The organism is Mesorhizobium sp. M8A.F.Ca.ET.161.01.1.1, assembly GCF_004792105.1.
Taxonomy (GTDB): domain Bacteria; phylum Pseudomonadota; class Alphaproteobacteria; order Rhizobiales; family Rhizobiaceae; genus Mesorhizobium.
In genome coordinates, this window is the sequence record NZ_SRTD01000001.1 from 639,021 (window position 1) to 696,125 (window position 57,105).

The window sequence follows — 57,105 nt, forward strand, 5'->3', positions numbered from 1 at the left end:
AGGCCGGTGAGGTCAAGCAGCAAACCGAACAGGATCGGCAGCACGAAGCCGCCCAAGCCGCCGATCATCCCTACGAGGCCGCCGACCGAGCCCACATGCTCGGGATAGTAGACCGGGATGTGCTTGTAGACCGCAGCCTTGCCGAGAGCCATGAAGAAGCCCAGCACAAAGATCGTGATGACGAAGCCGACGAGACTCATCTCCAGGTGGAAGGACGTCGCACCCTTGAGTCCGTGGACCACGTAGTCGGTCGGCGGATAGGACAGGATGAAGGTCGCCACGACCGAGACCAGAAAGGTCCAGTAGAGCACGCGCCGCGCGCCAAAGCTGTCCGACAGGTGTCCGCCATAGGCCCGAAAGAGGCTCGCCGGCACCGAGAAGGAGGCCGCAATCATGCCAGCCGTCTTGATGTCGAGACCGTAGACGTTGATGAGATATTGCGGCAGCCAGAGCGCGAGCGCGACAAAGGCGCCGAACACAAAGAAATAGTAGAGCGCGAAGCGCCAGATCTGCACATTCTTCAGGGGTTCAAGTTCGAGCCAGGCGCTTTTCGGCCTGATGCCGGACCGCCGACGTTCGACGATTACGGGGTCGTCCTCCGTCGTGAGCCAGAAGATGACGGCCATGACGACGAGGGCTGCTGCCCAGAGTTGTGCGACGACCTGCCATCCAAAGGCGACGAGCACGAAGGGAGCGAGGAATTTGGTGACCGCTGCACCGACATTGCCGGCACCAAAGATGCCAAGCGCTGTGCCTTGCCTTTCCGGCGGGAACCACCGCGACACATAGGCAACTCCAACTGCAAAAGAGCCGCCGGCCATGCCAACGCCAAGCGCGGCTACGAGCATTTGCGGATAAGTTTGGGCATAAGACAGCAGAAAGGTCGCGGCGGCGGCGGCGAGCATGTTCGCTGTAAAGACGATCCGACCGCCATAACGGTCGGTCCAGATCCCCAGCACAACCCTCAAGAGAGAGCCCGTAAGAATTGGTGTGCCGACAAGCAAGCCGAATTGTGTTTCGCTGAGGCCGAGCTCCTGGCGCATGCGAATGCCGATGATGGAGAAGATGGTCCATACGGCGAAGCAGACCGTGAACGCTGCCGTGCTCGCACCCAGGATTTGACTGGACTTCGGATACACAGTCGTTTGCATCGGCGACGGCCCCTTCGACAGTTGGTCCATAGAAGCGGAATCGTCCCGCCCGAAGCCAAAATGGCCAACCTGGCGCCTTGCGACCTTGATCTAGGTCAAAGACTGCTGTGACTTCTGTCACGAATGATGCGGTGGTGTGGGAGAGCCGCGATCGAGGGGACAATCCGTTGCATGGAATGACGGGTGAGGAAGTGGCACCGGAAGCGCTGCGGCTGTTTCGGGCGCTGTCCGTAGCCATGCGCACCGACCTGCTACGAAACGCCGTGGTGCACAGTGTAGCCTCAGGCACCGTTTTGTTCGAGCAAGGCGATGTGCCGACCTTCCAACTGATCGTGCTGGCAGGATCCGTGCAATTGTTTGGACGATCAGCCGACGGTCGAGAAGTGCTGATCGAGGCCGTTCGGGCCCAAGACCTCGTTATCCCTGCCGCTGTCTTGACCGGAGCGCCCTATCTCATGCAGGCCCGGGTGCCTGAGCCTTCGCGCCTTCTGTTGATTCATGCGGCGGCGTTTCGCGCGGCCGTGGAGACGAACCCTCTGCTGGCACAGGCGGTGATCGGAAGCCTCGCACAACAGTTTCGACGCATGGTTCGGCAGATCAAGAGCCTCAAGTTAAGGACCGCGATACAGCGTGTCGGATGTTACCTCTTGGCCCTGTCACAGAGGCAACGCACTCCAGACAAAGCGGCCCTACCGTTTGAGAAGATGCTGATTGCCTCCGAACTTGGTATAACTCGAGAATCCTTTTCGCGTGCACTGTCCAGCCTGAGCAACTCAGGCATTCAAGTCCATGGCCAAATTGTCTTGATTCATGACGCTCCTCGGCTAGCCGCCGAATGCGGGTACGACCCCGTTACCGACGGGCCAGATACCGATGACTTCGTAGTCTGATTGACCGAAATCGCGGCAATCACTGCTTTTGGTTGATCCAAGTCAACGCCTGTCCGTCACTCTTGCCGTCACCTCAACCAGTTGAGGAAGGAGAACTGGTGTGCCAACGGAAAGCTCGACGATCACCATCCTAGTGTTGGATGTCTTTGCCTTCCTGGCTGTGCTGGCCTACGCCTCTTTCGAATCGCGTCATAAGTCACGCAAACAGCGCCGTGCGCTGATCCACACGGATTTGGACGAGAGACCTCGCCAGAATTCAATCAAGCCGAAAGCCTGAAGCGCCAAACATGAGATGGCGACCCGTTATCAGGGGAACCTTGAGGATAGGTCCTTGCTCATCAAAGTCCTGGATCGGCGGCCCTGCAACGTACGGATGCATCTTCAGCATGGTCTGCCAGATGGTGGGAAAGTCCGCACCTTGGCTGCGCGTAAAGTTGCACTCCCTGACAAGCCTGGAAACGACATCGGCCATTGGGGGCGACCTCTTCGATAAACTGCTGAATCTTCGAAGACACTTTGATCTCGGCCACCCGCATTGATCTCGATCAAATGGGCCGACATTTCTCGCCGCGCGGCCTAACTTCACTCGCGTCTTTGATGCGCATCAAGGACGCGAGTGGCATCGGCTGCCATTGTGTCGGCGATGAAGCGAAGCTCCATCCTATCGAAAAAACTCGAGATTGCAGGCGAAACATGACCACGGACAGCAACGGCATTCTTTCCACACGCACTGGATTTCGCTTCGAAGTGCGCCGCGCAAGGCCCGAAGACGAGCCTGCTTTGGCAGAGTTCTTTACCCATGTGACGCCCGATGACCTGCGGTTTCGCTTTCTCGGCGGACTGAAGGCGGTTTCGCATGAGCGGCTCGTGGCAATGACGCGCTCCGATGATGCCCGGATACACAACTTCCTTGCCTTTTCGGTCAACGGATTGCTGATCGCGGTTGCGATGTTGGCATGCGATCAGCCTCGCCGGCACGGAGAAGTCGCGATCTGCACTCGTGAAGACCACAAGCACCTGGGCGTCAGCTGGGAGTTGCTCTCATACGTCGCGAAATATGCCGATGAGTTGGGCCTCGACGCCATCGAGTCGATCGAGAGCCGCGAAAACCGCGCCGCGATCGAACTCGAGCGCGACATGGGCTTCACTGTGACGGCCTACCCCGATGATCCGGCGCTTGTTCTGGTTCGGCGACAGCTCGGTTGCACAGCATCTTGAAGCAGCGGCCAGCAGAACCGCCGTGGAGTTGTGGATGGACATGGGACCGCTCTGCAACCGGCGCGATCGGCGGACATCAGAGGCGGCCCCCAGTTTCTACAAAACGTTGTGTTCTTTGCGCTGGAGCAAAGAGGCGGCTGATCTCCTAGATAAGTAGACAATCGTAATCATGTTTGTTGGTTCACTGGGTTCCGGGATATGTCGGAACCCGTTTCGTTGCCGATCCGGTAAAATATCAGCCGAAGGCAAAGATCGTCGCCGTCGATAGCAAGGGAGCAGTCAATGTCTCGTCAGTTGATCTTATTTTCATCAATCACAGCTCTGCTGGTGACCGCTTCAGGAGCTTGCGCGCTGGAATATCCCATTGGCGAACCTAAACTGATGAGCGGCATGGAGGTTGCCGCCGTCTATCTGCAGCCGATCGAGATGGAGCCAGCTCACATCATGAGACCCGCGGCCGATTCCGATATGCATCTGGAAGCCGATATCCATGCCACGCGTGACAATGCCAATGGCTTTGCCGAAGGCGATTGGATCCCCAACCTTAGAATCGAATATGTGCTGACCAAGCTCGATGGGAATCAGAAGGTGGGCGGCGTTTTCATGCCCATGGTCGCCAGCGACGGTCCGCATTATGGCGACAACGTGAAGCTGATGGGACCAGGCAAATACAGCCTTCAGTTTAGTATTGCCTCGGAAGGGCCTGGCGCGTCCTCGCATTTCGGAAGACATGTCGACAAGGAGACGGGTGTCGGAGCGTGGCCCGAGACCTTTCACGTCGAATACGAATTCACCTATGCCGGCGTCGGCAAGAAGGGCGGTTACTAGACCTAGGTCAGCTGCCACTTCGAAATTTGTATTAGCTCATTCTGCATTGCCACCTTCCGGCCTCCTTGCGCGCAACGCAGAGCGGCAAAACAGGACGGACAGCCGAAAATGACCCTTTTCCCCCCTCCGACGCCGGTCGCCATCGCGGTCTGCCTTCTGGCAAACGCGCATCCGGCAGCCGCTGATGAAGATCCGACCTTTATCATCGAGCTCAGCGACGGCGCGATCGCGCCGCGATCGATCGAGGTGCCGGCCAACGCGCGCTTCAAACTGGAGCTTCGCAATACCGGCTCCAGTCCTGTCGAGTTCGAAAGCGTTGAGCTGCGCAAGGAGAAGGTGCTGGGACCCGGCGTGACATCCTTCGTCGTCATCCGGCGTCTCAATCCCGGCGAGTATCGCTTCTTCGACGATTTTCATCCCGGCATGCCGCCCGCCATGCTCATCGCCAAGGAGCCTGCGATCCAATGACCGCTCTCTTCGGACAGGTCGCCTTCGTGGTTTGGCGCGAGAGCATGGAGGCACTTCTGGTCGTCGGCATCCTGCAGGGATGGCTGACGCATCACGCTAGCGCGAGAGCCACAACCGGACGATATTTCCTTTGGGCCGGCGTCGCCGCCGGCGTCGCCGGGGCCGCACTTCTGGCTTTGGTCATCCTGTCCTTGGCGAGCCTACTCGAAGGAGACCGAGAAGATTATTTTCAGATCGCCATGGCCGGCCTGGCCGCCTTGCTCATACTGCAGATGGTCGTCTGGATGCACAGGCAAGGCAGAGGGCTGAAGCAGGAACTTGAACGCGGCGCAGAGCGCGCGCTGACCGGCCGCAACTGGTTGGGTCTTTTCTTCCTGGCTGCTGTCGCCGTGATGCGGGAAGGCAGTGAAACGGTTGTTTTCCTCTACGGCCTTTTGGCATCGGCGAGCGAAACGACACTGCCCGGGACCCTTGCGGCCGTCGTGGCGGGGTTTGCTTTTGCGGCCGCGTTCTATTGGCTGATTCAAGTGGCCGCCAGGCGCTTCCCCTGGTCCATATTCTTCCGCGCCACGGAAATCCTTCTGTTGGCGCTGGCCGCATCATTATTGATGGCTGCTCTTGACCGCGCCATGGCGCTGGAACTCATCCCGCCGCTCTCCGGATCTCTTTGGGACACGTCCTGGCTTCTGGACGATACGGGCAGGCTTGGCGGCATTGTTGCCGCCATGACAGGCTATCGCGCCCGGCCCGAACTGATGACGGCCCTGGTTTACGCGCTCTACTGGATCGCCGCCGTCGCACTGCTGCGATCAGCGCGGCCGCATCCCGCAGAACGCGCACCATGACGATACGGGTCGCGCCGCAACGACACGTTCAGCCCCTCCCGCCGAGCGACGTCTGGCAGAGGCTCGGGGATTGGCTGCAGCGCAATCAACAGTCGATCCGGATCGCACAATGGTCCGTCGTGCTGATCTACGCCATCCTGCTCGTCGTTCCCGTCTTCCTGCCTCTTCCGGACGACATGGCCTATTTGTGGAGCAATTTCACCCGCTTTGCGCAGTTTGCCTTCTGGGGTGTCTGGTGGCCGCTCGTGCTCTTGAGCACCGCGCTGGTCGGGCGGATGTGGTGCGGCATTCTCTGTCCGGAAGGAGCGATAACCGAATTCGTCAGCGGACGTGGACTTGGGAGAGCGATCCCGCGCTGGATGATGTGGCCCGGCTGGCCCACGATCGCCTTCGCCTGCACAACGTTGTACGGCCAGATGACGAGCGTCTACCAGTACCCCCGTCCAACGCTCCTGATTCTCGGCGGCTCGACGTTGGCGGCCGCCGTGATCGGCTATCTCTACGGGCGCAACAAGCGCGTGTGGTGCCGCTATCTCTGTCCGGTCAGCGGTGTCTTTGGCCTACTGGCTAAGCTGGCTCCGCTGCATTTCCGTGTAGATCCGCCGCTCTGGCAACAGTCCCAGCTCTCCGGGGTCAAGCCCGGGGCTGTCAACTGCGCGCCGCTGGTGCCGTTCCGGACCATGCGCGGTGCCGCCGACTGTCACATGTGCGGACGGTGCAGCGGTTTTCGCGGGGCAATCCGTCTGGCTCGCCGTTCGCCGAACCATGAGATTGTTCATGTTGCCGGGAACGCGGCCAAACCTTGGGAGACGATACTGATCGTCTTTGGCCTTATGGGTTTGGCCGTTGGCGCATTTCAATGGTCTGTCAGTCCTTGGTTCGTTGCCGCCAAGCAGTGGATAGCGGAGCGGCTGGTCGATAGCGGGGTGATCTGGCCGCTCGAAGCCACGGCGCCTTGGTGGATGCTCACCGACTATCCTCAGAGGAGCGATGTGATGACGCTCCTCGACGGGGCGCTGCTCGTCGGCTACGTGCTTGCGACGGCTATCGCCTGCGGCACGTTGACTACATCGATGCTGGCACTTGCCACACGTAGCCTTGGTCCCTGGCAGCCGGCCCGACTTCATCACCTTGCCCAAGCACTGATACCCTTGGCCGGCGCTGGGGTCTTTCTCGGCCTGTCCGCGCTAACGGTCAGCCAGCTTCGTTCGGACGGCATCGAACTTCCATTCGTCGACCCCCTGCGCGCCACGATGCTTACGCTGGCGACTATCTGGTCCGGAGTGCTTTGTTGGCAGGTGACAGGTCTCTACAACCGGGAACCTGGCCGACGAGTGCTCGCGATATTCTTCGTCGGGTTGGCCATGATCGTCACCGACGTCGGCTGGCTTCTGCTTTTCTGGATCTGGTAAGCCGGCATCATCTCACATATCCGGCATGAGCACTCTACGAAAGGCCACCAGAAACAGACCGAAGGCGATAACCCACAAGGTGCTTGAAAGGCTGGTTAAAGCGGCGCCATAGCTGGGCAGCAAGTCGACCAGAAGGCGCGACAGGCAGCAAATCGTCATCGCTACGAACGCGCCGTTCGCCGGAACCGAAGACGCGAAGGGGCGGCGGCTGTGTTTGCGGATCATGCTCGCCATGATGGCGAGGGCCATCGTGCCGATGGCGCCGATCGTCCATGCATGAACGGCAACCGCCTGCCCCAGGCTCGCCGGCGCGAAAATGTGGATCGCCAGAAGTCCGAAACCCACGATGATCCAGCCATATCCTATGTGAAGGGCAAGAACCGTCGCCGAGGCCGCGCTTCGCCAGCCATTCCATTGGGCGGCTCGCATCGTCTGGCCGCACGCGGCGAGCGCGCTGGCAAGGCCGGTGAGTTGTGTCTGCGGCGCAACGACCCACAAACCAAGGGCGCATGCCGCGACAGTCGCCGCCGCGCACTCCAAAACGGCAGAACGGTTGACGGAAATCCGACCCCCCGCGCTCTCGACATAGGCCACCGTCAAAGCCGGGACGACGCGTCCTCCGATGATCATGACGAGGCCGACGATCGAAGCCAAGGCTAGCCGCAGTGCAAATTCTACTTGGTAGGACGCTGCTGCGAGCGTGTTGCCACCGCAAAAGACAAGCAGCAGAAACAGTATCTTCAGGTTGCGGCGGTCGCGGCTCGCGATCACCCGTCCCGCCGCGATCAAGAGGAGCGTCAGCACCAGAAGCGCAGAGAGGGCAAGCCCGGCCGAATGCGACAGAAACAGGAAAGTCCCCCGGCTGCACAGCCATAGAGCAACCAGCAGACGCGTGGTAACTGGCGATACTGCGCGTCGTCCTGTCCATCGGGGCAGCGCCGTCAACAGAAAGCCAGTCAAAATGGCTGGAACCATCCCGAAAAGAAGCACGTCGCGATGCCAATCGCCGGGAGATATCCCGGTCGGGCCGATGGCCTGTATTCCGAACGCTGATGGCAGCCAGACCGCCGCGCCTACGATCGCGTCCAGCCCCGCGATTAGAAAAAATGGCCGAAACGGCGCCGACATCTGCCTCTGCTTCGCGTCGAAAGCAAGCGCACTCCCGTCGGCAGCCATGCAACAATTCCTCCACGGGGGATGACTGACACGACGTCCTCGTGCCGCTTCTCAACTCGCAAGATCGGCGGTCGGAAAAAACTCAATCCGAAGGCAATACAGTCGATGATCGATCTCCGTGTTTGCTCCAGCGCAAACAGGCGGCAAAATGGTCGATTATAGTCAAAAACAATTTTCGAGACCGGGTCGGCCGACTGGAAAGGCGCTGCGTCTGTTCGCGTTGCGAACGGCCGCGAAAAGTCTGCCCTAGCAGCGAAGAAGATATGAAACAGAACGTTCCATTGAGTAGTATTGACGACGGCTCCCGGCGCTTTGCCGACATGGCGGTTGTCGGCCGGCTGGCAAACTTGATCAAGGGCGCCCAGCTAGATTGTGAGTGCCGTTTTAAGCTCGACGAGACGCTGGCGCGATTTGCGGCTCTGGAAATCCGACGAACTGCCCGCGAACATCTTGCCAATGCCCGCAGTCAACGCGAACGCATCGAAGCCATTCTCTTCTTCCTGCAGGACCTCGATGAAATGGGCGCTGCCGAACGGGATCGCAGCGTCTACATGGATCTCGCACTCCTGTTTGACGATATCGCGAGCACCGCAAAGGAGGGTGCATTTTCGATGCGGCAACTCAGTTTATCTTCGGTGCAGACCGGGCCATAGGCGATCAGCCGCAAGAGCTGGTGAAGGCTGCAGGCGGCCCTGCCGACCCGGTTCCGCCGATCGCGGTCCAAACAGAGCCCGCGAAACTCAACACATTTCACAAAGGAGAAATCGCGTGAAGAAATGCATGATGCCAACAGTTGCCATGGTCCTCTTCGCCGCACCGGCGCTTGCCACAGGAATGCATTCCGGCACTGAGGGCGGCCATGAAATGATGACTATCGGTCAGCCGGGCATGGCTGCCAAAGCAGCCCGTACCATCAGGATAAGCATGATCGAGAATGAAGATGGATCGATGGCGTTCGATCCGGTTTCAGTCACCGTAAAAAGAGGCGAGACAGTGCGTCTCGCCTTCACCAATCAAGGCGAATACGACCACGAGTTTGTCATGGACACGCATGAGCAGGTGATGGAGCATAAGGCCGGGATGGAGAGGCTTCCCGACATGGAACACGCCGACCTCAATGCGATCCGCATCGGCCCCCAAGGAAAAGGCGAGATCGTCTGGGCCTTCACAAGCGTCGGCAAGTTCGAGTTTGCCTGCCTGATACCGGGTCATTATGAGCTTGGAATGAAGGGGGCCCTCACGGTCACTGCCAACTGAGTCTTGAGGTGACCAGATCGGTCGATCGGCGTGTGCGGCCTCTTTTCGTAGAGCTCGACATCACTGCGCAGGTTGAGGTCTTCCTATCTCGATCAGCCATTCTGGTGGCCCCGGTCTAAGGCAAACCCAGATGTGTTCGCCAGCAAAGAACGCTTCGAACTGACGCCTGAGTCTATCAGGATCAGGATCAAAATCGAGAACGACCACGAATGTCTGACCGGGTTTGAGTCCGTCAAACATTGACAATACAGCGGACTGCTTCCTTTCAGGTGGAAGTTTCCGTACGTCATATGTCGCGCCTTTCGACGTCTGCAAATTCATTTCTGTCCTTGCACGTTTAGCCAATCCATCAGGATGATCACGCGGCTGCGACTTTCTTTTCGCCCCAACGCGTGAGCTTGTCGCCCGGGTCGACGCCCGCCCAGCCAACCAGCCGGGCAGCCATCTCGACCACCATTTCCTCAATCGAGGCCAGCTTGACATAGAACGGCGGTACCGGCGGTGCGATGACTGCACCCATCCGTGCGAGTCTCAGCATCGCGTCGAGGTGCCCTTCATGGAGCGGCGCCTCGCGAGGCACCACGACCAGCCGGCGCTTTTCCTTCAGGACGACATCGGCGGCCCTGGTGAGAAGGTTGTCGCCTAAACCGTGTGCCATAGCCGCCAAGGTCCGCATTGAACAGGGAACGACGATCATGCCATCCGTTCTGAAAGAGCCGCTGGCGATGGGTGCGGCCAGGTCCTGATAGGAATATGCGTGGTTGGCGACAGACGTCAGTTGGGCAAGGCCGTCGACGCCGAGCTCATGAGCGACGGCCAATCGCGCGCCCTTGGAGACGACGAGATGCGTCTCCACCCCGGCCCTGACCAGTTGACGTATGGTCTCCAGCGCGAGCACGGAGCCGGATGCACCTGTGACACCGATTATCAGCCGTTTGGTCATTGTTGCCCCTGCGCGGTCGTCTGCGAAAAAAACCCGTTCCATCGTTGGGATACCTGCTCCTCGATATCGGCTGACATCGTCAGCTCCCTTCCCCATTCGCGAGAGGTCTCGGATCCAATCTTGCGCGTCGCATCGAGCCCGATCTTTCCTCCAAGTCCTTCGAGCGGTGACGCGAAATCGAGCTGATCGATAGGGGTCCGATCCACCTGCATCAGATCGCGCGAAGGATCCATTCGGGTGGCGACCGCCCACATCACGTCCGGCCATGATCGAATGTCGATGTCGTCATCAACCACGACGATCATCTTGGTCATCGAGAACTGCGGCAGCAGGGACCAGAACCCCATCATCACGCGCCTGGCCTGTCCAGCATATTTCTTGGCGATCGAGATGACCGCAATCCTGTAGGAGCAGGCTTCGGGTGGAAGCCACACGTCGATGATTTCCGGTATTTGTTGGCGCAGGAGCGGCTTGTACACATCGAGCAGTGCCTCGCCGAGAACCGAGGGCTCGTCGGGCGCGCGCCCGGTGAACGTGGTCAGGTAATTTGCCCCGTCGCGAACGCGAACACGCTTGAGCTTGAACACAGGATATCGTTCCGGCGCGTTGTAGTATCCGGTGTGATCGCCGAAAGGGCCCTCCAGCGCATCTTCTGTTGAAGAGACGGCACCTTCAAGCACGATTTCCGCACTGGTTGGCACGTGAAGCATGATGCTCTTGCAGGGCGCCAATCCGACTCGGCGGTTGTTGATCATCCCGGACAGTGCCAGCTCCGACACACCTTCAGGCGCCGGCATCACCGAGGCGATCAACGTCGCGGGATCTGCCCCGATGACGACCGCCACGGGCATCTCGAGACCCCTCGCCTGCCACATGCGATGGTGGGCTGCTCCGCCTCGCATGGGCAGCCATCTTATGATCGCACGATCACGGGCTAGCACCTGCATCCGGTATATGCCCAGATTGTATGTACTCGGGTCGTCCTCGCCAGGCGGGCGAGTAATGACCACTGGCCATGTTATGAGGGGGCCGGCGTCTCCCGGCCAACAAGTCTGGACGGGAAGAAGCGAAAAATCCGGATCGGCGTCTCGCCACTCTCTAGGCGGGGAGACGATCTTCGGCCGCGCCACGAGTGCACCGCGCGCAGCAGGCAACATCTGTCGGGCCTGACGAAGGTTCTGTGGGGCCTGAGGCGATCTCATCCACGCAAGGAGCGCGCCGAGGGTTTCTAGACCGTGAAGGTCAGTGCCAAGTCCCCAGGCTACACGTTCCCGGGTGCCGAAAAGATTTGCGACGACGGGAAAGGCTGACCTGACGCCGCGATCGTCGACAGGCGCCGTAAGGCGGAGCGCCGGGCCTTTCGAGGCAATCACCCGCTTGTGTATCTCGGTCAGTTCGAGCCGTGTCGAAACAGGCACACCAACCTCACGAAGCTGCCCGTTCCGATCAAGGAACGAAAGGAATGAGCCGAGATCTGAAAACAGGGGAAGGCAACGGTGATGCATGGCGAAATCCGGCTCGACCGGATCGTCGGGCGAACAATTTTGCCATCAGGGCTGACGAAGAACTTTGCGCTAGCGCAAAGAGCAAACGATCCGTCCCCGCTATTTTCCCCTCTCACATCATTTCCGAGGAAGGCGATCGAGGCAAAAGGATTTCACATGGCAGGCAATCTCATGAGCGAAACTGTCGAAGCTTGGCGGTCCGTAATTTCCCTTCTCGCGGATCGCCGGCAGAGCAGGGCAGCGACAAGAGAATTTTGGGCAATGGGTTTGGATGAGTGCACAGGCATCTTGAATGACATCGGTCTGTCGCGAAGCGAATTCGACGAAGCCATGCGGCTACCTTACGCTTCGCAAGACCTTCTTTCTTCCGCGATGCGTTCGATTGACATCGATCCTGACAGCTTTCAATCGCTGCAAGCCGCGCACCGTTTCATGTCACGCATCTGCATCACCTGCCAGCATCGCCGCCAGTGTCATGGCCACCTGGCCGCCTTCGATTTCGAAAGTCACTATCAGGATTTCTGTCCCAACAGTGTGAATTTCGCGGACTTGCAGGCAGACGGACGCAGCCAGTCGATAGCCGGAAAGACCTGCGGAACGATCTCATGTGGATAGGATGTACTGAATGGTGACGATTAGCACGGAACCGAGATTGCCGGCGGTCGTTCGCCATCTTTTCCCGGCCTTCGCCGGCTTGCCACTCGGGCCGCTGCTCACGCTGTCCTTGCGCTCTTTGGCCGGGCGACAGCCTCGATTGTTCGACCGCTTGGGCGAACATCGAACAGCTTGCTATTTCATCGACCCGGTCGACCTCGGCTTCGCATTTACCGTCGTACCGGACGCAGAGCGTTCGATCGTTCGTGTCGTCAGGAAAAGTGAGGCCGCGACATCAAGCGTCCAGATCAGAGGACCTATTCTGACACTGTTGAGCCTGCTCGACGGCACGCTTGATGGCGATGCGCTCTTCTTCAGCCGGATCATCTCGATCAGCGGCCGCACGGAGGCGGTGCTCGCGCTGAGGAACACGATCGAGGATGCCGAGCTTCGCCCGGCGGATCTGCTCGGCTTGCGCGGCGCACTGGCTCGTCTTGTCGATACGGGAATTCTTGGTGCGCTGGGTGTCGCGCGCCAAATGGCTGATCGAAATTCCAGACGCGAGGCGCCAGAGGCATGACAAGCGGACGCATGGAACTTGTCTGCCCGGCCGGAACCCCCGCTACGCTGAGGGCAGCCGTCCAGGCGGGTGCGGATGCGGTGTATTGCGGATTTCGCGATGAAACGAATGCCCGGAATTTTCCGGGACTCAACTTCTCCGGGGAAGAACTGGCCGAGGGCGTCCGCTTCGCGCATGACCACGGCAGCAAGGTTCTCGTCGCCATCAACACATTCGCGCGCGTCAACGATGTCGGCCTCTGGAAAAAGGCAGCGGACACGGCGGCCGAATGCGGCGCAAATGCCATCATCGCGGCGGACATAGCCGTCCTTGATCACGTCGCCAAGAACCATAAACAAATTCGTCTTCATCTGTCGGTACAGGCTGCGGCAGCAACGCCGGAAGCAATCCGATTCTATGCGGATAGCTTCGGCATCCGTCGCGTCGTCCTGCCGCGTGTGCTTTCGGTCCAGGAGATCGCGGCGCTCAATCGTGCCATCGACGTGGAAACGGAAGCATTCGTGTTCGGCGGCCTTTGCGTGATGATCGAAGGCCGATGCTATCTCTCTTCATACGCGACGGGAAAATCGCCAAATCTGAATGGCGTCTGTTCGCCACCCGAAATGGTGAGTTACGACGACGAGCCGAACGGCACGGCGGCACGGCTTTCAGGGTTCACGATCGACCGCTACGAGCCAGGCGAGCCAGTGGGCTACCCCACCTTGTGCAAGGGCAAATTCAAGGCCGGCGGCAAGACCTCCTATTTGTTCGAGGATCCCGTCACCCTGAACGCCGGCGGGATGATTGCCGGGCTGAAAGCCGCCGGCGTAACCGCCTTGAAGATCGAAGGACGCCAGCGTGGCAAAGGTTACGTGACGGAAGTGGTCCGTGCCTTCCGGAAGGCCGTTGACGCCGTCGAGCAAGGTGGCGACGCGATCGAAATCGATCGGATTCTTGCTGGCCAGTCGGAAGGTTCCCGGCAGACAGCAGGAGCGTATAGCAAGAAGTGGAGATAGGACTTTGTCCGCAATTGCGTTGACGCTTGGGCCGGTCTTCTTCCACTGGTCGCCCGACCGCCTCTCGGATTTCTACCGCAGGATAGCAGACGAGGCTCCGATAGACCGTGTCCATGTCGGCGAAGTCGTATGCGGCAAGCGGATGCCGTTTTCCGATCCTGTATGGCCTGAGATCATCGAACGCCTTGAGCGCGCCGGAAAGGAAGTGGTGCTGTCCACGCTGGCAGCACCGGCGACCGTTCGGGAACGCAGAAGCATCGAGGACCTCTGCGGCGACGAGCGGCTGGTCGAAATCAACGATGTCACCGCCCTGCCGTCACGCTCCGGCAAGCCCTTCGTGACCGGTCCTTTCCTGAACGTTTATAATGAAGCTTCCGCGCGGTTCCTCATCCAGCGCGGTGCCACAACGATATGCCCGCCGGTGGAATTGTCGCTCGCCGCCGTCGGCGCCATGGCCGGCGCATGTCGCGAGGCAGAATTCGAGATCTTCGCCTTTGGCCGGCTGCCGCTCGCGCTCTCCGGCCGATGCTACCACGCGCGCATCCATGGCCTTCACAAGGATTCGTGCCAGTTTACCTGTGAGAAGGACCCGGACGGTCTTGCCGTAGACACGCTCGACGATCAGCAGTTCCTCGCGATCAATGGCGTTCAGACGCTCTCCAACCAAGTGCAGGCCTTCTGCCCCGCACCTGCGGATCTCACCTCCAGAGGCGTCCGGCGCATCCGCCTTTCTCCGCACACATGCGACATGATCGAGGTGTCGAGGACCTATAGAGCGCTTGTCGACGAGGCGGAGGATCCCAAGGCTGCTCGCTTCATCCTCTCGTGCCTCGATCTGCCCGGCACGCTCGTCGATGGATACGCCCATGCCAAACCCGGATGGCAGGCGACCGCTTCGATCTGAAGATGGATCTCGAACGGAAAAAAAATGACCCAGATTGCAATCGTTACGGTGTCAGACCGTGCAAGCCGCGGCGACTATGAAGATCTTGGCGGGCCTGCCATCGAGCGCTGGCTTCGACGTGTCGTAGCATCGCCTTGCGTCTTCATCCGTCGCTTAGTCCCCGACGGCGTGGAAAGTGTCCGGAATGTGCTCATCGAGCTTTGCGACCAATGCGGCGTTGATCTTATCCTGACGACGGGAGGGACCGGTCCATCTCCGAGGGATCTTACCCCAGAGGCAATGCAACAAGTCATCACCAAGGAACTTCCCGGTTTTGGCGAACTCATGCGGCAGGCCAGCTTGCGGCAAGTCCGCACAGCCATTCTTTCACGTCAGACTGCGGGAGTGCGCGGCCGTTCGCTGATCATAAACCTGCCAGGCAAGCCGGCTTCGATCGACGTATGCCTGAACGCCGTCTTTCCTGCCGTGCCTTACTGTCTCGAACTGATCGGCGCAGCGCCAATCATACCCGAGCGATGTTCGGATGATCTCGCATCGACAGCGCCTTTTGATTAGGAGCTGTGGAGAATCACCTGATCCATAGGATCGTAGCTGCGAGGGGCGACAACGTGAGAATTCCCGCCTGTTTTCTCAAGCGAGTTGCGACGCGTCGGACCTGTTTGAGCTTTAAGAAGCAACATTCGACCAGGGTGGCTTGGCGTAGCGCGGCGTCTTTGTTCATTGAGCCAAATGCCCTGAACTCAGCCGCGCCGCACGCACCTAGGCTTCCCGCTGGGAAGCCAATGGCGGCAGCTTGCTGATCTGCTCCTCTTTGTTCCAGCGCAAAGACGCGGACCTTTATCTGGGCAATTCATGGTCCAACGGTTGGCACTATTTCGTCCTCGTGACGGTGCGTCGCGGCGAATGGGCTCGCTCTGAGTTTCAAAGCCGTTGTGTTGAAAATGCATGGAGCTTCGTCATGAACACCCAACTCTCAGGTCCAGATTTATGGGAACGCACCGTCGGCGAAATAGCCGCTACGCTGCCCGGCGCCACCGCCGTTTTCCGCAAATTCAAGATCGACTTCTGCTGCAACGGCGATCTCACCCTCGATGGCGCCGCGCACCGGCGCGGAGTCGATCCCAACGAGCTTGAGCGCGCGTTGGAGGCGCTTGGTACCGACACCTCGGGGACAGCGGCGCCGGCTGCGATGGACAGCGACGAACTGATCAACCACATCGAAGCCTGCTACCACGAGGCGCACCGGCGCGCTCTGCCCGAGCTCATCGCCCTGTCGCGTAAGGTTGAGGCGGTGCATCGCGAACATCCGAAGGTGCCGGCCGGCCTTTCGGATGCGTTACGGCAGATGCAGAGCGAACTGGAGCAACACATGGCCAAGGAAGAGGCCATTCTGTTTCCAGCAATGCGGCAGTGGGGCAAAGGCAAGTTCGACATCCCGATTTCGGAACTGCGGCACGAGCACGACGACCAGGGCACCTTGCTTCGGCTCCTCGAAAGCCTCACCGACGACTTCGCCACGCCCGACGGAGCCTGCCGCTCCTGGCAGGCGCTCTACGTCGGCACGGCTCAGTTTGCCGAAGACCTGATGGAACACATCCACCTGGAGAACAACATCCTGTTCCCGCGGTTCGCGGCAACGGAGAGCCGGGCCTAGCCGCCTAACGTCGACGACGATTGCAGCTATGCGGATCGCCTAGCGAATCCTCGACTGTGGGCTTGGCGCTGGGTGACGTAGCCACTGTTGTCGTCAACACCAACTCACTATGGACCGACGCGCCTTTCCAGCTCGTCCAACCTGTCCCTGATGTCGTTGGCATCGGCCAGGTTGCTCAAGTCAGCTTGCAGTGCGCTGTGAGAACGTCGTTCTGAAGGCCTACTACTTCGATCCGCGCCGCCCTCGAATGTCCGTTACGCCGCCAAGGCTGCTTTGACCTCACGGTACCGGCGGGCGTTTTCGAGTTCGGCGGGGTGGATATTCGGCTTGCCCATGTATCTGCCTCGAGTCATTCGTTGCACGATGGCGACCGCCTCTTTCAGCCGACGGCAAATCTCGGCGAACTCTGCTCGCATCGCAGGAAAAGGCGAGTTCTCAAGATCGCTCCTGCATAACGACTTCAGACACAAATGGTTCAGGGACTAAGGTCCGGGAAGCACGTGAAATGTGGTCGGGATCGTCATTTACCTGGGTGATCGACCCCTAGCTTTCGGTCCAAAGCTCTTCGCCGTGCCGCTATCCTCGTTTTGGGCGCGTGATCGATTGGCATACCCCTGCCCTCGCAGCTATCCCACGACGTATTCGCGAAACTTCAAGGGATCTGCCCTGCTTACCGATTGATGTAGGCCGGCATCGGCGGTGAAAAAGCATGGGAGAGAACCGCCTGGAAAGCACGGAGGCAATCCAAGCTTTGGAATGAGAGCAGTGTTGCTGGAGCGTAGACGTATTTGCATGACTATTGTCCTTCAGCTCACTGCAGCGAGAATGCGTTCGGGTACCAGCGGCAAATCTGTCAGTTCGGTGCCCAGAGCGTCATTGACGGCGTTGACCACAGCCGCCGCAACCGGAATTGTCGCGATCTCTCCGACGGCTTTGGCGCCGAAGGGGCCGGTCGGCTCACCCTCTTCGATGAGCAGGACTCGCATCGGCGGCATCTCGGACGCGTTGACCAAGGTGTAGCGGCTGAAGCTATCGCCACGCATCCGGCCAGTGACGCGGTCGATCGCGACGTCTTCGTAGAGCGCATAACCGATACCGATCTGGATACCCCCGTGGATTTGACCCTCCACCAGCATCGGGTTGATCGCTCGACCGACGTCATGGGCGGCAAGATAATCCGTTACCCGCACGCGGCCTGTGAGCCTGTCGACCTCCACTTCCGCAAAATGCGCCGCGTATGAGCCAGGATTGGCCTGGGCGCGATAGATTTCGGTCGCCGCGGGCAGCTCTTCCCCCCGTGCGGCTAGGCGAGCAGCGAGATCGGAGAGCGCCAGGCCCGAGCCGTCCGGGCGGCGCACTGCGCCCGCCTCGAGCCGCAAACCACTGGCTTCTGTATTCAACTCCAGGACCGCAGCAGCCCGGATCGCTTCCGCGAGCGCGATGCCTGCACGTCGGATTGCTTCGCCGCAGATATAGGTCATGCGACTGGCCCGTGTGCCGAGATCATATGGACAGCTATCGGTGTCGGCGGGAACGATGGCAATGTCGCAAGCCCTAAGACCCAACGTCTCGCCTGCGATCTGCGCAAGCGTCGTGTCGGCCCCGCAGCCGAGGTCGTGGAGCGCGCAGACAAGTTCCGCTCGGCCGTCGGGCAGGAGCCGCAGCGTCGCCGTAGTCTCCTCGTGGAAACCGGGATAGCAGCCGTTGATGTGTGTGGCCGAGGCTACCCCTGCCCCTCGCCGCCACCGCCCACGCCCGGCATCCGCCCTCCGGCGCCCCTGCCAGCCGAATGCATCGGCCCCGCGTATCAGACATTCTCTCCCCCGAGCGTTGCCGACGTTGAGCCCCTGCCAAGGTTCAATCGCGTTAGGCTCGATCAGATTCCTCAGCCGCATCTCCACCGGATCCACCCCCAGCCGCCGCGCGGATATGTCAAGCGTGATCTCGGCTATCGTGTGGATCTGGGGGGACCCGTAACCGCGAAAAGCGCCTGCCGGGACGGTGTTGGTGTAGACTGCGCGGCCCGTGTAGCGCTCGGCGGGAACGTCATAAAGCCGAACCAGCCTTTGAAGCATCGAACTGGGAAGATAGTTGCCGCCGGTGCAATAAGCGCCGATGTCCACCAGCGTCTCGGTGTCGCGCGCCAGGATTCGGCCGTCGGAGCTAAGCGCGATCCGCATCCGGCCGACGACGCTCGACCGCGTGCGGGTCGCTGTGAAGGTTTCATGCCGGTCGTAGCGGATCATCACAGGCCGCCCCAGCGCCAGCGCGAAGAACGCGCACAGCGGATCGAGAATCGGCTCGGCCTTGCCGCCGAAGGAGCCGCCGATGGGGGTCTTCACGACGCGTATCTGATCCTGTGGCACTCCCAATGCCTGGACGACGACAGCCTGCACGGCAAAAACGCTCTGACACGGTGAAAGGATCAGGATTCGGCCGTCGGGTTCAGGTTTGGCAATGCAGGCGTGAGGTTCAATGGCACAGTGATGGCTGCGCGGCATCGTGACATGTGTTTCCACCACCAGGTCAGCCGCAGCAAATCCCGCATCAAGATCGCCATGCGTGAAGCTTTCGTCGGCCACGGGGTTCATGAAAGCGGGAATGCCATCGTCCCGCATCACTGGCCCGGCGTGAACGAGCGCGGCTTCAGGATCAAATATAGCGGGGAGATCTACGTATTCGACTACGACTAGCCGTGCCGCGTGCCGCGCGATCTCCTCCGTCTCCGCAACCACAGCCGCAACCCGGTCGCCAATATGGCGCACCACCGGCGGGAACATCCGCTCGTCCGCCAGCGCCTCCTGTCCGGCGAACCAGATCGAGCTGTTGTAGTATCGTGAGGGCGTGTTTTCATGCCAGAAGACTGCGTGTACGCCCTCTACCGCCAGTGCGGCCGTGGCATCGATAGAGGCGACGCGGGCATGAGCACGTGGGCTCAGAACGAGCGCGCCGTGCAGCGATCCTTCGACATGCAAATCGGCCGTGAAGCGCAATGCGCCCGTGACCTTTGCCACACCGTCAACGAGCGGCACGCGACGGGAAATCTGATTCATCCCGCCGCTTCCTCGAAGAGCCGATCACGCGGGCTCAGCCCCATGGCCTGCGCAATTAGGTCGAGTCCCAACCCTGCGACCGCGCGGCGTTTGTGGAGTTGCGAATTCCGGCCGGGAATGGCCGTGTCGACCTCGTCGATCAACGCCGCAATGAAGTCGCGCAACGTGGCGGCCCCGAGCTTACGGCCCGCGAGCGCCACCTCTGCCCGGTGTAGTCTGCTAGAAACGGGACCAAGCGCTCCAGCTGCGACCCGCACGACGCCGAAATGGTTGCTCTGAAACTCCGCCAGCAGTGCGAGATTGAGGCGCGAGATGGTCATGTCCTGCCGAGATCCGAGTTTGACGAAGGCGCTTCGCGGCAGAAGGCCACGCTCTGGCAAGATCACTTCCGTAATCAGATGACCGGAGTTTGGAAGGTATTCGCACAGCGCGGCCTCGTATTGTGTCCCGTCGTGTTTGAGCAACGCCAGTCTTGTTCCCGCGGCGACCAACACGGGCATCAAGTCAGCGGCTGGGGCGGCATTAGCGATGTTGCCACCGATGGTGGCCCGGTTGCGGATCTGGACCGACCCGCACTGTGCGGCAGCCTCGCATAGGGCCGGAATCCGCACTCGCAGCCTGCAATCCGCGGCAAGCGCTGCGACAGTGGTGGCACCTCCGATACGAACATCCGTGCCATCCGTGGAAATGAAGGCCATGCCCGCCACGCGCGCGAGATCAATGAGCAGTCCGGTTTCAGGGAGCGGACGGCCCGCGATCAGCATATCCGTCCCTCCGGCGACGAAATGCACCGGCCCCGCTTCCGCGGCGAGCGTCGCCCGCAACTCGGCCATATCGACAGGCGCTGAGACCGCGAGCGCATTCATCGCTCTGCCCCCTGGCGCGCGGCAGCTGCGGTAGCGACCGCCTGCACGATGGTCTCGAAGCCGGTGCAGCGGCAGATATTGCCTGCCAGTGCATGGCGGATTTCGGCTTCGCCTGGGCTGGGATTGGCATGCAAGAGTCCCTCGGCTGCCAGCACCATCCCCGGCGTGCAATATCCGCACTGCACTGCACCCATCTTCAAGAAGGCCTGCTGCAGATCGTTGACGCCGCTCCCACAGAGTCCCTCGATGGTGGTGATTTCGCGCCCTGTGGCTTGAAAGGCGAGCATCAGGCAGGAATCAACCGGCTGGCCATCCAGCAGCACCGTGCAGGCGCCACACTCGCCTTCGCAACAGCCTTCCTTGACACCCGTCAGGCCAAGGACGTCGCGAAGAAACCCGCTCAATCGGGAGATTGGCGAAATCTCCGTCTCGATCGCCTGACCGTTAACCTTCAGCGACATTCTCATGGCGAGGAACCATCCTCGCCTTTGATGTTTCGAAGGTTAGCTAGGCGGCGGCCAGACCAGTCGGTGGCGACGAAAAAGAATGCTTGCAAAGTGCTGCCGGACGTTGGGCTGGTCATCAGCTGCCGCAGCAACAATCGCAGCCAGACGATTGCGGTCTGCTGATTTCGACGCGCCAGACCTCCGGCCCTCGCTCAAGGTATTCCCAAGCGAATACGCCGGGATATCTGGCCTCGATCTGATAGTGCAGAGGTCGTGGGTCGTGATCGTTGACGATGATGAAAGAAGAACCCTCGGCCAACGCGGTCGCCACCCCGAAGATTCGCGGGTGACGATCTATCGGGGCGATGGTCCGCACGTCGATCAAGAGTGTCGATGCAAGTTCTGGGTCTGCCATGTCGATTGAATTCCCGGCCGCCAGAAACGTTGGAGCCAGGAGACGGCGGCGATGGTCGATCCCGGTGCGAAAATCTACCCCGTGGTCAGCCAGCCTATTTGTCGAAACGCAAACAATTCCGAGAATCCTGGAGGGACTGGGAAATTGCCGCTTGTTGACATTTTCCAAAGAGCCGTACGGGCGAACGGCTAGTATGACTGACGTTCCGTCCGTCCTGAGAAAATAGGAGATGCCCGTCCTTCCTCATTATACCAGCGACCCAACGGCTCCGCGTTCTCGCCCGCAAGTGGGGTCCAGGTACCTATGCCGACTGGGTGGCGACTTCCTAAAGGTGAGCCAGTATCGCTTCATCTCCACATCCCCTTCTGCCGATTGGCGTGTTGGCACTGCCGTTGCCACACCACCATCACGAGAAAGGACGAGCCTATTCTCGATTATCTCGCAGTCTTGCGGGAGGAGATTCACTTGGTAACCGATCGTGGCAGAGCCGCCTGACAATGCGGGCAACTAGACTTGTTCCTTTGCCGCCTATCCGCGCTCCCCGATTTTAAGACTTGACGTGCGTCCATAGAACGTCTTGCGAAAGAACATACGCGTCTACGCCATCGAGGCGTCGGACCGCACCGGCAATTGTCTCCACGTCCATCAAGCTGAAGGCGGTCGACAGCGCATCCGCAATCGTGGCAGTCAGCGCGACGACGCTCAGGCTCGCATAGCGTTGTGGAGTGGATCCGGTTCGCGGATCAATAATATGGGTAAACCGGCCGTCTTCATCGAACTGAAAGCCGGCCGGGCTCGAGGTGGCGACGGCGCTGTCCGTCAGCGGTAAGACTTTCAGAATCGAATCGGAATTAGAGGGATCAGTTATGCCAATGCGCCAAGGCCGGTCCTCCAGCGCCGATCCGATCGCACGGCTTTCGCCCATGTCGACGAGCGCGTGCTCAACGCCGCCGGCACGCAGCAGATCGACAACCTTATCCGTTACGTAACCTTGCGCGATGCCGTTGAGCGTGAGCGCCGACCCGGCCACGGGCAATTCGATGCGGTCTTCCGAATAGGCCATCTTGTCAAAGCCGACCCGATCAAGTGCCTCCTGTATGACCTGACGCGAGGGCCCGGCGGCAGTGGCTCGGGGATCGGAAAAGTGACGTTGATACGCGATCCACAATGGCTGAACCGTAGGATCGAAGGCGCGCTCGGTGAGACGCCAGACGTCTTTGCAACAACCAAGGATTTCGACGAGATCCGTTGCTGGCGAGACCAGGAATCCTTGGCGATTCAGTCTCGTAAGGTCCGAATCCTCGCGATAGAGGCTGAAAATCCTTTCCAAGCGGCGGACTTCGGCGGCAACTTGGTCAACGAGCCTCAAGGCCAAGGCTCGGTCGGGATGGTTGATGAGCAGCGTTGCCTGGGCGCCCATAGCTTCTCCGCGCCACGAGACGGCCGACGGTGTCGCCAGAGCTTTGCGAGCGAGCGGAAGCAGCGCCATTCCAGCAGCAGCAGCGGTTATGCCAATGAACCGACGGCGAGACATATGGGAGATCATAGCGCCCTCAATTTGCGTTGTCGGGATCAAGCGATTGCGGGCCCGAGCTGCCATAGGAAGCCGTCTCGGACTCCTGCCCCAGAACGTAACCGCGCGGCAGGTCGGCGAAGTCCAAGACCTGACCGCCATGCTCATTGGCAAAAGCCCGGGCGGATTCGCTGGAGGAGAAAGGCACCGCTTCCGCCGTTCCCATGCCACCTTTCCTGTCACTGCCGATGACGAAAAATGCGTCCTTGGCATTCACCCAGTTGTTGATGCCTGGATTATCCCAGTTGGGTGCCTTCGCCATGTCGGACACGTAGATCGCCCGAATGTCCTTGGGTTCCTCTGGCAGCATGGTAAAGGCGATCGTGTCGCGGGCCGAGGAGAACCAGATGGGCTCGTCGTACTTGGCAAGGATAACCTGCCCTTTCGGGCCTGGATGTTCGAGGATGTTCATGCCGCAATAGCGGCCCATCGCATCTTCGGTCATGGCGAACGGCGCCGGCGTCTTGTCCGGGCCGCGCTGACAGCCGGCTATGGCTATGAGGCTTCCGGCGAGGAGTGTCAGTCCCAAGCGCATCCTCACAGCTCCCTCCTCGAAAATATGAAAGCGGCGGCCGCCATCGGCGCCACCGTCCACGCTGCTAATGCCGCCACGAGCGAAAAAGAACCGAGCGCGACACTCTGGACGGTTCCAGCCATGCCGGATGCCGAACTGATGTCGGCAGTACCCATGAGGTTCAGCAGCCTGTACGCATCGGTCGGATTGAGAAGAAGCAGTGCATTTAGCATGCCGGCAGTCACGAATCGCCCCTGATCTGCTACCAGCAATCCCAGCAACCCCATGTCGTAGATCAGCACGAACAGGAGCCAGATGCCGATCGCGATCCCACTCGCGGTTCCGTGGTCGCGTGAGACCGCGCTGACCAGATAGCCGATCGCCACGAACACGGCTCCGAGCAGCACCGACGAGGCCGTCATTGTTGCGAAGGCGAACCAACTGGCGCCGCCGATCGACTTTCCAGTCGCCGCCAGCGCAATCGCGGCAACGCCATACCCAATGAGGGTCGCAAATGCCAGGATCGCAAGATGGCCAAGGAACTTGCCGAGAAGCACTTGCCAACGCCGGACGGGATAGCTCAGCAGCAACGTCATCGTGCCGCGCTCGATCTCGCCGACAATCGCATCATGGGAGATCAGTAAGGCGATGAGCGGAACGATGAATATGGTGAGACTGGCCAGGCTCACCACGACCACGTCAAGAGCGCCGGCCCCGACATTGCCAGTTGGCGCACTGCCGAGAAACGTCAAGGTTAGCGCGAGCGCCGCCAACAGTGCTGTCGCTGCCACCACCCAGCGGTTTCGCAGCCCTTCGCGGATTTCCTTGACGGCCAGAAGCGCGATCGTACTCATGCTGATGGTCTCCCGCCGAGGAAATGGGCATAAAGTTCATCGAGGCCGGGCGGCACCATCTCGATGTCGTCGAACGGCACGTCGGCGCCAGCTGTCCGGCGCAGGAACGCGATCTTGCTATCGGGGGACGCGTCCAATTCGATAGTATGGCCGTTCACCTGTCGGAGATCCGGCCGATTTCCCATCCAGTCCCTGATGCGCTGGACGCCGCCGTCGGTAGCCCTCATCCGAATGACCGTCGGCAGGCGAGCGATCCGCCGCAATTCGTCGAGCGACCCGTCCGCGATCTTCTTGCCTTCGTTCATTATAATGACGCGCGTGGCGTTTCCTTCGAGTTCGTTGAGGGCGTGCGACGACAGAAGGATCGTTGTCCCCGCATCCCGCATTTCACGCACGATCCGATAGAATTGCTGGCGCAGTTCTGGATCGAGGCCGGTGGTCGGCTCGTCCAGCAGAAGAACCCGCGGCGTTCCGATCAGCGCTTGCGCCAATCCCAGCCGCTGCCGCATGCCCTTCGAGTAAGTTCCAATGCGTCGGTCCGCAGCATGCGCAAGACCGATTCGATCCATCAGCTCGTTCACGGAACGCGGGCTCTCGCCCTTCAATCCAACGTAGAAACGAAGCATTTCGCGGCCGGTCAGAACCAGATTGAACGAAACGTTCTCCGGCAGATAGCCAAGATGTCTGCGAACGGCGGAATTTCCGGCTGACGTATCCTGCCCCAGCACGGTTACGGAACCTGATGTGGGGCGGCTCAGCCCAAGCATGAGCTTGATCAGGGTCGTCTTGCCCGCACCGTTGTGCCCAACGAGGGCGACGGTCTCAGCATCACTCAGTGCGAATGAAACTTCATCGACGGCCCTGACTCTGCCAAAGTGCTTGGCAACGGAGTTCAATTGAATGTTGACGCTCATTGGCTCTCCTCCGTGTCGGCCGGCTTCATCAGTGGATGGCTGTCGACGACGCCGCCGGGAAAGACTGCGGGAAATCGGGTCTGCGCCCAGCGGATCACCTGCACCGCGGGGCTATTGACGAGAACCTTCGCCGCCGGCGCTGTCCACAGGACCTTGTCGATCATATCGTTCGGCCGGTAGGAGTTGTCGCCGATGCCGTCGCCGTTCAGGTCGAAAGCCGGGTTGTCGCTCCAGTAGTTACCTCGGCCGCCGCTCGACCAATCGAGGTAGCGCGTACCGACATATTTCACCTGGTTTCGATTGCGGATGAAGGCGTTACCGGCCATCTCGTTGCCTTCCGAACCGGCCGTAAAATGCACGCCGATCTCGCAACCCTCGAATCGATTGCCGCGAAAGCGGTTCTTGTTTGCATTATAGATGAACACGCATTTCTCGGGGCCTAGGCGGGTAATGGCCCCTGTCGCAGTCACCACCCCGTCCGCGTCGCCCGCAGGAAGTCCGTCCGTGTCGGCGAAACGCTGTCCGTTGCTCGCCCATCTGCCGATCGGCTGCCTTCGGCCGCGGACCACGTTGCCGCTTATTTCTGAGCCATTGGCATAATTGAACAGCAGCCCGTTATCGCGGTCGCCGTCGGACAAATTGCCCGTGACCCGCAGCCTGCTGGAATACATGATGGCGTAGCCAACGACATTGCCGACTGAAACGTTGTCGCTGATCACGCTGTCGTTTGTGTACATGTAATGAATGGCGAACCGCACATCGTGGAAGATGTTCGCGCTGAATTCATTGTGTTTGCTGGCAGTCGCGAAAATGCCATCGCGTCCAAAGCTGATCTGGTTGCCCACGACCTTGGCGCCAGGCGCGTTCCAGACGGAGACGCCATTTCCAGCCTGGTTCGTCCGCCCTGTGCGCATGCCCTCTATGCGGTTGCCCCTAGCGACGGCGCCCGCAGCGCCATGGAGATATATTCCGTAGAGGTTGCCGAGGATCGCGTTTCCCTCGACGATCGCGCCCTTGGCGGTCTCTTTCACGAACACGCCGGCGTCCATCGCATCCAAGTTGGATCCGGAACCGACAATCTCCAAACCGCGCACCGCAGCATTCGCTGTCTCCACGGTGATAACGCTTCCCTGGCCATCACCTTCGACGATTGCTCCTGCCTGGCCTTGCAGCGTCACCCGTTTGGTGATGGAGACCGGACCACGGTGCCTGCCGGTTGCCAGCAACAGCACGTCGCCGGGCGCGGCGGCATCGAGGATCGTTTGAAGGGGCGTCTCATCGGCCGGCACGGCGATTTCCGCCGCACCGGCATTGCTACCGGGAATGGCGACAAGAAACGCCGCCATTCCCAAAGTTGCGAGGGTGGCCAATCGAGCCATGCCGTCACGCGGCCTGCGGCTCGACGAACATGCGGCCCTGCATCTCCATGTGCATGGCATGACAGAACCAGGAGCAGTAATACCAGTAGACGCCTGCCCGGTCGGCCGTAAACGTCACCGAAGCTGTCGCCTGGGACGCAACCTCCATGTTGATCCCGTAGTTGACGATGGCGAAGCCATGGGTGAGGTCTTCCACCTCATCGATGTTGGTGACGTAGACCGTGACCTCGTCGCCTTGCTTGACGGAGAAGCTCTCAAGTCCGAACGCCGGTGCAGCCGACGTCATGTAAACGCGAACCTTGTTCCCGTCGCGGATGACTTCGCTATCCGCGAGCAGGTCGATGCCGTCAGCAGCTGCCTGTTTTACGGCGTCAGCGAAGAACGCGTCCGCTCGATCCCATGCGCTGACGGGATTTATTTTCGACCGGTGGACCAAGGTTGCGTCATGCGGTTCGGCAAAGCTTGGCCCGTCATGGACGAGCGCCATGGTATCGCCCGAGATATCGATGAGCTGGTCGTTCTCCGGCTTAAGCGGGCCAACGTTGAGGAATCGATCCTTGGAGAACTTGTTGAGGGAGATGAGCCATTTCCCGTCCGCCTCCTTGGTCTGTCCCATCGAGGAATGGTTGTGGCCGGGCTGATAATGGACGTCGAGCTTCTGACGGATCGGATCGACCTTCTCGCCGGCGAAGGAGCGCCTGGCGTCGTCGATATTCCATTTGCAGATCTGGCTGTCGATGAACAGGGTGGTGTAGGCATTGCCTCGGCCATCGAAAGCTGTGTGCAACGGTCCAAGACCGAGCTGGGGTTCCGCCACGACGGCATCGCGCGGCTGGATCTTGTCGTCGAAGAGGTCGTCGAACTTGCGCACATCGAAAACCGTGCAGGTGGGCGACAGCTTGCCGTTGGCCACCACATGGATTCCATCTGGCGCGGTATTGATGCCATGCGGGCTGTTCGGGACGGGAACGTAGCGGGTGTAGGGCGAACCGTGGCGTCCGTCGATGACCGGCACGCCGCCGATTTCCTTGAAATCACCCTTGGCGACGGCTTGCTCGATGCGCTTGAGATTGAAGATGACGACCCAATCCTGCTCTTTCGCCATCGTCTCGGCCAAATTGACGCCTTCTTCGGAATTGTAGCAGGTGGCATAACAATATTTGCCCTGGTAGTCGGCATCGACGTTGTCGAGATTGCCGTCGACCATCACCTGCCATGCGACCTTCATTGTCTCCCCGTCAACGGCGGTGAAGATGGCGTGGTACTTCGTCTTGTCGTCGAGGACCTTGCCGTCGTTCGGGATCGGCACCCGGTCCTCGCCATTGCAGAACACGTAGCCTGTCTTCGGATATTTCTGGACGCGCAGACCGTGCACGGTGTGCTGGTTCGGCAGCTGGATGATCTTGTCGCATTTCATCACGTCGAGGCGGATGCGGGCTACACGCGTATTGGCCTTGTCGTTCGCGAACAGGTAGCGGCCGTCATAGGTGCCGTCCGTAAACGAGAGGTGCGGGTGATGAAGATCGCCGTTGAGGTAGATGCCGCCCTTGTCCTTCAGGAATTCCTTGGTTTCCGGCAGCAGCCCTTCGGTCAGCACCTTGCGGCTTTCGTTGGTCAGGCCCCATCCGGTCGCGCTGCAGCGGTTGAAGACGGGGATTCGCATCAGTTCGCGCATCGAAGGCGCGCCGACAATGCGGACTTCGCCGCTTTGGCCGCTCGAAAAGAACACATAATATTCGTCGAGCTCGCCTGGCATGACCTCGAACTTTTGCCCTCCCGTCGCAGCGCTCTGTGCCGCCGCCGGCGACACCATGCTCCCGCCCAATGTCAGCGTGCCGCCAATGCCCGACGCGCCGGCGGCCGCCACGATTGCTGACGTACCCAGCAGCTGGCGCCTGCTCAGGGTTCTCTTGCGGTCTTCTTCCGACATATTCCGTCTCCTTCTGGTTGAGTCTTAGGTCGTTGAACTGGGAACCGGGCTGCTTTGCTCGATTGGCTTGCCTTTGAAGGCGATCACTGGCTTGGCCGGCCCCTTGCCCCGGCTCGACGGTGACGCGAGCGCCTCGAATTTTTCGCGCTTTAGCCGCACCTGGATCATGTGCGGGCAGCGATGGTCGTCGTGGTAGAGTTCCTGGCAATGCATGCAGTAGATGCATTCGTTGACGTTGATCTGCCCCTCGGGATGGATCGCCTGAACGGGACATTCCTTGGCGCAGCGCTGGCAGGGCGAGCCGCAGTCGGGATAGCGCTTCAGCCATTCGAACATGCGGATGCGCCCTGGGATGGCGAGCGCGGCGCCGAGCGGGCAGAGATAGCGGCAGTAGAAGCGTTCGATGAACAGGCCGGCGACGAGAAGCGCCAGCGCGAAGATCACGAACGGCCATTCGCGGGCGAACTTCAGGATGATCGCGGTTTTGAACGGCTCGACCTCGGCGTAGGTCTCGGCCATTCCCGCCGAATAGAGCGAAAGGCCGAAGAGGCCGAGGAAGATGATGTACTTGATTGGCCACAGCCGCTCGTGCAGGCCGAAGGGCAACGTGATCTGGGGTACTTTCAGCCACTGCGCCAGATTATTGGTCAGCTCCTGGAGCGCGCCGAACGGACAAAGCCAGCCGCAAAACGGCCCACGGCCCCAAAAGAGCAGCCCGGCCGCAACGGCACCCCAAAGGATGAAGATGAGAGGTGCAGACAGAAAGAATTCCCAGCTGAAGCCGCTGATCAACGAGTTGAAAAACGTCAGCACATTGACCACGGAGAGCTGGGCATTGGCGTACCATCCAAGCCAGACCAGTGTGAAAAGGAGATAGCCGCGTCGCACCCAACCGAACAGGCGTGGCCGCCGAACCAGCCAGTTCTGGAAGAAGAAGATGGCGGTAAGGACAAGGAGCGCGGCCACGGTGATGGCGACCGAAACTGTGTCCATCCTCCAAATTTTCATCCAGAGCGGTTCCTGGTCGGGGAAAGTCGCGCCTGGCTCTTCAGCCGACGCAGGTGTTGGCGCGGCCGCTTCCGAAACCGATTTGACGGCCTCCTGCACCGGTGGCTCTTCGATCGCCAGGTAACGGTCGGGAAGAGCATAGCCGACATTGAACGGAAGGACTGCCTTGTCCCGCGCACCATAGCTGCGCTGGGCTAGCAACTGCAGTTCCCAAGGCTGTGTGAGATCGAGCGAAAATTCATCCGGTACGGAAAACAATGCAATTTCGCGCAGGCTCGGCGCGCCCTTCGCCGCCAGGTCGCCGAGCCTCGTGTGATTTCGATCGCGGAACCGGACGCCTTGGCCGTCTTGCAGCAGTTCGATCCGGTCAAAAATCCCGCCCCGCACATAGCCTGAACCCTTGAAGGAATAAGCGCCGTCACCGGCAACAATGATCGCCTGCTGCCCGGGCTTGAGCTTCTTTTGCAGCCGCTCGTAACCGGCATCTCCCAGAAGGCTGCGACCGATCGTCGGCACGCTGACCGCAGCCACATACAAGTCGACGAAGCGATCGCCTGGATTGGCTGTCTCGGGCTTGGCGGACGCTTCTGGATGGCCGGCTTGAGCAAAAGCGTCGGAGACCTCGCCGACGGTGAGGCGGAGGCTGCGAATTGAGCCATCGCCGAGGAGCGAAGCCCAATCGCGGATTTCAGACTTGGACAGATCCGGTTTCTTGATCACGACTTGGGCGACTGGCGTCGCAGTCGAACTGGCTGCACCAAGACGGTTGCTCCGGATCAGTTTGACGGCGGAGCGGACGACGCTGTCGCTCATCACCAGAACTGTCACGGTGGCACCGCTGACGATGTCGACCTGCGGGAGTTGTTCTGCCCCTGCAGCGACGCGGCTGAGGTCCTTGCCGATCAATGAGTTGAGTGCCGCGACGACCTTTGCCTGCGGTATGCCTATGAGGACGATCGGTTCCTTGTGCTCGACCAGCTTGATCCCGCGGATAATCCCCGCGGCATCAATGCCGACAAGGATCCTGATCGGTTTTCCCGAATATCCAACCGCGCTGGAAAAGTCGGTGTTGAGGTAGGCGTACCCGATTTTTCGGGTTCCCGAGTAGATTGGCGCCAGCGGCGGGACGCCTTCGAATTCCCCGTATCGATCGCCACCCTGGATCAGCTCCCCCGGCTTCGTGGTTGCCAAGTAGTCCTTGAGTGTTCCGGCATGGGTGGGTGCCGACCAGACAGCTAGGATTGCCAGGGTTGCAATTGCCCACGCAGCAAGACGGCGCCAGTTCCTCGAGAGTCGTAAGGAAGCGGTTGACGTATATCGTTTGGAAATGCTCCCCGGCATCGGCTTCCTTCATTACGTTCTCAAGCTGGGAGCTAGCTGGTTTCGTCCGCCAGCGGCCTCTGGCGTGTGTGTCGGCGGTTTTGGACGAGAGTTCTTTGACGCAGCGCAAATAACTTCCAGGCAGTCGGCCTAGTGTTGAAAAAAACTGGCATCGGAGAGAGTCATGTCTCGTTTGCAAGCAGAGCCGGCGGCGCCGGTCAGGTCTATGGCCGAACTTCTGGCAATCGCATTCGCGATGGAGAAAGAATCTGCGGAAAGGTACGCGGAACTGGCACAGCGAATGCGCGATAAGGGTCAGGCGAGATTGGCCGAGGTCTTCGAGCGCCTGGTCAAGGAGGAAACGGGCCATATCGAAAACGTCACTCGCTGGTCCCGACAATCCAGTGGCAATGATCCGGATCTGAGGCAGCTCCGATGGACGCCGAAAGGTGTTTTCGATGACGAGAACACGGCCGTGGTCTCGCCGGAACTTGTGGACCCTTACCATTCGTTTGCGATGGCAGTGAGAAACGAAGAGCGCGCTTTTGCCTTTTGGTCCTATGTAGCTTCGAACGCACCCTCAACGGAGATCCGATCCGCTGCCGAGCAGATGGCCAGAGAGGAACTGGAACATGCCCGTGTTCTGCGGATCGAACGCCGGCGTGCATTCTCTTCGCGTCGTGAGGCCCACGCGACATTAGCCGGCGCTGGCGATCTCGCCACCATGGAAGAACTGGTCGCGATCCGATTGAAAGCATTTGCGGCGTTTCGCGGGGAACATGACAGGACCGTGCTTAGCGATCTGGCGGCAGAGGCACGAGAGCTCGCGCAACAACTCACTGCCAGTCCGCTTGGAACGAACACGTCAATCAGCGACCGATCGCCGGAATCCTTGGATGCTCTCTGCGAGCTGCTGGCCGAATCCTACCTCAACGCGGGGGAAAGCCTTCCCCTCCAGGCCGACCGCGACCGAGCTCAAATCCTAGCAACGACTGCCATCAAGCGCTTGGCTACTTTGAGATATCTCGACGAACAGCCGATATGATTGGTGGCGCGATCAGTGTGTGGGTTCAACACCGCAATTCGCCAATTGCCTGCTCCAATGTGATACGAATTCCGGATTCGTCATACCAAGCGATGTCGACGCCATTCCGTTTCTTTGGATACGGTGCGGTCCAGGTTAGCGCGTCAAGAAGGCGCTTTGTTCGGCTGCCGCGCACGTAATTTGGGTTGAACGAGCATCCCGCCAAACAGGGCCGCGTAGCCGAGGAAGGCCGCCACCCACAACATCGCCGATATGTGGAGGAGCATTGCTTGCGCAGGTAGGAACGCGGCGCCGATGCGCATGACGGCCGCAAGCACGATCGCGACAAAGACCACGCGTGTGCCAACGTTCGCCTGCAAATCGCGCCCTGTGTGCCCAAGCGTGGCTCGGGTCATGACGGCGAGCGTCATGCATGCCACCGCTCCTACGCTGAACGCGTGAATGCCCGCCGCGGAAGGGACAGTCTCCGGCAGGACGACGGCAAGTCCGGCGAGCAGAAAACCGATCGGCACAAAGGCAAACGCGACGTGCAGGATCACCACCAGCGGATCACGCAGCGTGCGATCACCCGCCCAGCGCACAAGCCGGATAGCGTTGAGAGCCGATCCGGCGATCAGCATTGCGCCTGTCGCGCTACTTTCAGGAACGAAGGCCCAAGCCGCCAATGCGGCCGCGGACAGCGCGATCGTTGCTACGTCGAAATGGCTGAACGGGGCCGGCAGGCGTCCCTGATTTTCGCGAGCCAACCAATTCCGGGTGAAACTGGGAACGATGCGTCCGCCTATGATCATGATGAGAGCGACGGCAGCCCCGAGGCCGAGCCGGCGGCTGATGTCCGAGACGCCCTGGTAGTGTGCTTCGACATGAAACATCACGTTGGCCGCCAGAAGCACGGCGACCGGCAACAGCACCTTGAGGTTCCGCCAGTTTCGGCCCGCGATGATTTCGGTCGCGGCGGCGGCCGCTACCGCCAGGAGAAAGGCGCAATCGACTGCGGCTCCGACGAGCCAGCCGGTCTGCACCGAAAAGAACACCGCAACCCGCCCCGCAAGCCACAGCAGGACGAGCGCCAGTAGCGGCAGGCCTTGCACCGGCAGACGTCCGGTCCAATTCGGAATAGCGGTCAGCAGGAATCCCGTGACGATCGCCGCGAGATAGCCAAACAGCATCTCGTGGACATGCCAGTCTACGGGCAGGAAGGCGCTCGAGGTTTCGAGCCGACCATAAAACAACGGCAGCCACAACAGGATCGCCCCTCCGGCATACAGCGAGCCGAGCAGGAAGAACGGCCGGAAACCGTAGGAAAGAACCGCCGGATAAGCGCCAGGCCGGGTGCGAGGAATTGCCATCTTATGCACTTTTCAAAGAGGACCCCCAGGCGGACTGATGTCCGTCCGGAGGATCCCGCTGGTTTTCTGAATGCTGCCTTCAATTGCCCGCTGGAACTTCAGCCAATAGGGTTTCGAACACTTTCTTCGCCTTCCCTGACTGCTTGACCGCGGCTGCCTTCGCCAGATTGACCGGCTTGCCGACCACAATCAACGCCACCATGCCCATCCCATAATGAGGCGCGCACTTCACGCCGTAGACACCTTCCTTGTCGAGTGTAACGGTGATTTGTTCGCCCGGCTTGCCCTTGAAAGTCTTCGCGCCGTCCGGGATCATGCCGTTGATCGTCTCGGCATCGTGGCCCTTATCGGTTGGCACGAACGTGACAGTGTCACCAGGCGCTGCCTGGACAAAGTCAGGCTGGAAGACCATCACGCCTTTCTCGCCCTTGTTGAGCATCTGGACCTGATGGTCGGCGGCCTGCGCCACTCCAGCCAACACCGACGCCGCGAGCGCGGCGGCGATTACGATTGCATTTCTCATGATCTTACCTTTCTGGTCAATTATGCTCGACGGCGTTTACCGCTGTGGCTTTTCTAAGCTGTGTCCGGCCTGAGAACTTTGCTGCAGCGCAAACAAAGTTGGGAAATGAGGAAAAAGGCCGCGGTGTGTGCCACTTGCCGCCCGTCGGTGGCCTATGACATTGTGTGGCTCGACAGATACGGAATGCCTTTCATGGTCACAGTAAAGTTTCGGAAGGGGCGCTGCAGTTGAGCCGCCTCGATCGCTCATTGATTGCCGGGCTATCTGCCTTTCAGGGTATGGCCCCCACGGATCTCGACTACATAATCGGTCAAGCCCGGTCGTTACGGATTGCCAAGGACCAACCCGTGTTCGAGCAGGAGCAGGAAGCTCATTCGTTCTTCTTGCTGCTCGACGGCCATGTCCGTGTCATCAAGACAACGCCTGATGGCCAAGAGGTGACGGTGCGCTACATTAGCCCCGGCGAACTAATGGGCATTGCTCACGCGCTGGGCCGCACTACCTATCCGGCCAGTGCGATCGCCGCCATCGATTGCGTGCTTCTTGCCTGGCCAGGTCACTTGTGGCCAAAATTCGCAAACGCCTTCCCCAATTTTGGCGCCAACACATATAAGACCGTAGGCAGCAGGTTGCAGGACGCTCACACGCGCGTCGTCGAGATGTCCACCGAACAGGTGGATCAACGAGTCGCCCATGCGCTGCTTAAGCTGGTCAAGCAGACGGGCCGGAAGACCGATGAAGGAATAATGATCGACTTCCCGATCTCACGGCAGGACATTGCCGAGATGACAGGAACGACGCTGCACACGGTGAGCCGGCTGCTCTCATCTTGGGAGGAGAAGGGGCTCGTCAAAAGCGGACGCGAGAAGGTGACCGTGGTTGAACCTCACCGCCTGCTTGTGCTGGCTGAAGGGCGGACTGGGAAGAATTAATCCGCTCGGGTTCGCTCGATAGCGGCATCTAGATCCAAACGAAGTGATTCCTCGCTTAGCCCGTGCTCGCGCGCCGCCTCGGAAATGGTGTGGAACGGAGCAATAGGGCAGCCGACGCAAAGCATACCGTGCTGTAGAACGACGCGGATGGTTGCCGGCCACTCGCGCATGATTGCGTCCATCGTAACATCGTCACTGTATCGAGGTTTCATGCCTTTTGTCCGCGTTTGCTATGCGAATATCATGCTACCGTCTTACAAGATGATCGTTGCGCAGGAACAAAGAGGAAGATGACTAGTCCCCGCAGCCTGCTGCAGGACGGACGGGGCGGAGAGCCTAGTGAGTCGCATGAAAGGCCGATCTCCCAGGTGGTCGAATGGACATTGCGATCACTCTGAGCCTCTACCTGAGCAGAGGCTCTCCTCGAGGATTGGTTTGACGTGAATGGTGTCTTCCCCGCGGCTGAAAGCGACTGCAAGGCGGAAGCTGTGAGCAATGCGCAGCGCCCGGGCCATGAACAGCGCTGCGGGTTCAGGCGGGCAAACGCGGTTCACGGTGGCTCGAAACAGCGTCAGCCAGCGCCGGAAATGCGCCTCACCGAGGCCCGATATTGTCAGATGCGGCGGCAGCGGCCGGCCCTCATAGCGGGAGGTTCGCAGCAGCGTCGCGGACCAGAAGTCGCACATCTTCGCCAAATGATGCGGCCATGCCTCAGGTGGAATCGCGGCGTTGAAGATCGGGCCGAGGAGGTGATCGCGACGAATTTCTTCGTAAAAGCCGTGCACGACCCGGTGGATCATCTTCTCATCAAGCACGCTCGACAACGGCATGCCGTCGACGACGATCGTTGGCTTGTTTCGTTGCTTTCCGTTCATGCATTGCTTCCTGTTTCGACCAAGCCAAGACGGCGCTTGGCGTCGGCATTCATCATCTCGGGCGTCCACGGTGGTTCGTAGGTGAGCCGGATCTCGACGTTGTGGATTCCGGTTACGATCCAAGCCGCCGACTGTACAGCGTCCTTGAGATAGCCCGTGGCCGGACATGCTCGGGTTGTGGTCGTCATTTCGATGTGCGCCGTCCCGTCCTGCCCCACCGAAACCTGGTAGATCAGTCCGAGATCGACGACATTTTCTCCAAGCTCGGGATCAATGACCATGCGCAGCGCTTCTCGCACACCAGCCGCCAGTATCTCGTCCTCTTCGTCGCTCACGACCGTCGCCCTCCCGGTCCACCAGAGCGGACAACGATGCGATAGTGCCCTTCCGGTTCGAAGGCGCCGCGCCAGCGGTGGCCTCGCGCCTGTAGTTCCTCGAACAGAAACACCGGTTCACGTGGCAGCAGCACGGCTATGGTTTGGCCGGCCGTCAAGGATTCGACTCCTTCCAAGGCCTTGACCATAGGTTCCGGTGGCTCGAGGTCGCGGTTGTCAAGTTCCATGACTGGCTCAGGCCAGTCGTCTCCACTGGCAGAGCGCGAGGATAGTTCGGTTTGTTCCGGCGTTGGTGGCACAGCATTGGCGGGCGTGAAGATCACTTCCCAATCGCCGTTGCCAATTTCACGGGCCGAAGGCTCGAACCCCCTCGCGCCAAGCACCTGGAACAGGGGAAACGGTTTGAAGGAAGCGAGCAAGCGCAGGCTTTGACCGGGAGCGAGCGCCGCCACTGCCTCCATGATGGCGGTGAAGGGTTCGCCGCCTTCGCGAAGGATCGGTCGAACGTCAAGGTCGTAATGCGGGGAATTCATTTGAATCTCCTCTGTATCTAACGCCAGGAAGGCAGGAAAAGACGCGGGCGCGATGCCCCCTCAGGCAGGCGTAGGCCAGCTGCAACATTGACAAGGCGGCGCGCTAGAACGAGTTCCACGACGATTGCCGCGGTGGCAAACAACGTCACAGCCGTCGCTATCCGGAACAGGACCGCCACCTCGGCCAGAAGCGCGCCGGTGCCGGCCAGCACGCCGACGTAATAGAGTGCGAACCAGAACCTGTCGCGCGTTTCGACGACAAGATCCTGGACGCGTGGCGTCGGTTTCGTGCCCATCACCGGTCCGTAGCATTCGAGCCAGGTAAGGAACGGCACGATCTTGTAGAGTTGTGAAAGCCCCAGCCCCGTCAGCCAGCCGAAGGCGACGAGATAGACAGTCGCGCCTACATGCTGCGCAAGCGTTCCGCTCGCAAATAGCGCGAGCAGAAGCAGAACCGAAAGATAGAGGGCCGCGAAAGCGCCGATCGCCGACCTGCTGTTCAGCTCGATCTTGCGTCGCTTGCGGTTGCGGTAAAAAAACACGAGATCGACGCCGTAGATGACGGTCGCCACGAGCCCCAGTAAGCCGGCGAGAACGGTGGGCAACATGATTGTCCCCGAAAGAACCTCCAACGGTTCTGCCAGAACGATCAGGCCTAAGGCTGCCGCCCCAGTCCATAACACCAAATGGCCCGTGGTGCGTTCACTGTCCGGGGAAAGCATGAACATCGGCAGCAAGCGGTAGCTGACACCGATTGCCGTAAAGCCGAGCCAGCCGCCCAGACCGACCGTCACATGGATAGGAAGAGCCAGTGTTCGCAGGTCGAAATCCGCCCATCCTGGCGCCTGGCCTGAAAGCACAAATGCAAACGAAGCACCCAATGCGGCGGTGACTGCGACGCAGGCGAGTCCTCCGGCCACGAAACGTGCGGGCAGTTGCAAGCTAGACGGCCGGACGCTCCACAACGTCCGCCCGAGCACCCATACGATCAACGAGAAACCAGCCGGAAGGAAGAGGCCCCCCAGTGCAAGAAAGGGGATCTTTGGGTCGATCACGCCTGAAAGCTGGAGGAAACCGGCGAGCAAGCAGAACAGCCCGACAAGCAAACAGATCAACGCCGGCAAAGCCAGGGACTCGTCGCGAAGGGGCTGCGCAACGAGCACTGGTACGAACTGGAGCAACGCCCCGCACATCAACAGACTGAGCCAGCCGATTGTAATCATGTGGACGATCACAAGCGTTTCCGGAGCCTCCACGCCAACGGTCGGAAAACCGTAACCGGCAATCATCATCGCTTGTGCCGCGATCAAGAAAGCTAGCGCGGCAGCAAAGTATGCCATTGTCCAGCGAGAGAGGGCTGAACCGTTCATCGCCGGTCATCGATATGATGAAGATATGCGCAAGTGTCGGACATAGCAGAACTCATCGCAATCGCTGCAACGGGCATAGCGCCAAGAGTGAGCAGCGGATTTCTCTTCTACACGAAGGCCATCACGACAATGCCACCCAAGACAATTAAGGCGAGCCCAGCGATCAGCATGGGCAGCAATGAATTGCCTGCCTTTGCGCCGCTTGCTGCTTCAGTGCTGAATACAAGGCTTGGCCACTCGTCGATCACTTCTTGCCTCTCATTCTCGAATTTCATTTTTGTCTCACTTTGCTTGATTTCACGGTCCCTGAAGTTCCAGTGAAAGACGTCCCCATTTTGCTCATTGGCCGATGGCCTTTCCCAGCAGCAGGCATTTCGAGATCATCGTCTGATTGGCCAGCTGCGGGGATCTCTATCCAGCGTTCCACTTTGCCCTCTGGGCATTCCTGGACGACCGGGAAGTACAGCGTTTCCCCCACCTTGAGATCAGGAGTCAGATAGCCGCGAAAGACGAACTCGTCATATTCGTCATCGCCAAGATTTCCGCCGCTCCAGACTATCTCTTTCACGCCGTCGTTCGTCGGCTTGCCGTAATAGTCGTAGGACTTGGCATAGGCGGCCTTAATCTTTTCCAGCTTCCATCCGGCCTTCGGCTGCGGCTTGACTGCGATGACGCCTTCGGGGACCTGGACCCGCACCGTATTAGTGGGCGTGCCTTCGCAGCCGTGCGGGACACGCAACACCGCCTTGTAGGCGGACGCCACCGATGCCTCCCCTATTCTAACGCGACATGGGCAAACGCGGTCCCGGTTGCAAAAGCGCAAACCGCGCTCGCCACGATCATTTTCTGCAACAATGGTTTTCTCCTTCTTTCCGAAATCCCTATCGCTGCATTGAGCGGACTTCGCTTCGGCACTTTACCTTGAGAATGCTGACATGCCTGGCGTCGTGACGGCAGCAGCGCCAATCGCAACTCCGAAGAGGGCCTCGCGTCGCGTGGACACGTCAGTCTCCAATCTCGATCATCGTCGATGGACAGAACTACGGGAGATGAAGCGTCGGCTCTTTGCGCTCGCGCAAATTGAATCGCGATGCGTTCATTGCTCGGGGCTGGTCACTGGACCCTCGGGAGTGTGACCTCCAATGCCTGGAAATGGATTCTGCTTGCGTCAGAGCAAAGAACGATCCGAATGCAGCAGTAAAGTTGAGCTAGCCGTGAAACGCGTGGTTCGGAAATCCGTGGCGATCCTGACAGATGCAGAACTGTGGTGACCAAAGCCCACCCTTTGCCGATGGAGCCTGACGATCCGCTGCTCGAATTAGAAGGCTTGCGACAACATGCGGGACAAGGGTCTAGCAGGGATTCCTTCTGGAGGTTTGGATGATTTCGGTTAGATGGGCGAATGGTGCGCCTGAGATCGATGCCGCGGTGGCCGCTCGAGCGATGAAGTTCGCTGTCGAGTATTTCATGAGGCAGATGCAGCGTGGTAGCATCAAGGGGCGGGTTGAGCGTGGGGTTGGCGAGGACGAGGGCAGATACCGCCTATCCTTCCGCTATCATGATCGGGAGTTGACGATGATTGTCGGTCCAGGCGGCGAGATCATCAGCCAGGAGCTGATCATGGCGGCGCCGAAGTTTCGGTGGAAGCGGACCTGAACTCCGCGCAGCATCATTTGGGGCACCCGACGAATGCATGAAATGGTCTGCCGGTTGGCGGCGATCGAATTGCTGCCGAAACTCAGGACACCGTTTGACCCGAACTGAGTGGCAGGTCGGCGGGCCGACATACTAGCTACTAGGGGGAACAGTGAAGCAATTGGCAATTTGGTCCATCGTGGCTAAGCTTTTTGCCCGGAATCAGCTCGCCGTCTCCTTGGAACAGCAGTTGGTTGCTGACCGTGACTTCAATCAAGCGAATTTCGTTCTCGCGGACAGCGCAGAGCTGGTCTTGCCAGCCGCGTTTGACATGTTCGCAAATCAGCTCCTGCGGCGAGGCCCAGTGGTATCTCGAAAATTGTTCCTGGGGCGGCAAGCTGGACCGCGACAACCACGGAATCCCATGCGAGTCACTCTGTTAATAGTGCGCCGCTGAGCAGCGAACCAGGCAACCTGCAGCAATCAACTCAGCGAGCCGTATTGACATTGGATGGCGACGGGGGCGCTTGGCATCCAGCCGATTCAGCTCGATCCCCCGACCTACCAGTTCCTAGGGGAACGGGTGGCCGCCCTTTAGCATGTTCTGGAACAGTATTCGGCTGACTTCAGCCAAAGCCCTCGATGGACAAACTGCCGCAACGATTTTCCTGCCGCCGGTGCTATCTTGCCGGCATTTCGGATCCCTGGACGATCAAGATGACGATGCATCAGGACGTTCACAGCGTCGGTATTCCCGTACTTTGCCAGTCTTGCCAGGCACGGCACCGCGGCGTTTGCGGCGCGCTGGATCCGGATCAGCTGGTCGGACTGTCCAAGACCTCGTCGAAGCACAGGATCGAACCCGGGATAGAACTGATAGGCGACGCCGAGACCGTCGACAGCTATTCGAACGTGCTTTCCGGCGTCGTGAAGCTGACGAAGAGCCTTTCGGACGGACGCCAGCAGATTGTCGGCCTCCAGTTCGCACCCGATTTTCTGGGAAGGCCCTTCAAGGCAGAAAGCGCGACCAACGCCGAAGCGGCAACGGCCGTTTCCCTATGCTCGTTTCCGAAGGCGATCATCGAACGAATGATGAGGGATTCGCCGGAGCTCGAGCGCCGCCTGCTCAGGCAAACGTTGAACGAACTCGACGAAGCACGCGATTGGATGGTGACGCTGGGACGTAAGACCGCTGCGGAAAAGGTGGCGAGCTTTCTCCTGATGATCGCCGGAAACATCGATCCCACGGCTGATTCGGCCGCCGGATCGACGACTTTCGACCTGCCGCTGACACGCGCCGACATCGCCGATTTCCTTGGGCTGACGATTGAGACGGTAAGCCGTCAGCTGACCAGGCTGCGCAAGGATGGCGTGATCCGGATTGAGAACAGTCGGCATGTGACGGTGGACAGTTTGAGCCGGCTGAATCGATGCTCGGGCACCTAGTCCGCGTCGACAATCCCGATCATCGGCAAGACATGCTCGCGTTCAAACGCGACATGTCGGCGCACGCTTTCGAAGAAGCCACGCAGCATGAAGCCGACGGCTTCGGCATTCTTGACCGTCTCGCCACGGCCAATCGCCAGCAAAATTTCGGTCACCTCGCCCGCAAAGCATTCGTCTTCGACGTGTTCGGCGCGCAATCGCCGGGCTGAGGCAAGGTTGGCATTGCTGCCGGCTGCAGCGACCTCATAAGCGGGAAAGATGATCCTCTCTTCATATTGATGAATGCTGCGCAACAACGGGACGATCGCGTTGGCTGTGCCGAGGCACTTGAGGCGATCGACGCCTGGTAAGGAGTCGGCGATTTTTTCCAGGGCATCACAGAGCTTCAGCTTTTCCCTATGGGCGCTCTTCATAACCGCGCCTCGGGTCGCCTCGCCGCCTGGCGGGCCAGCTAATGTCGAATTTTCAAGACCTGCTTCAAACAGCGATGATCCTCGTTCTCTCGCTCCGTTCAATGGCAGCCTCCCGATATTTGCATGATTGACGCTGCCTAATCCAAAAGCACGAGGCTTTGACATGGATCAAGGCAGTGGCGTGTCGGCTGCCGAATTGGTGTCCCTGCGGATTGGTGTCCGCGCGTCCAAATTCGCGGTCGGAGACAAGTTGGCCGCCGAATTCATGCCAACGTTGGGATGGCGATGGAAGGCCTGCCATCCCAATGTTTCAGCTTTATGCCCCGAATGCGTGTGACGTCCTTAGCAATCGGGAACGGTATCCAGTTGATTACTTACCCGCGCAAGCATGTTGAGCTTCAGCCTACCGTTGTGCTTGCCAGGCAGCGGCGATCGCAGAGCCTCCGCGTAATCAAAGTCCACTCCGGTGAGGGCACTGTAAATCGCCAGGCCGACAGCCCGTGCCATTACGGGCGGCAGAGCGTTGCCGATTTGACGTTTTTGCGGGTGTTGCGTGCCGCAGAATAGCCAGTCGTCAGGAAAACCTTGAAGCCGGGCGCCCATTTTCATCGTGAATTGGAAAGGCGCATCTTTCGGATGGTTCGCCGAGGGGGCGCTCTTTGCGATTCCCAAGGGATTGATCCCGAGAGCCAGCCATTTCTCAAGGCCCAGTTTGGCACTGAACGCCAGCCTTCCGGATTGCTCGGACCCACCGAGGATTGTCGGGCCGATCTTGTTCGCCGTGCTCCTGGCCCACTCCTCCGCGCCTTCCCATCCGTTTGCGGCTACGAGATCGATTAGAGCTTCGCCGACGGTCGTTCTCCATTCGGGGAATCTCGGCGGCATACGGAAGCGGCCGATGGGAACATCCCGAAATCCCACGAACGCTACCCTTGGCCGATTTTGAGCCAATCCGTAGTCGCTGCCAAAGAAGCTGAATACCTGCGTGTCGTAACCAAGCTCCTTGAACTTCCGATGAAGTTCCGCACGATAAGCTGAGTTTGCCCTGAAGGCGAACCCCTCGACGTTTTCGAAGAAAAAGGCTTTTGGAGCGACCTCGGCGACAATCCGCACAGCTTCCATAAAGAGATCGCGGTCATCCGCGTGGCCCCTCTGCAAGCCCATGCTTGAGTGAGGCTGGCAAGGGACGCCGCCGGCGACCAGGTCGATTTTTCCGCGGTAGGAAGTAAAATCCACTTTTGCAATGTCGCCCTGCCGGACAGGACCGAGCGCCCGGTTGGCCTTCAGGGTCGCGACCGCATTCTTGTTTTGCTCGTAGATGCAGACGGCGTCGAAACCGGCGGCGTGGAGTCCGAGCGCTTGGCCTCCCGCGCCAGCGCAGATCTCAATCGAGCTGAGCCTATAGGGTGGGTCGATCGCCGTTTTTGCGGCTGCGGCAGGCAATTTCCTATGCTTCAACTGCTCTTTAGAAATACCATTGTCGTTGAAAAGCCAGATCACGCTTTCCACCACAGCGCGGTCGACGAAGTCGTGGCTGGTGTCGTATGGGTTGCCGCTGTCCGGATCGACCGACTGGAATTCCCCAATGGCGAGGCTCTTCAGGCTGTCGTGCGCGCGAGCAAGCCAAACAGCCTCGTCGGAATTGCCCTGGTAGTTGTATTCCCATGGGGCCGGCAGCGCTGCTGCATCGAAAAGCAACTCAAAGCGCGCAAGGCAAACGCCAGCTTCCTGCATTAAGGAAGAGCGCTTTGCGACCAAAGATTCGCGTGTGCAGGTATCGTCGTAACCGTCGTTGTAGAAATCAACGAGTGCTTGCGCGAACGGCAAAAACTGCCCGCCGAAGGATTCGACTTCCGACTGCGCTTTCGTCTCCGCCGCTGAACGCAGCGCCTTCCGGCGTCGGAGTTCCTGCTCGACACCAGGGTCCTTTGCATCGTTGACATGGCGGCGCCTGATTGCCGCCACGTCGTTTGAGTGCACGAAACTTCCTAGCGCGATCCTTTCAACGACTTCGTCCCTGACAGCTGTCGGGGCCGCGACCAGGGCTTTGACGGTGGCGAAGGAAACGGTCGCCTTCATGATCGTCTCGCGATGAGTTCCTAGGGCCTCGGTGAATTTCAGATAGGTTCGGAGATCGCTTCTATTCAGGCCGCACTCGGAAACGAGAAACGCCTTTAGCTTGGATTCCGGCAGTTCGTTGCGAGCGGCGTCGAGCTCCGACGCGATATCGAGAAACGCTTTAGTCATCGCCTTCTGGCGGGCGCGTACTCGCTCCTTGATTGCGTGCAGCCTTTCGCTCTGGGTATCAGCTGGCGCCACCTTGGCGCCTTCCGACCGGTCGGCCACGTTTTCGTATGACTGAGTTTCGTTGAAGTCCACTTTGCTCTCCCCGGTTGCAAGCGGACTTGTGGATGCCAATCCCCTTCGGCGGCATCAAAAACGTCGATAAAATTTGAAGGACTGATCGATTTTATCGAGAGCCGTCAAATAATCCGAGAGTGTTCTTCGCCCGGTTTCCCACTGGCTTCATTTGGGCCCGTGCATCTTGTCTTGCCGGATAACGAACTACTCATCGCGCCTCCTGTCGAACCATATGTTCTCTCAATCAACTACGGGTCCGTAGCTCAGCTGCCATGACAGGACCCGACTCGCAACTCAATCTTCCAGAACGTCCGTTGTTTCCAGAGGCCCGCCTTTCGTAAGAAGGCCTTTCGCAATAGGCGACGATCCGGCGCGCTCAAGGGTGACTTTGAACACACGCCGATTGTCGCGGACCGTCTGGGGGCCGTTCTGCGCCGCCGCCGCGAGAAGGTCATCAAACCGTTCGCGGGCTTCGCGCGCGTTCCAGACTTTGGTCCGCTTGCCCGATGCTGCCTGACCGCGGGGAGCACGCCCCATTCACAAACCTCCTGCCGTCCAGATCATTAACGGATTGCCGGTGACTCTCAAATATGAGTTCCGCACCTTAACACCACGGACAGTTTCTGTGAGCCCTCGATCGACAATGTACGTGCTCGACACGAACGTGCTGAGCGCGTTGGCCCACAAGCGGCCTAATCCCAAGGTCGTCGACTGGGTTGGCAATCTTCGCGCCCCTATCGCCATTCCCTTCAGCGCGGTATTTGAAATACAGAGGGGAATTTCCATGCTCAAGCCTAAGGATGCACCACGAGCCGCCAGCCTTGCGAAATGGTTGAAATCATTGCTCGAGTCCGATGTGGTATTTCTTGCGATGGATGCCCCAGTTGCCCAACTCTATGCAGACATGACGCTGATCCCTGCTCTGCAGGACCTTTGGGTCCCTTGCAGGAACGCCAAGAAGCCAGGGCAAGACCTAGCGATCGCAGCAACCGCAATCGCCCACCGCGCCGTTGTCGCCTCTATGAATACTAAGGACTTTGTCCGTATCGACCGCTATTTCCGTCTCCGCGGCTTGTTCAACCCCGACTGTGGTAAGTGGGATATTCCCCTTGCAAGTGCCCGGAGGTCATCGGGTCCGCAGACTCATGAAAGGGAGCATCAGCGGTGGCACCATCGCCCCCTTCCCCGGCAACCAAGCAGGCTCTTTCCTGTGTGCCCTCGGTTTCCATTTTCCCTAGCGTCGCGGGCAACAACCGAGAACTTGGCAGTCATATGATGACAACCGCAGAAATCAATGCCGGACCCTTCTTTTCGTTTGATCGAAGCGCCGATTTCTCTGAGCTCGCGTCATGAGACGGTCGGGGCACGGAATCCAATTAAGTGCGACCGACTTGGTCGGCCATCTGAATTGCCGCCATCTCACGAGCCTAGACTTGGCAGTCGCTCAGGGCATGCTTGCCAAGCCAGCTTCTTACGATCCCTTTCTTGAAATCCTTCGGGAACGAGGTGCGCTTCACGAGCAAGCGTATATCGACCATCTGAAGAATTCTGGCCTCGACGCAGTGCGCATTGAAGGCGTCGACATCACGGTGGCCGCCGCCGGACAGACACTCGATGCAATGCGCGCCGGAACGCCTGTCATCATCCAAGGAGCCCTGTTGAACGGACGGTGGAGCGGCCGAACAGATGTGCTTTTCCGCGTTGAGACGCCATCAGCGCTTGGATCCTGGTCCTATGAGGCAGTCGACACCAAGTTGGCTCGCGAGACAAAGGGGGGTACCGTCCTCCAGCTTTGTCTCTATTCCGATCTGCTCGCCGACGCTCAGGGGCTGGCACCTGAACTCATGCACGTGGTTCCGCCATGGGCGGATTTTAGGCCACAGCAGTATCGCTTCGCCGACTACGGCGCGTTCTATCGCAGGGCTAAATCCGGGCTTGAGCTGACTGTCGATTCAGCGACCGGCTCCGACACCTATCCCGACCCCAACAGTCATTGCGACGTTTGTCGCTGGAGCACGCAATGCGACAAGCAACGTCGAGTTGACGATCACCTCTGTCTCGTTGCCGGGATATCCAAGGTGCAGATCAACGAGCTGAAAACCCGCGGCGTCGGCGCGATGGAATCGCTAGCCGCCATGCTCCTGCCCTTGCAGTGGAAGCCCGAGCGCGGCTCGGCTCATTCCTACGAGCGCATCCGCGAGCAAGCACGGTTGCAGGTGGAGGCGAGAGCTAGCGGCAACCTCGGTTTCGAGCTCCTTCCTGTCGAAGCAGGTTTCGGACTGTCGTGCCTTCCGGAACCCTCGGACGGAGATATCTTCCTTGACCTCGAAGGCGATCCGTTCGTCGGCGAGCACGGACTTGAGTATCTCTTTGGATATCATTTCAAAAATGAAGCGGGCGAATGGAGTTACGTCGGGGACTGGGCTTTCTCCCGCACTGACGAAAAGCTCGCATTCGAAGCCTTCATCGACTTCACAACCAAGCGTCGGGAGACGTATCCGGAACTGCACGTCTACCACTACGCACCCTATGAGCCTGGGGCTCTGAAACGGCTGATGGGCCGCTACGCAACGCGTGAAGAAGAATTCGACAACATGCTGCGGTCGAAGCTGTTCGTCGATCTTTACGGCGTTGTCCGCAACGGCCTTCGCGCCAGCGTTGAAAGCTATTCGATCAAGAGACTGGAAGCGTTTTATGGATTTACGCGCGAAACAGCTCTTCAGGACGCAAACGTTGCATTGCTGAGTCTCCAGTCAAGCCTGGAACTCGGACACCCCGACAAAATTCGCGAACAAGACCGATCGGTGGTCGAGAGCTACAACCGCGACGACTGCGTATCGACGCAGTTTCTCCGTGACTGGCTGGAAATGCTCCGCTCAGGCGTGATCGCTGCCGGTGAAAATATTGCCCGACCTCAGCCCGGCGACGAAGTAGCGAGCGAGAACGTCACGGCATGGCTCGCAAAGATCGGTCCGCTGATTGAAAAGCTGACCGCGGACGTTCCAGCCGATCCGGAGGAGCGTGACGCCGAGCAGCACGCGCGATGGATACTAGCCAACATTCTCGATTGGCATCGGCGCGAAGCAAAGGCGACGTGGTGGGAGTTCTTTCGCCTTCGCGATCTGTCGGCCGAAGAGCTGATGGAGGAACGCAGCGGCCTTGCGGGCCTCACGTTCGTCGGCGAAGTACCCGGAGTCGGAAAGCTGCCGACGCACCGCTATTCATTCATCCCTCAGGAAACAGACATCCGCGTCGAAGACGATCTGCACAACGTCGGCGGCGACAAGATAGGATCCGCCGTTGCAGTATCGCAGCAGAACCGTACGATCGACGTCAAGAAGACAGGCAAGTCCGTCGATGTTCATCCCCAGGCGATCTACGGCTCGAAGAATTTCGGCTCTGACGAACAGGCCAATTCCCTCGTCCGCATCGGCGAATACGTGGCGGACCGCGGCTTAACTGGAGACGGGCCATATTGCGCGGCGCGCGATCTGCTGCTGCGCCTAGCACCGCGTCTGCGGGGTGAGCCGATCAAGACCGATAAGGAGACAACCTTGGCGGCAGCGATGCGGGTCGCCACCCTGTTGGATGGCGGCGTGTTCCCCATTCAAGGCCCCCCGGGCACCGGGAAATCGTTCACTGGCGCGCGGATGATCTGCACGCTTGTTGGCGAAGGCAAGACTGTTGGGATCACCGCAAACAGCCACAAGGTCATCAGGAATTTGATCGACAAGGTGGTCGAGGCGGCCGACGAACTAGGCGTCGACCTGACATGCATCGTGAAGCCGAAAGAGGTGGAATCCAATCAGCACCGCTTGGTCTTCGCGAAGAACAATGCCGACGTCTATGGGGCATTGAGCGGACCATGCAAGGTCGCCGGGGGGACGAGCTTCCTCTGGTCACGGGCGGATGCGTTTGAATCCATCGACGTTCTCGTCGTGGACGAAGCGGCTCAGATGTCTCTCGCAAATGTGCTGGCTGTTTCGCAGGCAGCCCATACGGTTGTTCTGCTTGGCGATCCCCAACAGCTGGATCAACCGATGCAGGGAAGTCACCCGGACGGAACCGACGTGTCGGCGCTGGATCACATTCTCGCCGGCGGGAAAACGATCGCAGCCGGGCAAGGGCTGTTTCTCGAAGAGACCTGGCGGCTCCACCCCGATATATGCGCTTTCACATCGGAGCTGTTCTATGAGGGCAAGCTGAAATCAAAGGACGGCCTTGACGGCCAGATCGTATCAAGCGGTCCGATACAAGGGTCCGGCATGCGGCACATCCCGGTCAGTCACAGCGGAAATCAGAACTCCTCCCCGGAAGAGGCTGTCGTCATCCGCGACCTTGTGAACCACATCATGCAGTCGAAAACGCGTTGGATTGATCGGCACGGGAAAGAAGATGCAGTCACATCGGATGATATTCTGATCATCACTCCTTACAACGCGCAGGTCTTTGAAATTCAGCAGCACCTTCCCAGCGCCAGAGTCGGTACCGTGGACAAGTTTCAGGGCCAGGAGGCGCCGATTGCGATTTATTCGATGGCGACTTCAACTCACGCAGATGCCCCGCGAGGCATGGAGTTCCTTTACAGCCTGAATCGCTTCAACGTTGCGACGTCACGGGCCAAATGCCTGTCGATTCTCGTGGCTTCACCCCAGGTGTTCGAAGCGGAATGCAGGACGCCACGACAGATACAGCTTGCCAATGCGTTCTGCCGATATCTCGAGATGTGCTCGTTGATTCAGTTGCCGACGTCACAGCAGAATTGAATGCCTGCCCCGCCGATGAGCTCTCTGCTCGCTGTGCCAGCATTCCCGGCTCCGGCCTGAGTCTTTGCAGCGCAAACGCCCGGATAGCTTTCCCGCCAGCGGACCCGCCAATATGCATGCGTGCAATCCTGTCGGCGAACAGCATTGCTGTTCCCTGCTGGGGATGGGATTTCTCGTTGACGGCTGTGTTTCGTTGGTCCAAGCGAAGCTTTCAAGATGGCGAGGATGCGGACGGCGAATGAGATCAGCTATCGTCTTGGAACTGGTACCCGATGCGTCGTTCATGGTCTTCGGCGTTCAGCGGTCTCTCGGAGCCTCGAGCTCTTCTCGAATATTTTATTGGGCTCGAACTCCCGATGGAAGGATTGTTTCAGGATACGACGCCGATGGCCGAAATTCGGTACAGGGGATCCTTGCTGATTTAGAGCATCGTACAGCAGTCAGCGAGATAATGGACATCGTCGAAACGATGGCGCTGGACGACACAGTCATGGCAGTCGGAGGTGGTGAGACCCCGGTAAAGTACTTCGCTGTCGACTCAGATGGCGACGTGCAGAAGTTCGCCTCGCTCGATGCGCTTGTTGAGACTGTCTCTCCAAGCAGTGGAATTCACCCCTGAGGCTTGTCGACGACGGGCGTTCTCCACCATGATCTGGGATATGTTCTTCAGCCCTAGCTCGATGCACTCAATGATGCCATGATGTTCAAGGTCTAGACAGCTGCCGACGCCATGCTCGTCCTCGAATTCAAGCATGGCTTCGCAACAAGCCTCAATTCGTCGCCACGACTGACTCATGGGGGCATCTGCCTCCTCGAAGAAGCGAGATCGCACCGCGATCCAGCGCCTCAAACCCACCAGATCACCGCACATCACGAAACGCTCGAGTAATTTCAGCGTAGCCTGCTGAATATCCTTGTGATCCGGTGCCATATCCACTCTCGTTCCAAGCCATCAACATGGGAGAGGGAACCGGTGCAACCGACAAGTCAGAAAACTGTTCAACCCATCGTCAGCCCATCGTGGACAACGAACTGAGATCAACCGAATCCTTGCGGAGGGAGGGCTGGCCCGGACATTCTGGACTTACTCGCTCGGCCCCGCTGAGGAAGCCCATATCGGCGATCCGAATTGCAGCTAACCCTTTGCGTCGAAAGAAATCCTCCCGCATCATTGTATCAGGTTTGCTTTGGAAGGGTGCGTACTGGGACGAGGGGAAATGGTGCAACAACATGACGACATGGAGCAAGCGAGTTCGGAGACGGTAGATTGCCAGGTACGCCACCTCTTCCGGCGGTACTCTTCGACAACCCGTCTCGCTGGCCTGCTCGACCTGCTGGATGGATCGGCCTATTTCGAAGAGCCGGCGACTTTTTGGTCAATTTTCCATCAAGTCTGGTCGAGCTGCGATGCCACGTGGGAACATGGAAGAAGGGCCATCCAGCAATTGGAGAGGGCTGGCCATTGTGGAGAGTTCCTAGGATGCGAGGATAAGAAATTCTATTCCGCCCTACCGGAGCAAGTGAAGGTCTATCGAGGCTGTTCGCGCGCCCGCGTCAAAGGAATGTCTTGGACAACAGACATGGCGGTGGCGGAAGATTTTGCGCAGGGTCATCGGGGGATACAAGTGCCCCGTCCCGTGCTGGCGAAGGCGGTCATTTACAAAGGTGACATCCTTACAGTTTCGTCGCATCGGGGAGAGGCAGAGGTGTTGCTCAACCCCAACGCGCTGGCAGGCCTCTCGGTACGCCCATTCGCCAAACGGGCTTAGGCCAATGCCGGCGGAGCGATCAAGTCATTGCGGCCCGCGAGCACGCAGACGGCCTCAGCAAGCAGCGTACATGATTGGCATTGAGCATGCGTGCGCGGGCGCCGTTTCTATGCATGCTTGAAATAGCTGCGAGCTTCAAATCTTGGACGCGAGCACTTCCACTGCCATCGTCCCAAGGTCCTCTCCAATTCTTGAATGCGCCCTCGCCCACAGCCGCCGTAACAGGGTTTCCGGCACCATCTCGTCGAATTTCGCTGTCCGAAGGTTCTCCACGAAACCCGCGATCGATTGAATGTCCGGCGGCCGCTCGACAACCTGTCGAAGGATTGCGGCAGCTTCATCGGGCATCGTCTCGATGACCGTGACGCCGACGTCGAAAACCAAGCATTCCAGGCCCGCTGAAACCAGAGCGAAGGCCAAAGCCGAATTCGCGTCCGTGCCTTTCCACGTGAGGATATGGGTGTCCTTGCCTGCCTGCAGGAATCGCGATTCATCCAGCCCCAACAGTTTGTAAGCCGCCCTTCCCTGCTCAAGGAAATCGGCCGCGGCCGAATCGAGATAGGCAGGGATTTCTATCGACGATAGGACTGCCCGCATCTCGGCCGCGAGCCGGTCGTGAATCGGTTCGTTCATAAGGGCATCGAATTTCGGGATCTTCCCGGATCGATGCCGTTCGACTTCGATCACTTTTCCCCGATCGTCCACTGCAATGATGCGCCACCGCTGGCCCGCGAACGAAATTACTGCGCCGACTCCCACTGCATTGGAGATTGGGATCGTCCCCAGCGTGCGTCCTCCGGAGACCAGCCGCCATTCCTCATCCGTGGGGAAAATGGCATAGAAATCACGCGCGCTCGTGAGGCGTTCCCCGACCTCGCCAAGCATGATCGTCCCGTCTGACGCCTGCTCGATCAGCCTTTGTTCCGGCGAGGCCATCGCCCGGAGGAGTTCGACGTAGTCACTCTTGCCGAGTTCGGACAACGGCCCGGCGCCGCATAGCAATCGGAACAACCGGTCAGCACGCGCGCCACCTTCCTGGACAATCACTGAAAGCGTCTGGTGAAGCACCACCGTTGCGGTAGCGCTGTCCGTCGACGGGGGCTCGATGAACCGTTCAATCAGCAGACGGACTGAGGCGGTCGCCCGCACTGTCTCCAACCTCAGCCGATCTAGAGGATCGGAATCCGCAGTAAGACTTCGCTCGCGCACATAGACCCGGAGAACGGCCGGGATGCCACGCCGGCGTCCGCTGCGCCCAAGCCTCTGGCGCAGCGACGCCAACGACCGCGGCGCACCAATCTGTGCCACCGATTTAACGGAGCCGATATCAATCCCGAGTTCGAGCGTCGTCGTCGCAACGCCCGTCGTCGGAAGGTCGCCTTTCTTCAACCGACTCTCCAACTCCTCTCGAAGTTCTTTGGACAAACTACCGTGATGCGGGAAGAATTCGTTCGGCACGCCAGCTTTGTCAGACCGAGTGCGGAGTCGGTCCGCCAATGCCTCGACACGTTTTCTCGAGCCAGCGAAAGCAAGGTTGTTGGACCCCCGCAAGTTCACGAAGATATGGTCGGCAATCAGGTCCAGGGCGGTTGGCGGCCCTTCGTCGCTCTCAAGGCCATCAGCGTCTTCGACCTCCTCGGGATCGGCATACGCCCTGACCTGAAGACGAAGCTCCGGTGAATCGGCTGTGGATTCCACGATTAGGACAGAGGAAGGGTTCTCAGGCCGGAGCCAGCGCGCGGCGACGGCAAGGTCGCCGATCGTCGCCGAGAGGCCGACACGCCGAGCGGGCTTCGCAGCCAAATCATCCAGCCGACGGAGAAGGCTCGCGAGGTGCAGCCCCCGAGGTCCGTTGAGGAAGGCATGCAATTCATCGATGACAATGAAGTCCAGCGAAGCCAACATGGCCTTCGCGTCGCCCGGACGACGGAGCAGCATTGCCTCAATGGATTCCGGAGTGATCAGGACGAGACCGCGCGGATCGCGCCTCGCTCGCTGCTTCGCGGACTGCGGAGCGTCTCCATGCCAGCGGACTACGTCGATCTCCATCCGCTCGCATAGGTCATCGAGGCGGCGGAACTGATCGTTGATGAGGGCCTTCAGCGGGCTGACGTACAGGACTGAAAAGCCGCGTTCTTTCCGATTAGCAACCTTCGTGAGGATCGGCAGGAAAGCGGCTTCTGTCTTTCCGGCTGCAGTAGCGGCAGCGACCAGGATGTCGTTTTCGCCGTTCAAGATCGCGGCGATTGCCTTGTCCTGGACGTCACGCAGTTCCTCCCACTTCCGTTCCCAAATCCAGCGCCGGATCGTCTCATGAAGCTGGTCGAAGCCGGAACGTTCCTCAGAGCCTGATGCTGGCAAGGTTCTCATCCCCGCCCTGGGCGCTGTCTTCGCTTTCTTCGGCTGATGGGTTCTCGACGTCGGGCGCGACGTCGACCCGCCCGAGAAGGCTTTCCCATCCCGTTCCAGGGTTCTGATCAAGAATCGCCAAGAACTGGACAAACGCTTTGATCGTGTTGCGAGGCGTCCTGAAATAAGCCTCGCCGACGTGTTTGCTGCAATGTTCCATGAACGCGGGAAGCGCCTCATCCGGGACCAGATACTTCGCCGGATCGCCATGGGCGAACACAGACCGGATATTGGACAAGAGAATAAGCAGGTCCTCGGGCGTAAGGCTCTGCAAACGAAGCACAGGGCCGGACAGGTCGACGAGACCGTTCGTCGCGAAGGCGTTCTCCGCAAGGCGCGACTGTAGTGCAGCGTAACTGTAAAGGCCCCGGCGAGTGTCCATAAGGAATTCGGGGGTGCCACCGAACACGAAGCCGATGCCGCCGAAATTCCCCTGAAGGACGTCGTTGAGCATGCGCAGAATTTGCTCAAAGTTCTGGTTGCGCGCCTGCGCGCTCTGGAGCTTGTACAAGTTCACCATTTCATCGAAGACAACGAGCAGGCCAGCGTACCCGGCGAGCTTGACGAATGCCGCGAGCAATTTCAGCGCGTCATAAATGTCATTGTCATCGATGATGGTCCTGACGCCCAGCGCCTGCCTTGCTTCTGTCTTCGTTGAATACTCGCCGCGCAACCACCGTAGCGCTGATGTCTTGAGGACCTCGTCCCCCTCCTCGCTGCCTCGCCAGTAGGCTTTTAACACGGTCGCATAGTCATAGCCGCCGACCTCCTCCTGAAGATGGGCTAGGCGTTCGTCTATGACGCGCTCGACAGGGACGCTTTTCCTTCCCGCTTCGTTCATGCAGTCAGTCACGAAACGCTCGACAACGCTCGGCAGCGCGCCTCCCTCGGGCTTCGTCCTGGTAGCCACGTTCCGGACAGCCTCGGCATAGAGTCCCCTCGCCTGGCCGGCGGACGCATGAATCCTGCGATCGGGCCCAAGGTCGGCATGGATGGTCACGCATTTCCGTTCGAGCGCTATCAAGCGCACGAGATTCAGGAAGAATGTCTTCCCCGCCCCGTACTCGCCGATGACGAATCGGATCGCCGCACCGCCATCTGACAGACGGTCAATATCCCGGACCAGGGCTCCCACTTCCGCAGCCCTTCCGACCTGCACGTGGCGAAGTCCCGTCTTTGGGACGACGCCGGCGGCAAGCGCCTGGAGGATGACGTCTCGGTCGCGCGACTTGATGGTCGTTCCTGTTGTCATCTTTCCGCTCCCGCCCCTTGCAGTTCTACCCGGACATGTTCAACGACCACAATGTGATCCTCTCCTTCGAGGATCGGTTCGTCGAACTTGTCGAAGCCCCATTCATTTATCGTTTCGATCGCGCCGTCCGGCAACAGCCGCAGTTTCCGCGCCACGTCTTCGAATGCGTCACGGCCTAGCTCTCCGGCTCCAAGAAGGCAGGAAAGCAGTTCGGAATGAGCCGCATCAAGTCCTTCAAACCTCGAGTCTCCTCGCGGGGTCGCCTCCATCGGGGCCGGAGGCGGAGAAAACGGCTCGTCTTCGACAAAGATGCCTGCGAGAAGTTGGGAAACCGCTGACGTCTCCGACTTTATCCGTTCGAGCCGCGCAACGTCGATCAGTATGCCGGATGCTTTGGCTGCCGAGGCTTCGAAGGGAATGGGAACACCGCCCGTCCGTATTTCCGGTGTGACGGCTATGGGCTCGTCCAGAACCACCGAACCGCGATGAAGCGCGGAATATAGATCCTCCACTGGATACCCAAGCGTTTTGTATAACCGCTCGAGAAACTTCACCTCGTCCGGAGCGGCATGCCCATCCGCGAGCACCGCCGACGTGGCCGATCTAATCGCGCTGTCGCGCGCCTCGGCTTTAACACTGCGCAACCTCTGCATAGCAGATTGCCGGGCGGGCGCATCCTTCAGCAGCGTGCTCGCATAAGCCATCAGCCTGGCGCGCTCAATTCCGCCGAGGCCGGGAACAGACCGAATGTCGCTCTTGATCGATTCGAATTCACTAGTCTCGATCTTCCCGTCTGAAGCGGCCGCAAGCGCCGCGACTTCGACCATGGCCCTGGCAGAAGCGTAGCTTGGACCCTCGCTATCGACCGGCGCCCCGTCTTTCGCCTTAAACAGTAGGACATAACCGTCGGCGTCGAGATTCCGGGCTCCATATCTCCGATCTGGCTCCAACCCTACATCAAGTTTGTCCATGAAGGCTCCGACTTGATTGCAGAACCCGGACGGAAGTTTGCCTTTCGGTGGGGTCTCCACTCCCAATGCCTTCGCCAGTTGACCTACTCTGACCCCCGCAATGTTGCGGCCTCCGAAAAGATGTTCGACGCGCTCGAGCACGGCGCTGCCCATTACCGAAGGTGACGTCAACAACTCCTTCGGCAACAGGAAGGCGGCCTCGATCGTGCCTTTCGCCTCTGGACTTTTCCCCAGCAGGCGGCTGTACGAGGCGAGTTCATCAGTGCACGCGTTTAGGAGATTCCGCAGGCCTTCGAGGGGTGCGGAAATCGCGGCGATGTCGGGGAGCGGCCCGGTCTCGCTGTCGGACAGGTCAAGCCTGCATTCGAAGCCGCCGCTCGCCGCATGATATTCGATCTTGAGCTTAGTTTTCGGCGGATTGACCTTCAGTCCTTGCGGATAGCGGGATGCGAACCGCATTTGCCAGAGCTCGGCTAGCTCGTCGAAACATCTCGTCGCAGGCGTTCGCGGATAAGTGTCGGGAAGTGACAAGACCCAGAGGAGTGCGTCCGTGCCGTCAAAGAAAGCCGCAGAAGCAAGTTTGCGCCCTAGATGGAGCCTGACGGACAACGGCATCTCGTATCCGTTCCTGAGATCGGGCGAGAGTGCCGGGCGGGAGATTTCCGGGCCCTTGACGAGCACCGCAACGTCAAGGAATTTCGACGCGTAGTTCTTGAACGAATGATTTTCGCCGTGGAGGGCAAGGAGGCGCCTGACCTCCGCGATCAATACAGGCGTCTCGTCTTTGGCGGCGTCCACGAACAGGCGACGCTCAAGGCCGTAGAAAAACAAAAAGACATATCCTATGCCGATCCTCGGATCGTTCCTTCCGCCCGCAAGCCAGTCGAGATAAGTCCGCCTGGCGATCGGTGGAATGTTCGAATATGACGGCCAATAAGGTAGGAGGCTGCCCGATAGATCGCTGCCCGACGGGGCGACCGTGCACGACGGATCCACGAGGCAATTGGTTCCGCGGTCCGAACTCGTTCCAGTGAAGGCTCCGCCGAGATAAAACATGCCAGCGTCGATGGTCATTCCGCCCACCCGCACGCTCTCGCCGGACGGAATCCATCGGGCGGGAGTCCTAATCGCAGAGAGCCTGTCGCTAATTGGCGCCGACGGCCCTGGCAAAGGCCGGTCCCATTGGTCTGGGCCTCCGGTGAATCTTGGATCGGGGTTAATTCGAGGATCGATCCACGGCTCTCTGGCTCGGGCCTGAGGTGGATCTTCGGCGAAGCTGCTACGCGTTGCGGCGAACTCGCGCAGCTGGGCTGGCTGAACGCTCCGTTCCTTATTCTTTACGGCGCGGTAGAAAAACCAGGCGACCAACGCCACGCCCGCAAGCACCCACCCCATCGTCGCCCCCGGCTTGCTTTGGATGTTCTTTCCCCGAATAATTGCATATTCGGAAGCTCCGCGACAAATTCTTTGCCAGCCACTGAAGCATTTCCAGCGGTCGACGTCAGTGTCATTCGTGCCCGTTCGGCGATCCAAGCGTCTGGAGGCCTTGTGCCGCGGCAGGAACACCCTTAGTGGCATGAACTTAGCCGTGTTTTGACACGGACGGGTTAGCCGAGCTTTTCCCACAGCATATGGCGAAAAGTGCGGTTTTGGCGCATTGTGGTCGGCGCATCGAGGGCGGCAATGGACCATCGTGTCCGACTTAAGCGACGGCGCGAAGCAAGGTCGGCGACGCGACGTTCGCGACTGCTTTCAAAGGGAAGCGGACGTTGGACTGCGGCAGCTGCACTCGCTGTTGCTGGCATTGCGGGATATTCCGGGTGGAGCTTCGTCTCAAGAAATAGTCCGGAAATCATTTCTTACGCGCAGGGCAAAGCTTCCTCGGATCAAGAGGATTTGGTCGGCCGTGCTTCCGTCATCGACGGTGACACAATCGAAATCCATGGCAAGCGCATCCGCTTCAATGGCATCGACGCGCCCGAGTCGTCTCAAACCTGTACAGACGGGAATGGCAAGGCATACCTATGCGGCGCAAAGGCCGCCGAGGCGGTGGACCAATTTCTGGCCGCTTCGTCTCCCACCCGATGCGTATTCGTCGCCCGTGACCGCTACAGCCGTTTCGTCGGGAACTGCTTCCGGGCGGACGGAGAAAGCGTTCAGGCTGCGCTCGTCAGGGATGGCTGGGCTCTTGACTGGCCGCGTTACAGCAAAGGCGCGTACGCCGAACTGCAGGAAACAGCAAAGGCCGAAGGCAAAGGGATATGGATCGGCGCGTTTGAACGTCCGTGGGAATGGAGGGCGGATCGCCGGAATGGCAAGGCTGCAACCGCGCCGATCGTACCGCTTGTCGGCGTCTCGTCCGATTCTGACGGATGCAACGTCAAAGGCAATATCAATTCGTCGGGCGAACACATCTATCACGTGCCCGG

52 protein-coding genes and 3 pseudogenes (2 of these 55 running past the window's edge) are annotated in these 57,105 nt (G+C 59.6%); 22 read left to right on the forward strand and 33 right to left on the reverse strand.

Translation table 11 applies throughout. The features are described 5' to 3' along the window. Positions 1–1,151: the 5' end (the start) of an MFS transporter gene (locus EN804_RS03280; RefSeq protein ID WP_135918676.1), read on the reverse strand. The gene continues 1,588 nt to the left of window position 1, outside the view; the window shows 1,151 of its 2,739 coding nt (coding positions 1–1,151); its start codon is at positions 1,149–1,151; the stop codon falls past the left edge of the window. Positions 1,152–1,258: 107 nt separating this feature from the next. On the opposite strand from EN804_RS03280, the gene EN804_RS03285 reads away from it, so the two are divergent. Continuing rightward, a complete protein-coding gene (locus EN804_RS03285; RefSeq protein WP_246693354.1) occupies positions 1,259–2,041 on the forward strand; it encodes a cyclic nucleotide-binding domain-containing protein in 783 nt (260 codons plus the stop codon). Between the two features lie 256 nt (positions 2,042–2,297). Here EN804_RS03285 and EN804_RS03290 read toward each other — a convergent pair whose 3' ends face one another. After that, positions 2,298–2,513 (reverse strand): hypothetical protein, encoded by a 216-nt coding sequence (locus tag EN804_RS03290; RefSeq protein WP_135900584.1) that lies wholly within the window; start codon positions 2,511–2,513, stop codon positions 2,298–2,300. Positions 2,514–2,557: 44 nt separating this feature from the next. Here EN804_RS03290 and EN804_RS03295 point away from each other — a divergent pair, with 44 nt between their 5' ends. The 5 genes from EN804_RS03295 to EN804_RS03315 all read left to right on the forward strand — a co-directional run bounded on the left by EN804_RS03295 (position 2,558) and on the right by EN804_RS03315 (position 6,812). After that, positions 2,558–3,259 (forward strand): GNAT family N-acetyltransferase, encoded by a 702-nt coding sequence (locus EN804_RS03295; protein ID WP_348642025.1) that lies wholly within the window; start codon positions 2,558–2,560, stop codon positions 3,257–3,259. Between the two features lie 282 nt (positions 3,260–3,541). Beyond that, a complete protein-coding gene (locus EN804_RS03300) occupies positions 3,542–4,087 on the forward strand; it encodes an iron transporter (RefSeq protein WP_135900585.1) in 546 nt (181 codons plus the stop codon). Between the two features lie 108 nt (positions 4,088–4,195). After that, a complete protein-coding gene (locus tag EN804_RS03305) occupies positions 4,196–4,555 on the forward strand; it encodes a cupredoxin domain-containing protein (RefSeq protein ID WP_135900586.1) in 360 nt (119 codons plus the stop codon). After that, positions 4,552–5,400 carry an FTR1 family protein gene (locus tag EN804_RS03310; RefSeq protein ID WP_135900587.1) on the forward strand — a complete coding sequence of 283 codons (849 nt, stop codon included), beginning with the start codon at positions 4,552–4,554 and terminating at the stop codon, positions 5,398–5,400. The genes EN804_RS03305 and EN804_RS03310 overlap by 4 nt, the downstream gene beginning before the upstream one ends. Next, the gene (locus tag EN804_RS03315) at positions 5,397–6,812 is read left to right on the forward strand and encodes a 4Fe-4S binding protein (RefSeq protein ID WP_135900588.1); all 1,416 of its coding nucleotides are present in this window, start codon (positions 5,397–5,399) and stop codon (positions 6,810–6,812) included. Before EN804_RS03310 ends, EN804_RS03315 begins: the two co-directional genes overlap by 4 nt. Before the next feature lie 12 nt (positions 6,813–6,824). On the opposite strand, the gene EN804_RS03320 is transcribed toward EN804_RS03315, so the two are convergent. Further along, a complete protein-coding gene (locus EN804_RS03320) occupies positions 6,825–7,988 on the reverse strand; it encodes an NnrS family protein (RefSeq protein ID WP_135900589.1) in 1,164 nt (387 codons plus the stop codon). Positions 7,989–8,251: 263 nt separating this feature from the next. Between EN804_RS03320 and EN804_RS03325 the strand changes: the two genes are divergently transcribed. Continuing rightward, on the forward strand, positions 8,252–8,641 hold the full coding sequence (locus EN804_RS03325) for a hypothetical protein (RefSeq protein ID WP_135900590.1): 390 nt from the start codon (positions 8,252–8,254) through the stop codon (positions 8,639–8,641). Between the two features lie 127 nt (positions 8,642–8,768). Next, entirely contained in the window at positions 8,769–9,245 is a 477-nt protein-coding gene (locus EN804_RS03330) for a plastocyanin/azurin family copper-binding protein (protein WP_135901013.1), read from the forward strand. A gap of 358 nt (positions 9,246–9,603) precedes the next feature. On the opposite strand, the gene EN804_RS03340 is transcribed toward EN804_RS03330, so the two are convergent. Both EN804_RS03340 and EN804_RS03345 read right to left on the reverse strand, forming a co-directional pair. After that, positions 9,604–10,188, reverse strand: a complete 585-nt coding sequence (locus EN804_RS03340; RefSeq protein WP_135900592.1) for a UbiX family flavin prenyltransferase — start codon at positions 10,186–10,188, stop codon at positions 9,604–9,606. Beyond that, entirely contained in the window at positions 10,185–11,693 is a 1,509-nt protein-coding gene (locus tag EN804_RS03345) for a UbiD family decarboxylase (RefSeq protein WP_135900593.1), read from the reverse strand. Before EN804_RS03345 ends, EN804_RS03340 begins: the two co-directional genes overlap by 4 nt. Between EN804_RS03345 and EN804_RS37090 the strand changes: the two genes are divergently transcribed. The 5 genes from EN804_RS37090 to mog are packed head-to-tail and all read left to right on the forward strand — an operon-like array spanning position 11,688 to position 15,321. Further along, positions 11,688–12,308 (forward strand): hypothetical protein, encoded by a 621-nt coding sequence (locus tag EN804_RS37090; protein ID WP_189524432.1) that lies wholly within the window; start codon positions 11,688–11,690, stop codon positions 12,306–12,308. The genes EN804_RS03345 and EN804_RS37090 overlap by 6 nt on opposite strands. A 10-nt stretch (positions 12,309–12,318) precedes the next feature. Beyond that, a complete protein-coding gene (locus EN804_RS03355) occupies positions 12,319–12,867 on the forward strand; it encodes an SCP2 sterol-binding domain-containing protein (protein WP_135900594.1) in 549 nt (182 codons plus the stop codon). Further along, entirely contained in the window at positions 12,864–13,862 is a 999-nt protein-coding gene (locus EN804_RS03360; RefSeq protein WP_135900595.1) for a peptidase U32 family protein, read from the forward strand. Before EN804_RS03355 ends, EN804_RS03360 begins: the two co-directional genes overlap by 4 nt. Positions 13,863–13,866: 4 nt before the next feature. Next, positions 13,867–14,766 carry a U32 family peptidase gene (locus tag EN804_RS03365; RefSeq protein WP_135900596.1) on the forward strand — a complete coding sequence of 300 codons (900 nt, stop codon included), beginning with the start codon at positions 13,867–13,869 and terminating at the stop codon, positions 14,764–14,766. A gap of 24 nt (positions 14,767–14,790) precedes the next feature. Further along, the gene (mog, locus tag EN804_RS03370; protein ID WP_135900597.1) at positions 14,791–15,321 is read left to right on the forward strand and encodes a molybdopterin adenylyltransferase; all 531 of its coding nucleotides are present in this window, start codon (positions 14,791–14,793) and stop codon (positions 15,319–15,321) included. Positions 15,322–15,334: 13 nt separating this feature from the next. On the opposite strand, the pseudogene EN804_RS37880 reads toward mog, so the two are convergent. Beyond that, positions 15,335–15,454: pseudogene (locus EN804_RS37880) on the reverse strand (IS5/IS1182 family transposase); the annotation flags it as partial. Positions 15,455–15,559: 105 nt separating this feature from the next. Here EN804_RS37880 and ric point away from each other — a divergent pair. Next, on the forward strand, positions 15,560–16,420 hold the full coding sequence (gene ric / locus EN804_RS03375; RefSeq protein ID WP_246693355.1) for an iron-sulfur cluster repair di-iron protein: 861 nt from the start codon (positions 15,560–15,562) through the stop codon (positions 16,418–16,420). Between the two features lie 806 nt (positions 16,421–17,226). On the opposite strand, the gene EN804_RS03380 is transcribed toward ric, so the two are convergent. The 4 genes from EN804_RS03380 to EN804_RS03395 all read right to left on the reverse strand — a co-directional run bounded on the left by EN804_RS03380 (position 17,227) and on the right by EN804_RS03395 (position 21,200). Then, positions 17,227–19,473 carry a molybdopterin cofactor-binding domain-containing protein gene (locus EN804_RS03380; RefSeq protein ID WP_135900598.1) on the reverse strand — a complete coding sequence of 749 codons (2,247 nt, stop codon included), beginning with the start codon at positions 19,471–19,473 and terminating at the stop codon, positions 17,227–17,229. After that, on the reverse strand, positions 19,470–20,339 hold the full coding sequence (locus EN804_RS03385) for an FAD binding domain-containing protein (RefSeq protein ID WP_135900599.1): 870 nt from the start codon (positions 20,337–20,339) through the stop codon (positions 19,470–19,472). Before EN804_RS03385 ends, EN804_RS03380 begins: the two co-directional genes overlap by 4 nt. Continuing rightward, entirely contained in the window at positions 20,336–20,806 is a 471-nt protein-coding gene (locus EN804_RS03390; protein WP_135900600.1) for a (2Fe-2S)-binding protein, read from the reverse strand. The genes EN804_RS03385 and EN804_RS03390 overlap by 4 nt, the downstream gene beginning before the upstream one ends. Before the next feature lie 115 nt (positions 20,807–20,921). After that, positions 20,922–21,200 (reverse strand): DUF2249 domain-containing protein, encoded by a 279-nt coding sequence (locus EN804_RS03395; RefSeq protein WP_135900601.1) that lies wholly within the window; start codon positions 21,198–21,200, stop codon positions 20,922–20,924. A gap of 229 nt (positions 21,201–21,429) precedes the next feature. On the opposite strand from EN804_RS03395, the pseudogene EN804_RS38795 reads away from it, so the two are divergent. Then, positions 21,430–21,689, forward strand: a pseudogene (locus EN804_RS38795) (coproporphyrinogen III oxidase); the annotation flags it as partial. 58 nt (positions 21,690–21,747) lie between these two features. Here the strand turns inward: EN804_RS38795 and EN804_RS03405 are convergent. The 7 genes from EN804_RS03405 to EN804_RS03435 form a co-directional block, all read right to left on the reverse strand. Then, positions 21,748–22,620 (reverse strand): FAD:protein FMN transferase, encoded by an 873-nt coding sequence (locus EN804_RS03405; RefSeq protein WP_246693356.1) that lies wholly within the window; start codon positions 22,618–22,620, stop codon positions 21,748–21,750. A gap of 133 nt (positions 22,621–22,753) precedes the next feature. Continuing rightward, on the reverse strand, positions 22,754–23,308 hold the full coding sequence (locus EN804_RS03410) for a nitrous oxide reductase accessory protein NosL (protein WP_135901015.1): 555 nt from the start codon (positions 23,306–23,308) through the stop codon (positions 22,754–22,756). Between the two features lie 2 nt (positions 23,309–23,310). Next, positions 23,311–24,141: an ABC transporter permease gene (locus EN804_RS03415; protein ID WP_135900603.1), complete on the reverse strand. Its 831-nt coding sequence runs from the start codon at positions 24,139–24,141 to the stop codon at positions 23,311–23,313. Continuing rightward, a complete protein-coding gene (locus EN804_RS03420; RefSeq protein ID WP_135900604.1) occupies positions 24,138–25,055 on the reverse strand; it encodes an ABC transporter ATP-binding protein in 918 nt (305 codons plus the stop codon). Before EN804_RS03420 ends, EN804_RS03415 begins: the two co-directional genes overlap by 4 nt. Further along, positions 25,052–26,434, reverse strand: coding sequence for a nitrous oxide reductase family maturation protein NosD (locus tag EN804_RS03425; protein WP_135900605.1), 1,383 nt, complete (start codon positions 26,432–26,434; stop codon positions 25,052–25,054). The genes EN804_RS03420 and EN804_RS03425 overlap by 4 nt, the downstream gene beginning before the upstream one ends. A 4-nt stretch (positions 26,435–26,438) precedes the next feature. Beyond that, on the reverse strand, positions 26,439–28,364 hold the full coding sequence (gene nosZ / locus EN804_RS03430; protein ID WP_135900606.1) for a TAT-dependent nitrous-oxide reductase: 1,926 nt from the start codon (positions 28,362–28,364) through the stop codon (positions 26,439–26,441). 24 nt (positions 28,365–28,388) lie between these two features. Continuing rightward, on the reverse strand, positions 28,389–30,713 hold the full coding sequence (locus EN804_RS03435) for a NosR/NirI family protein (protein ID WP_135900607.1): 2,325 nt from the start codon (positions 30,711–30,713) through the stop codon (positions 28,389–28,391). A 163-nt stretch (positions 30,714–30,876) separates the two neighbouring features. On the opposite strand from EN804_RS03435, the gene EN804_RS03440 reads away from it, so the two are divergent. Continuing rightward, positions 30,877–31,737 carry a ferritin family protein gene (locus tag EN804_RS03440; RefSeq protein ID WP_135900608.1) on the forward strand — a complete coding sequence of 287 codons (861 nt, stop codon included), beginning with the start codon at positions 30,877–30,879 and terminating at the stop codon, positions 31,735–31,737. 143 nt (positions 31,738–31,880) lie between these two features. Here the strand turns inward: EN804_RS03440 and EN804_RS03445 are convergent, their stop codons facing one another. Next, positions 31,881–33,086: an NnrS family protein gene (locus EN804_RS03445; protein WP_135900609.1), complete on the reverse strand. Its 1,206-nt coding sequence runs from the start codon at positions 33,084–33,086 to the stop codon at positions 31,881–31,883. Between the two features lie 79 nt (positions 33,087–33,165). Further along, entirely contained in the window at positions 33,166–33,609 is a 444-nt protein-coding gene (locus EN804_RS03450; protein ID WP_135900610.1) for a pseudoazurin, read from the reverse strand. Positions 33,610–33,836: 227 nt separating this feature from the next. Between EN804_RS03450 and EN804_RS03455 the strand changes: the two genes are divergently transcribed. Then, positions 33,837–34,541: a Crp/Fnr family transcriptional regulator gene (locus tag EN804_RS03455; RefSeq protein WP_135900611.1), complete on the forward strand. Its 705-nt coding sequence runs from the start codon at positions 33,837–33,839 to the stop codon at positions 34,539–34,541. Here EN804_RS03455 and EN804_RS03460 read toward each other — a convergent pair. The 7 genes and pseudogenes from EN804_RS03460 to EN804_RS03485 all read right to left on the reverse strand — a co-directional run bounded on the left by EN804_RS03460 (position 34,538) and on the right by EN804_RS03485 (position 38,509). After that, positions 34,538–34,753, reverse strand: a complete 216-nt coding sequence (locus EN804_RS03460) for a DUF1858 domain-containing protein (RefSeq protein WP_135900612.1) — start codon at positions 34,751–34,753, stop codon at positions 34,538–34,540. The genes EN804_RS03455 and EN804_RS03460 overlap by 4 nt on opposite strands. A 177-nt stretch (positions 34,754–34,930) precedes the next feature. Continuing rightward, positions 34,931–35,416 (reverse strand): group III truncated hemoglobin, encoded by a 486-nt coding sequence (locus EN804_RS03465; RefSeq protein ID WP_135900613.1) that lies wholly within the window; start codon positions 35,414–35,416, stop codon positions 34,931–34,933. Beyond that, the gene (locus EN804_RS03470; protein WP_135900614.1) at positions 35,413–35,751 is read right to left on the reverse strand and encodes a metal-sulfur cluster assembly factor; all 339 of its coding nucleotides are present in this window, start codon (positions 35,749–35,751) and stop codon (positions 35,413–35,415) included. Before EN804_RS03470 ends, EN804_RS03465 begins: the two co-directional genes overlap by 4 nt. Then, positions 35,748–36,284 (reverse strand): DUF2249 domain-containing protein, encoded by a 537-nt coding sequence (locus EN804_RS03475; protein WP_135900615.1) that lies wholly within the window; start codon positions 36,282–36,284, stop codon positions 35,748–35,750. The genes EN804_RS03470 and EN804_RS03475 overlap by 4 nt, the downstream gene beginning before the upstream one ends. 17 nt (positions 36,285–36,301) lie before the next feature. After that, on the reverse strand, positions 36,302–37,654 hold the full coding sequence (locus EN804_RS03480) for a hypothetical protein (RefSeq protein ID WP_135900616.1): 1,353 nt from the start codon (positions 37,652–37,654) through the stop codon (positions 36,302–36,304). Positions 37,655–37,761: 107 nt separating this feature from the next. Further along, positions 37,762–37,929 (reverse strand): hypothetical protein, encoded by a 168-nt coding sequence (locus tag EN804_RS37095; protein ID WP_167508655.1) that lies wholly within the window; start codon positions 37,927–37,929, stop codon positions 37,762–37,764. After that, positions 37,926–38,509 (reverse strand): annotated as a pseudogene (locus tag EN804_RS03485) (YcnI family protein). The gene EN804_RS37095 and the pseudogene EN804_RS03485 overlap by 4 nt, the downstream one beginning before the upstream one ends. Before the next feature lie 525 nt (positions 38,510–39,034). On the opposite strand from EN804_RS03485, the gene EN804_RS03490 reads away from it, so the two are divergent. Next, a complete protein-coding gene (locus EN804_RS03490) occupies positions 39,035–39,310 on the forward strand; it encodes a DUF6522 family protein (protein WP_135918677.1) in 276 nt (91 codons plus the stop codon). Positions 39,311–40,006: 696 nt separating this feature from the next. Beyond that, complete coding sequence (locus EN804_RS03500; RefSeq protein WP_135900619.1) at positions 40,007–40,735, forward strand: Crp/Fnr family transcriptional regulator; 729 nt, start codon at positions 40,007–40,009, stop codon at positions 40,733–40,735. Here the strand turns inward: EN804_RS03500 and EN804_RS03505 are convergent. The 3 genes from EN804_RS03505 to EN804_RS03515 all read right to left on the reverse strand — a co-directional run bounded on the left by EN804_RS03505 (position 40,732) and on the right by EN804_RS03515 (position 44,046). Then, positions 40,732–41,148 (reverse strand): hemerythrin domain-containing protein, encoded by a 417-nt coding sequence (locus EN804_RS03505; RefSeq protein WP_135901016.1) that lies wholly within the window; start codon positions 41,146–41,148, stop codon positions 40,732–40,734. The two genes, EN804_RS03500 and EN804_RS03505, sit on opposite strands and share 4 nt — an antisense overlap. Before the next feature lie 342 nt (positions 41,149–41,490). Next, complete coding sequence (dcm, locus tag EN804_RS03510; RefSeq protein WP_135900620.1) at positions 41,491–43,527, reverse strand: DNA (cytosine-5-)-methyltransferase; 2,037 nt, start codon at positions 43,525–43,527, stop codon at positions 41,491–41,493. A 276-nt stretch (positions 43,528–43,803) separates the two neighbouring features. Further along, a complete protein-coding gene (locus EN804_RS03515; protein ID WP_135900621.1) occupies positions 43,804–44,046 on the reverse strand; it encodes a hypothetical protein in 243 nt (80 codons plus the stop codon). Between the two features lie 812 nt (positions 44,047–44,858). Between EN804_RS03515 and EN804_RS03525 the strand changes: the two genes are divergently transcribed. After that, entirely contained in the window at positions 44,859–48,275 is a 3,417-nt protein-coding gene (locus EN804_RS03525; RefSeq protein WP_135900623.1) for a TM0106 family RecB-like putative nuclease, read from the forward strand. A 538-nt stretch (positions 48,276–48,813) separates the two neighbouring features. On the opposite strand, the gene EN804_RS03530 is transcribed toward EN804_RS03525, so the two are convergent. Then, on the reverse strand, positions 48,814–49,206 hold the full coding sequence (locus EN804_RS03530; RefSeq protein ID WP_135900624.1) for a hypothetical protein: 393 nt from the start codon (positions 49,204–49,206) through the stop codon (positions 48,814–48,816). Positions 49,207–49,492: 286 nt separating this feature from the next. Here EN804_RS03530 and EN804_RS03535 point away from each other — a divergent pair, with 286 nt between their 5' ends. Beyond that, entirely contained in the window at positions 49,493–50,044 is a 552-nt protein-coding gene (locus EN804_RS03535; protein WP_135900625.1) for a hypothetical protein, read from the forward strand. 135 nt (positions 50,045–50,179) lie between these two features. On the opposite strand, the gene EN804_RS03540 is transcribed toward EN804_RS03535, so the two are convergent. From EN804_RS03540 to EN804_RS03550, 3 genes are read right to left on the reverse strand one after another with little or no spacing between them, the layout of a single operon-like run. Next, entirely contained in the window at positions 50,180–52,414 is a 2,235-nt protein-coding gene (locus tag EN804_RS03540) for a DEAD/DEAH box helicase (protein WP_135900626.1), read from the reverse strand. Next, positions 52,386–53,705: an ATP-binding protein gene (locus EN804_RS03545; RefSeq protein ID WP_135900627.1), complete on the reverse strand. Its 1,320-nt coding sequence runs from the start codon at positions 53,703–53,705 to the stop codon at positions 52,386–52,388. The genes EN804_RS03540 and EN804_RS03545 overlap by 29 nt, the downstream gene beginning before the upstream one ends. Beyond that, positions 53,702–56,368: a TerB N-terminal domain-containing protein gene (locus EN804_RS03550; protein ID WP_135900628.1), complete on the reverse strand. Its 2,667-nt coding sequence runs from the start codon at positions 56,366–56,368 to the stop codon at positions 53,702–53,704. Before EN804_RS03550 ends, EN804_RS03545 begins: the two co-directional genes overlap by 4 nt. Between EN804_RS03550 and EN804_RS03555 the strand changes: the two genes are divergently transcribed. Continuing rightward, a protein-coding gene (locus EN804_RS03555) for a thermonuclease family protein (RefSeq protein ID WP_135900629.1) crosses the window boundary here: on the forward strand, positions 56,360–57,105 show its 5' portion. It continues 106 nt past the right edge of the window; the window shows 746 of its 852 coding nt (coding positions 1–746); it begins with the start codon at positions 56,360–56,362; the stop codon falls past the right edge of the window. The two genes, EN804_RS03550 and EN804_RS03555, sit on opposite strands and share 9 nt — an antisense overlap.

Coding starts and splice junctions, on each gene's coding strand:
- EN804_RS03490 (WP_135918677.1), top strand. CDS start 39,035: ATGATTTCGGTTAGATGGGCGAATGGTGCGCCTGAGATCGATGCCGCG.
- EN804_RS03345 (WP_135900593.1), bottom strand. CDS start 11,693: ATGCATCACCGTTGCCTTCCCCTGTTTTCAGATCTCGGCTCATTCCTT.
- mog (WP_135900597.1), top strand. CDS start 14,791: ATGACCCAGATTGCAATCGTTACGGTGTCAGACCGTGCAAGCCGCGGC.
- EN804_RS03500 (WP_135900619.1), top strand. CDS start 40,007: ATGACGATGCATCAGGACGTTCACAGCGTCGGTATTCCCGTACTTTGC.
- EN804_RS37090 (WP_189524432.1), top strand. CDS start 11,688: ATGCATGGCGAAATCCGGCTCGACCGGATCGTCGGGCGAACAATTTTG.
- EN804_RS03440 (WP_135900608.1), top strand. CDS start 30,877: ATGTCTCGTTTGCAAGCAGAGCCGGCGGCGCCGGTCAGGTCTATGGCC.
- EN804_RS37095 (WP_167508655.1), bottom strand. CDS start 37,929: ATGAAATTCGAGAATGAGAGGCAAGAAGTGATCGACGAGTGGCCAAGC.
- EN804_RS03380 (WP_135900598.1), bottom strand. CDS start 19,473: ATGAATCAGATTTCCCGTCGCGTGCCGCTCGTTGACGGTGTGGCAAAG.
- EN804_RS03305 (WP_135900586.1), top strand. CDS start 4,196: ATGACCCTTTTCCCCCCTCCGACGCCGGTCGCCATCGCGGTCTGCCTT.
- EN804_RS03315 (WP_135900588.1), top strand. CDS start 5,397: ATGACGATACGGGTCGCGCCGCAACGACACGTTCAGCCCCTCCCGCCG.
- EN804_RS03445 (WP_135900609.1), bottom strand. CDS start 33,086: ATGGCAATTCCTCGCACCCGGCCTGGCGCTTATCCGGCGGTTCTTTCC.
- EN804_RS03405 (WP_246693356.1), bottom strand. CDS start 22,620: ATGGGCGCCCAGGCAACGCTGCTCATCAACCATCCCGACCGAGCCTTG.
- EN804_RS03425 (WP_135900605.1), bottom strand. CDS start 26,434: ATGGCTCGATTGGCCACCCTCGCAACTTTGGGAATGGCGGCGTTTCTT.
- EN804_RS03420 (WP_135900604.1), bottom strand. CDS start 25,055: ATGAGCGTCAACATTCAATTGAACTCCGTTGCCAAGCACTTTGGCAGA.
- EN804_RS03480 (WP_135900616.1), bottom strand. CDS start 37,654: ATGAACGGTTCAGCCCTCTCTCGCTGGACAATGGCATACTTTGCTGCC.
- EN804_RS03515 (WP_135900621.1), bottom strand. CDS start 44,046: ATGGGGCGTGCTCCCCGCGGTCAGGCAGCATCGGGCAAGCGGACCAAA.
- EN804_RS03530 (WP_135900624.1), bottom strand. CDS start 49,206: ATGGCACCGGATCACAAGGATATTCAGCAGGCTACGCTGAAATTACTC.
- EN804_RS03540 (WP_135900626.1), bottom strand. CDS start 52,414: ATGAGAACCTTGCCAGCATCAGGCTCTGAGGAACGTTCCGGCTTCGAC.
- EN804_RS03360 (WP_135900595.1), top strand. CDS start 12,864: ATGACAAGCGGACGCATGGAACTTGTCTGCCCGGCCGGAACCCCCGCT.
- EN804_RS03310 (WP_135900587.1), top strand. CDS start 4,552: ATGACCGCTCTCTTCGGACAGGTCGCCTTCGTGGTTTGGCGCGAGAGC.
- EN804_RS03290 (WP_135900584.1), bottom strand. CDS start 2,513: ATGGCCGATGTCGTTTCCAGGCTTGTCAGGGAGTGCAACTTTACGCGC.
- EN804_RS03475 (WP_135900615.1), bottom strand. CDS start 36,284: ATGAATTCCCCGCATTACGACCTTGACGTTCGACCGATCCTTCGCGAA.
- EN804_RS03435 (WP_135900607.1), bottom strand. CDS start 30,713: ATGCCGGGGAGCATTTCCAAACGATATACGTCAACCGCTTCCTTACGA.
- EN804_RS03465 (WP_135900613.1), bottom strand. CDS start 35,416: ATGAACGGAAAGCAACGAAACAAGCCAACGATCGTCGTCGACGGCATG.
- EN804_RS03330 (WP_135901013.1), top strand. CDS start 8,769: ATGATGCCAACAGTTGCCATGGTCCTCTTCGCCGCACCGGCGCTTGCC.
- EN804_RS03535 (WP_135900625.1), top strand. CDS start 49,493: ATGGTGCAACAACATGACGACATGGAGCAAGCGAGTTCGGAGACGGTA.
- EN804_RS03550 (WP_135900628.1), bottom strand. CDS start 56,368: ATGGTCCATTGCCGCCCTCGATGCGCCGACCACAATGCGCCAAAACCG.
- nosZ (WP_135900606.1), bottom strand. CDS start 28,364: ATGTCGGAAGAAGACCGCAAGAGAACCCTGAGCAGGCGCCAGCTGCTG.
- EN804_RS03395 (WP_135900601.1), bottom strand. CDS start 21,200: ATGGCAGACCCAGAACTTGCATCGACACTCTTGATCGACGTGCGGACC.
- EN804_RS03460 (WP_135900612.1), bottom strand. CDS start 34,753: ATGAAACCTCGATACAGTGACGATGTTACGATGGACGCAATCATGCGC.
- EN804_RS03415 (WP_135900603.1), bottom strand. CDS start 24,141: ATGAGTACGATCGCGCTTCTGGCCGTCAAGGAAATCCGCGAAGGGCTG.
- EN804_RS03525 (WP_135900623.1), top strand. CDS start 44,859: ATGAGACGGTCGGGGCACGGAATCCAATTAAGTGCGACCGACTTGGTC.
- EN804_RS03385 (WP_135900599.1), bottom strand. CDS start 20,339: ATGAATGCGCTCGCGGTCTCAGCGCCTGTCGATATGGCCGAGTTGCGG.
- EN804_RS03505 (WP_135901016.1), bottom strand. CDS start 41,148: ATGAAGAGCGCCCATAGGGAAAAGCTGAAGCTCTGTGATGCCCTGGAA.
- EN804_RS03450 (WP_135900610.1), bottom strand. CDS start 33,609: ATGAGAAATGCAATCGTAATCGCCGCCGCGCTCGCGGCGTCGGTGTTG.
- EN804_RS03325 (WP_135900590.1), top strand. CDS start 8,252: ATGAAACAGAACGTTCCATTGAGTAGTATTGACGACGGCTCCCGGCGC.
- EN804_RS03545 (WP_135900627.1), bottom strand. CDS start 53,705: ATGACAACAGGAACGACCATCAAGTCGCGCGACCGAGACGTCATCCTC.
- EN804_RS03340 (WP_135900592.1), bottom strand. CDS start 10,188: ATGACCAAACGGCTGATAATCGGTGTCACAGGTGCATCCGGCTCCGTG.
- EN804_RS03320 (WP_135900589.1), bottom strand. CDS start 7,988: ATGGCTGCCGACGGGAGTGCGCTTGCTTTCGACGCGAAGCAGAGGCAG.
- EN804_RS03410 (WP_135901015.1), bottom strand. CDS start 23,308: ATGCGCTTGGGACTGACACTCCTCGCCGGAAGCCTCATAGCCATAGCC.
- EN804_RS03300 (WP_135900585.1), top strand. CDS start 3,542: ATGTCTCGTCAGTTGATCTTATTTTCATCAATCACAGCTCTGCTGGTG.
- EN804_RS03355 (WP_135900594.1), top strand. CDS start 12,319: ATGGTGACGATTAGCACGGAACCGAGATTGCCGGCGGTCGTTCGCCAT.
- EN804_RS03390 (WP_135900600.1), bottom strand. CDS start 20,806: ATGAGAATGTCGCTGAAGGTTAACGGTCAGGCGATCGAGACGGAGATT.